This window comes from Streptomyces sp. NPDC057137 (genome assembly GCF_042670825.1).
GTDB lineage: Bacteria > Actinomycetota > Actinomycetes > Streptomycetales > Streptomycetaceae > Streptomyces.
In genome coordinates this window covers 1-57671 of sequence record NZ_JBHUUW010000048.1, presented here as the reverse complement: position 1 = coordinate 57671, position 57671 = coordinate 1, and the positions used below count along the sequence as shown (strand labels likewise).

At 68.9% G+C, this 57671-nt stretch carries 37 protein-coding genes and 3 pseudogenes (1 of these 40 running past the window's edge); 13 read left to right on the top strand and 27 right to left on the bottom strand.

All coding sequences use genetic code 11. From position 1 onward, the window contains the following. The 6 genes from ACFT9I_RS29370 to ACFT9I_RS29345 form a co-directional block, all read right to left on the bottom strand. Positions 1-706, bottom strand: partial view of an RNA polymerase sigma factor gene (locus ACFT9I_RS29370; RefSeq protein WP_382569160.1) — the 5' end (the start) only. The gene continues 839 nt to the left of window position 1, outside the view; only the first 706 of its 1545 coding nucleotides appear in the window; it begins with the start codon at positions 704-706; its stop codon lies beyond the left edge, outside the window. Positions 707-1084: 378 nt separating this feature from the next. After that, the gene (locus ACFT9I_RS29365; protein ID WP_382569158.1) at positions 1085-1972 is read right to left on the bottom strand and encodes a FadR/GntR family transcriptional regulator; all 888 of its coding nucleotides are present in this window, start codon (positions 1970-1972) and stop codon (positions 1085-1087) included. Between the two features lie 159 nt (positions 1973-2131). Continuing rightward, complete coding sequence (locus ACFT9I_RS29360) at positions 2132-3877, bottom strand: ATP-binding cassette domain-containing protein (protein ID WP_382569157.1); 1746 nt, start codon at positions 3875-3877, stop codon at positions 2132-2134. Positions 3878-4021: 144 nt separating this feature from the next. Beyond that, complete coding sequence (locus tag ACFT9I_RS29355) at positions 4022-4786, bottom strand: NUDIX domain-containing protein (protein ID WP_382569155.1); 765 nt, start codon at positions 4784-4786, stop codon at positions 4022-4024. A 132-nt stretch (positions 4787-4918) separates the two neighbouring features. Continuing rightward, on the bottom strand, positions 4919-6295 hold the full coding sequence (locus ACFT9I_RS29350) for a DUF4192 domain-containing protein (protein ID WP_382569153.1): 1377 nt from the start codon (positions 6293-6295) through the stop codon (positions 4919-4921). Positions 6296-6540: 245 nt separating this feature from the next. Beyond that, positions 6541-7605 (bottom strand): NAD(+)/NADH kinase, encoded by a 1065-nt coding sequence (locus ACFT9I_RS29345; RefSeq protein ID WP_382569151.1) that lies wholly within the window; start codon positions 7603-7605, stop codon positions 6541-6543. A gap of 358 nt (positions 7606-7963) precedes the next feature. Here ACFT9I_RS29345 and ACFT9I_RS29340 point away from each other — a divergent pair, with 358 nt between their 5' ends. Next, positions 7964-10135 carry a RecQ family ATP-dependent DNA helicase gene (locus ACFT9I_RS29340; protein WP_382569149.1) on the top strand — a complete coding sequence of 724 codons (2172 nt, stop codon included), beginning with the start codon at positions 7964-7966 and terminating at the stop codon, positions 10133-10135. Positions 10136-10364: 229 nt separating this feature from the next. Next, positions 10365-10991, top strand: coding sequence for a hypothetical protein (locus ACFT9I_RS29335; RefSeq protein ID WP_382569148.1), 627 nt, complete (start codon positions 10365-10367; stop codon positions 10989-10991). A 107-nt stretch (positions 10992-11098) separates the two neighbouring features. Here the strand turns inward: ACFT9I_RS29335 and ACFT9I_RS29330 are convergent, their stop codons facing one another. From ACFT9I_RS29330 to ACFT9I_RS29320, 3 genes are all read right to left on the bottom strand, one after another. After that, positions 11099-11740 (bottom strand): hypothetical protein, encoded by a 642-nt coding sequence (locus ACFT9I_RS29330; protein ID WP_382569146.1) that lies wholly within the window; start codon positions 11738-11740, stop codon positions 11099-11101. 188 nt (positions 11741-11928) lie between these two features. Then, positions 11929-12639, bottom strand: a complete 711-nt coding sequence (locus ACFT9I_RS29325; protein WP_382569144.1) for a ribonuclease HII — start codon at positions 12637-12639, stop codon at positions 11929-11931. A gap of 240 nt (positions 12640-12879) precedes the next feature. Beyond that, positions 12880-13506, bottom strand: coding sequence for a TetR/AcrR family transcriptional regulator (locus tag ACFT9I_RS29320; RefSeq protein ID WP_382569143.1), 627 nt, complete (start codon positions 13504-13506; stop codon positions 12880-12882). 511 nt (positions 13507-14017) lie between these two features. Here ACFT9I_RS29320 and ACFT9I_RS29315 point away from each other — a divergent pair. The 5 genes and pseudogenes from ACFT9I_RS29315 to ACFT9I_RS29295 all read left to right on the top strand — a co-directional run. Next, positions 14018-14293 (top strand): annotated as a pseudogene (locus ACFT9I_RS29315) (tyrosine-type recombinase/integrase); the annotation flags it as partial. Positions 14294-14501: 208 nt separating this feature from the next. Further along, on the top strand, positions 14502-14942 hold the full coding sequence (locus ACFT9I_RS29310; protein ID WP_382569141.1) for a hypothetical protein: 441 nt from the start codon (positions 14502-14504) through the stop codon (positions 14940-14942). Positions 14943-14987: 45 nt separating this feature from the next. Further along, positions 14988-15758 (top strand): hypothetical protein, encoded by a 771-nt coding sequence (locus tag ACFT9I_RS29305; protein ID WP_382569140.1) that lies wholly within the window; start codon positions 14988-14990, stop codon positions 15756-15758. A gap of 3 nt (positions 15759-15761) precedes the next feature. Next, positions 15762-16253, top strand: a complete 492-nt coding sequence (locus ACFT9I_RS29300; protein ID WP_382569138.1) for a hypothetical protein — start codon at positions 15762-15764, stop codon at positions 16251-16253. 178 nt (positions 16254-16431) lie between these two features. After that, positions 16432-16785, top strand: a pseudogene (locus ACFT9I_RS29295) (tyrosine-type recombinase/integrase); the annotation flags it as partial. A gap of 112 nt (positions 16786-16897) precedes the next feature. Here ACFT9I_RS29295 and ACFT9I_RS29290 read toward each other — a convergent pair. The 8 genes from ACFT9I_RS29290 to ACFT9I_RS29255 form a co-directional block, all read right to left on the bottom strand. Further along, complete coding sequence (locus tag ACFT9I_RS29290; protein WP_382569137.1) at positions 16898-17173, bottom strand: hypothetical protein; 276 nt, start codon at positions 17171-17173, stop codon at positions 16898-16900. Then, positions 17173-17505 carry a colicin D domain-containing protein gene (locus tag ACFT9I_RS29285; RefSeq protein WP_382569135.1) on the bottom strand — a complete coding sequence of 111 codons (333 nt, stop codon included), beginning with the start codon at positions 17503-17505 and terminating at the stop codon, positions 17173-17175. The genes ACFT9I_RS29290 and ACFT9I_RS29285 overlap by 1 nt, the downstream gene beginning before the upstream one ends. Before the next feature lie 467 nt (positions 17506-17972). After that, complete coding sequence (locus ACFT9I_RS29280; RefSeq protein ID WP_382569133.1) at positions 17973-18311, bottom strand: hypothetical protein; 339 nt, start codon at positions 18309-18311, stop codon at positions 17973-17975. A gap of 157 nt (positions 18312-18468) precedes the next feature. Next, positions 18469-19719 carry a helix-turn-helix domain-containing protein gene (locus tag ACFT9I_RS29275; protein WP_382569131.1) on the bottom strand — a complete coding sequence of 417 codons (1251 nt, stop codon included), beginning with the start codon at positions 19717-19719 and terminating at the stop codon, positions 18469-18471. A gap of 722 nt (positions 19720-20441) precedes the next feature. Further along, a complete protein-coding gene (locus tag ACFT9I_RS29270; protein ID WP_382569129.1) occupies positions 20442-20705 on the bottom strand; it encodes a hypothetical protein in 264 nt (87 codons plus the stop codon). A gap of 75 nt (positions 20706-20780) precedes the next feature. After that, positions 20781-27713: a polymorphic toxin-type HINT domain-containing protein gene (locus ACFT9I_RS29265; protein WP_382569127.1), complete on the bottom strand. Its 6933-nt coding sequence runs from the start codon at positions 27711-27713 to the stop codon at positions 20781-20783. A 163-nt stretch (positions 27714-27876) separates the two neighbouring features. Next, positions 27877-31539 carry a LamG domain-containing protein gene (locus tag ACFT9I_RS29260; protein ID WP_382569125.1) on the bottom strand — a complete coding sequence of 1221 codons (3663 nt, stop codon included), beginning with the start codon at positions 31537-31539 and terminating at the stop codon, positions 27877-27879. A gap of 930 nt (positions 31540-32469) precedes the next feature. Beyond that, entirely contained in the window at positions 32470-34620 is a 2151-nt protein-coding gene (locus tag ACFT9I_RS29255; protein ID WP_382569123.1) for a recombinase family protein, read from the bottom strand. 282 nt (positions 34621-34902) lie between these two features. Here ACFT9I_RS29255 and ACFT9I_RS29250 point away from each other — a divergent pair. Continuing rightward, positions 34903-36345, top strand: a pseudogene (locus tag ACFT9I_RS29250) (MFS transporter); the annotation flags it as partial. 89 nt (positions 36346-36434) lie between these two features. Here ACFT9I_RS29250 and ACFT9I_RS29245 read toward each other — a convergent pair. From ACFT9I_RS29245 to ACFT9I_RS29230, 4 genes are all read right to left on the bottom strand, one after another. After that, a complete protein-coding gene (locus tag ACFT9I_RS29245; protein WP_382569121.1) occupies positions 36435-38267 on the bottom strand; it encodes a DUF4153 domain-containing protein in 1833 nt (610 codons plus the stop codon). 237 nt (positions 38268-38504) lie between these two features. Next, the gene (locus tag ACFT9I_RS29240) at positions 38505-39431 is read right to left on the bottom strand and encodes an ADP-ribosylglycohydrolase family protein (RefSeq protein WP_382569120.1); all 927 of its coding nucleotides are present in this window, start codon (positions 39429-39431) and stop codon (positions 38505-38507) included. A gap of 12 nt (positions 39432-39443) precedes the next feature. Then, positions 39444-40103, bottom strand: a complete 660-nt coding sequence (locus tag ACFT9I_RS29235) for a histidine phosphatase family protein (RefSeq protein WP_382569118.1) — start codon at positions 40101-40103, stop codon at positions 39444-39446. Positions 40104-40264: 161 nt separating this feature from the next. Further along, positions 40265-40870, bottom strand: coding sequence for a YdbC family protein (locus ACFT9I_RS29230; RefSeq protein WP_382569116.1), 606 nt, complete (start codon positions 40868-40870; stop codon positions 40265-40267). A 75-nt stretch (positions 40871-40945) separates the two neighbouring features. Here ACFT9I_RS29230 and ACFT9I_RS29225 point away from each other — a divergent pair, with 75 nt between their 5' ends. Both ACFT9I_RS29225 and ACFT9I_RS29220 read left to right on the top strand, forming a co-directional pair. Then, the gene (locus ACFT9I_RS29225; RefSeq protein ID WP_382569115.1) at positions 40946-41902 is read left to right on the top strand and encodes a DUF1152 domain-containing protein; all 957 of its coding nucleotides are present in this window, start codon (positions 40946-40948) and stop codon (positions 41900-41902) included. 153 nt (positions 41903-42055) lie between these two features. Continuing rightward, on the top strand, positions 42056-42586 hold the full coding sequence (locus ACFT9I_RS29220) for a TerD family protein (protein ID WP_382569113.1): 531 nt from the start codon (positions 42056-42058) through the stop codon (positions 42584-42586). A gap of 149 nt (positions 42587-42735) precedes the next feature. On the opposite strand, the gene ACFT9I_RS29215 is transcribed toward ACFT9I_RS29220, so the two are convergent. Beyond that, positions 42736-45633 (bottom strand): vitamin B12-dependent ribonucleotide reductase, encoded by a 2898-nt coding sequence (locus tag ACFT9I_RS29215; RefSeq protein WP_382569111.1) that lies wholly within the window; start codon positions 45631-45633, stop codon positions 42736-42738. 256 nt (positions 45634-45889) lie between these two features. After that, positions 45890-46399: a transcriptional regulator NrdR gene (gene nrdR, locus ACFT9I_RS29210; protein WP_382569109.1), complete on the bottom strand. Its 510-nt coding sequence runs from the start codon at positions 46397-46399 to the stop codon at positions 45890-45892. 576 nt (positions 46400-46975) lie between these two features. Between nrdR and lexA the strand changes: the two genes are divergently transcribed. After that, positions 46976-47761: a transcriptional repressor LexA gene (gene lexA / locus ACFT9I_RS29205; protein WP_382569107.1), complete on the top strand. Its 786-nt coding sequence runs from the start codon at positions 46976-46978 to the stop codon at positions 47759-47761. A gap of 106 nt (positions 47762-47867) precedes the next feature. On the opposite strand, the gene ACFT9I_RS29200 is transcribed toward lexA, so the two are convergent. Genes ACFT9I_RS29200 through ACFT9I_RS29185 form a run of 4 tightly spaced genes read right to left on the bottom strand, consistent with a single transcriptional unit; the run spans position 47868 to position 54587 of the window. After that, positions 47868-49838: an ATP-dependent DNA helicase gene (locus ACFT9I_RS29200; protein WP_382569106.1), complete on the bottom strand. Its 1971-nt coding sequence runs from the start codon at positions 49836-49838 to the stop codon at positions 47868-47870. Positions 49839-49876: 38 nt separating this feature from the next. Beyond that, complete coding sequence (locus tag ACFT9I_RS29195) at positions 49877-51859, bottom strand: IucA/IucC family protein (RefSeq protein ID WP_382569104.1); 1983 nt, start codon at positions 51857-51859, stop codon at positions 49877-49879. Next, complete coding sequence (locus ACFT9I_RS29190) at positions 51860-52606, bottom strand: GNAT family N-acetyltransferase (protein ID WP_382569103.1); 747 nt, start codon at positions 52604-52606, stop codon at positions 51860-51862. It lies immediately after the preceding gene. A 40-nt stretch (positions 52607-52646) separates the two neighbouring features. Beyond that, positions 52647-54587, bottom strand: a complete 1941-nt coding sequence (locus tag ACFT9I_RS29185; RefSeq protein ID WP_382569101.1) for an IucA/IucC family protein — start codon at positions 54585-54587, stop codon at positions 52647-52649. Between the two features lie 472 nt (positions 54588-55059). Here ACFT9I_RS29185 and ACFT9I_RS29180 point away from each other — a divergent pair, with 472 nt between their 5' ends. After that, positions 55060-56286, top strand: coding sequence for a trypsin-like serine peptidase (locus ACFT9I_RS29180; protein ID WP_382569099.1), 1227 nt, complete (start codon positions 55060-55062; stop codon positions 56284-56286). 142 nt (positions 56287-56428) lie between these two features. Then, positions 56429-57601: a trypsin-like serine peptidase gene (locus tag ACFT9I_RS29175; RefSeq protein WP_382569097.1), complete on the top strand. Its 1173-nt coding sequence runs from the start codon at positions 56429-56431 to the stop codon at positions 57599-57601. Positions 57602-57671 lie beyond the last annotated feature (70 nt).

Below are 57671 nucleotides of genomic sequence, written 5' to 3'. Positions count from 1 at the left end.
CCTGCTCGGCGTTGAGGAGCGGGACCTTGCCGATCTGCTTGAGGTAGTCCTTGACCGGGTCGGCGGTGGCACCCGCGACGGCGACCTGCTGGGCCGGCGCGTCGTCCTCGTCGTCGTCGGAGAGGACGAAGCCCTTGTTCTCGCCCTCGGTCTCCTCCTCCTCGCCCTTGCCTGCCTGGACCTCCTCGGCGCTCTCCTCGCCGTCGGCCTCGTCGGCGTCCTTCTTGCCGGCGGTCTTCTTCGCCGCGACCTTCTTGACGGCGGTCTTCTTGGCCGCCGCCTTCTTGGCCACGGTCTTCTTCGCCGCCGTCTTCTTGGCGGGCGCGGCCGTCTCGTCGGCGGGAGTCTCGACGGTCTCGGCGGCCGGGGCTGCGGTGGCCGCGACGGTCTTCGTATGAACGGTCTTGGCGGCGACTGTCTTGGTGGCGGTGCGCTTCGCCGGGCTCTTCGCAGCGACGCTCTTGCGGGCGCGCTTCGGCGACTCCGCGGCACTGACCATCAGCGTCACACCCTCTTCCTCGAGGATCTGGTTGAGGCTGCGCAGAACATTCTTCCACTGGGTTGGCGGAATCTGGTCAGCCTCGAAGGCCCGACGCACGTCGTCGCCGGCGATCTGCCCATCAGCCTTTCCCCGCTCGATGAGCGCCATCACAGACTCGGACTCGGCGATCTCCGGCGGGAGCGTACGGGATGTGCTGGCCGACACGAACAACCTCTCGGAACGATGGAAACGGCTTCCGGCTCCCCCCAGGATCGGGGCGGAACCGACGACCGTCGACTGGGGATGTGCCGACGGCGCGGGCTGGACCTCGGAGCTGGATACAGCGCCACTCCTCGTGGCGCTATTCCCTCCGTGGCTGTCACCTCTTAGGTCATCGCCCTGCCTCGTGGAGTGTTACGCCCAATCCACGTGGCCCGAGTCACACCTCATTTGCGGCAAAGCAGCCAGAAGGGTTTTATCGCGCTTTCGTGCCGCCGGGCCCGGGGGTCCGGCGGCACGTGACACGCACGCCCCTGTCCGTCCTGACCTTGGTCTTTCTGCTCGGCACCGCGGGAACTCGCCTTCAGTACCCCGGTGGCGCCCTCAGTGCTCGCGGGGCGCGGGAACGACGCGTTCCACTTCCGGGTGGACCATCAGAAGCTGCCGCATGGCGGATTCGGCCGCCTGGGCGTCGCCGGCCGCCAGGGCCTCGACGATCCGCGCGTGGTGCGCCAGCGACGCGTCGGTGGGGCGGTCACAGCCGGTGACGGGGCCGCCGGAGACCTGGAGGGCCGCCGAGACGATCCCCGAGAGGTGCTCCAGCATCCGGTTGCCCGCGAGCTGGATCAGCAGGGAGTGGAACTCGGCGTCGGCGCGGGAGAACGTGATCGAGTCACCCTGGGCGATGGCGTGCCCCATGATCTCGACCATGTCGGCCAGCCGCTGCTGGACGTCCTCACGGCCGTGGCCGGCGGCGAGGCGTGCGGCGAGGGGCTCGATCGTCCAGCGCAGCTCGCTCAGCTCACGGCGCTGGTCGTCACGCTGCGGGCCGAACGCCCGCCATTCGATGATGTCGGCGTCCAGCAGATTCCAGTCGCTGACCGGCCGGACCCGGGTGCCGACATTGGGGCGGGCGCTGACGAGGCCCTTGGCCTCGAGGACGCGCAGCGACTCGCGGACCACCGTGCGGGAGACCTCGAAACGCTGGCCGATCTCCTCCGGTACGAGCGGCCGGTCGGCGCCCAGGTCGCCGGAGACGATCATCTGGCCGAGCTGCTGGACGAGTTGGCCGTGCAGTCCACGGCCCCGGCTGCCCGCCGAGCGCCGGCCCACCCGGCCCAACTCGTTGTCCGCGCCGTCCCAAGTGGGTGCGGGGATGCGGTCGGCGCCGGGCGCCTCCGCGTAGGGGTAGCGGTCGATTCCGCCCGGGGCCGCGAGGCCGGGGTCGACGGAGCGGGCGGCGGTCATCATGGTGTGCGCAAGGGTACTCACGCATCCTTTGTCGGCTCTGCTCGTCGGCCCCTTGAGGTCTTTGGTGAAAAGCACACGAAAGGGTGATCGGCGCCCGCCCTTCGATTGACGACTTATCGTAAAGAAGCGGGCGTAATCGGGGAGTTATCGGCAGGTGTGACAGCTCCGGTCGCCCCGCGATCACCAACGGGCCCTGCGACGAAGGCTCGTGAACAGATACGCGCAGAGCAGGGCGGACAGCGACAGCGTCAACGCCGCCCCGACGGGCTGGGTGAGCACCCGACCGGTCGCCACCAGCCAGCGGTCGGCGGCCTCCGGCCATTGCGGCCAGGCCAGTTCGCGCAGCCTGGCCGGCAGTCCGACGATCGAACGCGCTGACGGAACAGCGAGCCCCTTCTCAAGGAGGGGGACGACGACGACCGGTACGGCGAGGACGGCGGCGACCCCGGCGCCGGTGACACGGAAGATGCCGGCGCCCAGCAGGCCCGCCCAGGCGCAGCCGACGGTCAGTCCGGCCCAACTGGCCACGAGCGCGGGCCAGTCCGGGGGCACCACTTCCGTGCCGCCGCCGTACACCAGCCGCATCGCCTGCGAGTCGACGGCGACGGTGAGGGCCGCGAGCAGCAGGGCCGCCGTGCCGGTGACGGTGAGTTTGGCCAGCAGCAGGCCGAGGCGCCGCGGGACGGTGCCCCGTCCCGCGGTGAGCGCGGGGTAGCGGTACTCGTCGCCGAAGGCGAACGCGCCGAGCAGACCGGCACCGAGGGCGGCGGGCGGCAGCGGGAGGAATCCGGGCCAGGCCGCGAGGAGGCCGGGCAGCGGGGTGTTGCCGGTACGGGCGAGCGGCAGGGTCAGCGCGACGGAGGCGACCAGGACGGCGACGGCGACCAGCCAGGGGGTCCGTACGCCGAGGAAGCGGCGGAGCTCGTAGCGGAACGGACGCAGGGGGCTGCGCACGGGCCGCGCGGGCAGCGCGGGCGGCAGGAGGTCGACGTCGGACCCCTGGGGGGTCTGTCGTGCCCCTGAGGGCGGTGACGGGTCCACGGGGGGCGTCGGGCCGGTGTCTCCCGTCTCGTCGGCGAGTTGGTGGACGAGGATGCCGTGCCGGAAGGCCGTCTCGCCCAACTCGGCGCAGTTGCTGCCGAAGACGGTCAGCCGCCCACCCGCCTCGGCGACGACCTCGACGGAACGGCGGTCCGCGCGCGCCTCTCGGTTGACGGCGTCGGCGAGGCGGGCGGCGTGCGGGGTACGGATGACGACGCGCGGGCGCAGCCGGGTCCGCGCGAAGTCGGCGGCGTCCTGGTCGGCGACGAGGCGGCCTTCGTGGACGGTGACGACGCGATCGGCGGTGCGGGCCGCCTCTTTGGGATCACTGGTGGTGTAGAGAACGGTGCCGCCGTGCGCCGCGTGCGCCCGGAGCAGTCCGTGCAGCCAGCTGTTCTCGCGCGGCGAGAGACCGGCGGCCGGTTCGTCGAGGACGAGCGTGTGCGGGTCGCCCAACAGGGCGGCGGCGAGGCCGAGTCTGCGGTCCATGCCGAGGGAGAGGGTGCCGAGCGGTTCGTCGCGCAGGGCGCCGATGCCGACCAGGTCGAGCAGAGCGTCGGCACGCGCGGCGGGCACGCCCGCGGCTGCGCAGAGCATGCGGAGCTCCCCTCGGGTGGTACGCGCGGGGTGCCCCGGCACATCGCCGAGCAGGACGCCGACCTCGCGGGCGGGGTGGGCGATGCGGTGGAGCGGCCGGCCACGGAAGTAGGTGATTCCCCGGCCGGATTCGAGTTCGAGCATCAGCCGCAGGGCGGTGGTTTTTCCGGCGCCCTCGGCACCGAGCAGCGCGGTGACGCCACCGGTCCGGGCCTCGAAGGTCAGATCGTCCACGGCGGGCGGCAGGTCGCGGTGGGGGCTGCTGGTGAGTCCGATGGCCTGGAGCATCGCTTCTCTCGCGGGGAGGTGAGACCGCTCGGCGGCAGTATGGGTACCGCAGCAAGATAACGCGACATGTCCGACTTGTGGCGCAGGGTTGGGCCTACGGGTGTCCGGGTCCTGCCCGGGTCCTGTCCGGCGGATCTTCGGGAGTCAGACCTCGGGGCGGAGCATCGGCGGGTTGAGGATCGTGGCACCGCCCGCGCGGAACAGTTGGGCGGGTCGGCCGCCCTGCCGCGTGGTGGTGCCGCCGGACGGCACGAGAAAGCCGGGGGTGCCGGTGACCTTGCGATGGAAGTTGCGGGGATCGAGCGCGACGCCCCACACCGCCTCGTACACCCGCCGCAGCTCGCCGACGGTGAACTCCGACGGACAGAAGGCGGTGGCCAAGGAGGAGTACTCGATCTTGGAACGGGCCCGCTCCACCCCGTCCCCGAGGATGCGCGCGTGGTCGAACGCGAGCGGCGCGGGCTGTTCGCCGTCCCGGCCGAAGCCGCCCTCGTAGTCGAGCAGGGCGTCCACGGGGGCCCAGCGGGCGCTGTTGGCGTCGCCGCCCGCGCGAGGCGCGGGAAGGTCGGGCGCCAGTGCGAGATGGGCCACGCTGACGACCCTCATCCGGGGGTCGCGCGCCGGGTCGCCGTATGTCGCGAGCTGTTCGAGATGGGCGCCGTTCGCGGGAGCGGGCGACGCCGGGTCGTGCGCACACAGCCCTGTCTCCTCGGCCAGCTCGCGCGCCGCCGCCGCACCAAGATCCTCATCGGCCTTGACGAAGCCGCCGGGCAGCGCCCAGCGCCCCTGGAAGGGCGTCTCACCGCGCCGCACGACCAGCGCGCACAGGGCGTGGCGGCGCACGGTGAGCACGACCAGGTCGACGGTGACTGCGAACGCGGGGTAAGCCGACGGGTCGTAGGGCGACATGCCGGAGATCTTAGTCGTCTGCCTGACGATAAACATCCGTTCCGCTCAGGTCCGGCGACTTCTTCCCCGCCCCGCTTCCCGACCCCCGCCAGGGAGGGAAGGTGCGTCGTCACACCCCCCGCCCCTCAGCTCTCACTTGCCGCTCTTCGTGGCGCGCTGACCGCTACGGCCCTCGGCCCGACCGCGCGCCGCCGGCGCACCTGGGCGGGGCCTCGGTGACGGCACCGTCCGGGGCGCTGCCTTCTTGATCGTCGCTTTCTTCACCGCCCTCTTCATCTTCATCGACTTCTTGGCCTGCTTCGTCGCGGACCGCCGCACCGGGCCGGGCTGTGGGCTCCCGGCAGCGACGCGCTCGCCGCGCATACAGCGCCGGAGGGTCTCCGGGTCGAGCCCCTCGTTGAAGGCCTGGTGAAGGAGTTGGGCGAAGGTGTACGTGGGGTCGAGACGCAGGGCGAGTCCGAGCGCGACCCGGGCCGCGGGCTCGTCGCCGGAGGACCAGGCGACCCAGCCGGCCAGGGTGAGCGGGGCGACCGCGTGTTCGGCGTAGGAACCCACGCAGCGACGGGCCAGGGCCCGCCAGAGCCGTAGCGCCGACTCGGCGTCGGGACCCTCCATCCACTGAGCCGCCCGGTCGCGGGTCTCCCGGTCCTGAAGGCCGATGATGACCGCCGCCGCCTCGTCATCGGCGATGAGCCGGTCATCGGCGATGTCCGAGCCACCGTCGATGCCGTCGCCGCCCCGTCCGCTCTCTCCCCGGCGCGGCTGCGCGGGCGGGGTCTGAGCCAGGCGGTCCATCAGGTCTCGGGCAGCGCTGAGCGTCGACGCACCCACCTGCTCGCGATTACCACCGCCCAGAATCCTCGGCACCAGTGCGCCGGCGGCCTCGTCCAGCGCCTGTTCCTGCTTCGCCGCCCTCTCGGCGGAACCGCGCCAGGGCTCCAGCCGTGCCTCCATCTCCCGCAGGGATCCACGCACTTGGATCCCCGCGTAGGCGGAGGCGGCGGCCATCACGGATGTGCCGGGCAGGGCCAGCGGAGTGCCCTCGGGCGGGCAGCAGCGCGTGTCCGGGCAGCAGTAGGACCAGAAACGGCCGTCGGAAATGCAGAGCACCTCGTGCACGGGAATGTCGAGACGGCCGAAGCCCGTGCGGATCAGCTGCGCGAACGGTTGCAGTCGGTCGCGCACGCCGCGGCTCGTGCCCCCGTTCTCCGGGTCCTGGCAGAGGAAGGCGACGATCCCGTCCGGACGGGACCCACGCCGCTCGCTCCCTTCCACCAGGCACGCGGCCAACTGCTCGGAGACGGGCGCCCACTCGCGGGGCGAGCGCGGAATACCGAGCCTCAGCCGCCCCCCGAAGCGGCCTTCCTCGCCGTGCAGCGCGACGAGCACCACGGAGTCGGAAGGATGGAAGCCCATCAGAAAGGGGAGGGCATCGGCGAGTTCAGCCGGGCTGCGCAGGGTGACCTGCTGCTCGTCGGCGGGACGGGTCGGTTCGCTGTGCTTGTTCATGCCTCGACGGTCCCGCGGAACCCAAAATCCCGCGACCCCTGTGGATAACTTTATCCACAGGCCAGTTCCGGCCAGAGCCAACACCACCGGCCGGCTTGCTCCGACACGGAACGGCCGTGTGCTGTCAGGCTCGATCCGGCCGAGAGACGAAGCCGTCCCCGGTGTAGGCGCTCGACCGGTCGCCGCAGGACGTACCGGGTCACGGGGTTCCCGAGAGTGCCGCACCCACCCTGGTACGCCCGGGTTCAGCGGGCCGCCGAGGGCGGTGGCAGCCGCATGTGCGCGAGGTCGGGCGGGATCGGGGTGTCGGGGCGGAAGAACGGCGCGGCTTCCCCGTCGGGCGTGGTGGCGGGTGCGTCGGCGAGACGGAAGCGGTCGCGCAGCCGGCCGTAGAAGTCGGTCGGGTGCAGGCGGATGAGCCGTACGCGGTGCCGGGCGCGGAAGACGCCGATCCAGTCCCCCGGGTCGAGGACCCCGCTCAGCTGGCCGTCGATGCTGACTGCGGCCTGGCCCGAGTGCGGAAGCACGCGGAGGGCGACGGGTTCGTCCGGCGCCGCCACGACGGTGCGGTTGAAGGTCATGTGCGGGGCGATCGGGGTGAAGACGACCGCGTCCATGTGCGGGGACAGGACGGGCCCGCCGGCCGCGAAGCTGTAGGCCGTGGATCCGGTGGGGGTGGCCACGGCGAGGGCGTCGGCCGCGTACGAGGCGAGCAGGCTGCCCGCCAGATAGACGCCGACGGCGACCTGATGGTCGCGGGCGAGCTTCTCCAGGACGATGTCGTTCAGGGCGATCACGTCCAGAGCCAGGCCCCAGCCCGCCCCTTCGGTGGTCGCCGGCCTGATCTGAGGTGGGGGCAGGGCGGGGCCCCGGCCGTAGCGGAGCAGGCCCTCCATCTCCTGGGGGATCTCCAGAGCCCGGGAGGCGCGCATGGTCAGCGTCATGCGTTCTTCGACGACGGCATGGCCGTGATGTACGGCGTCCAGTGCCTGGGTCACATCGCCGGCAGGCACCTCGGTGAGGAAGCCGACCTTGCCCAGGTCCACTCCCAGCACACTCGCACCGCAGTTGACCGCGATCCGCGCCCCGCGGAGAAAGGTGCCGTCTCCGCCGAGAGTCACCACGAGGTCCGGATCGCCGGCCGCTTCGGCTTCCTCACGGCCACCACGGCGGTGCTGCTCCTTCGCCCAGACGTCGATCTCGGTGCAGCGGATACGGTGTGCGTCGCACCAGGCGTGCACCGCGCGAGCGACGTCCAGGGCGGCAGGGCGCCCCTGGTGGACGATCAGTCCGATGCGTCGTACGGGCATGGCAACCTCCGGATCCGCGCGAACTCCGGATCCACATCGCGAGAAAGCATCGCCCACAAGCTAGCCGTCGGTGGCGGCGAGATCCGGGAGCAGCGCGACTGTTTCGGTCTGCCGGTTCCGCCTGGTGGACCACGTGCCGCTGGTGCCGGTCACCGTTCACAGCGAAGGCCGCGAACTCGCCGCTCTCCGCCGAGAGCTGACCTGCCCGCTCATCGGCGGGGCGGAGGCGTTTCGCTGTGCTTGTTCATGGCTCGACCATCCCGCGAGAGCCGAAATCCCGCGACCCCTGTGGATAACGTTGTCCACAGGCCGGGTCCGGCATTCGCGCTTTGTCCGAGCCATCAGGTTGCATGGGGGCATGACCAACGCAGAACGCGCAGCTCTCCGGGCCTCGGCCGACTCCGTCCTCGCCCGTCTTGTCGGTGACGCCACCGGCGCTGCCCGCCTGCGCGAGGACCAGTGGCGGGCCATCGAGGCGCTCGTCGCCGACAAACGCAGAGCGCTGGTCGTGCAGCGGACGGGCTGGGGCAAGTCCGCGGTGTATTTCGTCGCGACGTCCCTGCTCCGCGCGCAGGGCAGCGGTCCGACCGTGATCGTCTCCCCGCTGCTGGCGCTGATGCGCAACCAGGTGGAGGCCGCCGCCCGCGCCGGAATCAGCGCGCGCACGATCAATTCGTCCAACTCCGAGGAGTGGGACACGATTCAGGCCGAGGTGGCTGCCGGCGAGGTCGACGTGCTGCTGGTCAGCCCCGAGCGGCTCAACAATCCCGACTTCCGCGATCAGGTCCTGCCTGCCCTGTCTGCGGCCACCGGCCTGCTGGTGGTGGACGAGGCCCACTGCATCTCCGACTGGGGCCATGACTTCCGCCCCGACTACCGACGGCTGCGCACGATGCTCGCCGAGCTGCCGTCCGGCGTCCCGGTGCTGGCCACCACCGCCACGGCGAACGCGCGCGTGACGGCCGATGTCGCCGAGCAGCTGGGCACGGGAGCGGGCACGGACGCGCTCGTGCTGCGGGGAGCACTGGACAGGGAGAGTCTCAGTCTCAATGTGCTCAGGCTCCCGGACGCCGCGCACCGGCTGGCCTGGCTGGCCGATCATCTGGTCGACCTTCCGGGCTCCGGGATCATCTACACCCTGACCGTCGCGGCGGCCGAGGAAGTCACCGCCTATCTGCGCCAGTGCGGTCACACCGTCACGTCGTACACGGGCCGTACGGAGAATGCGGACCGCCAGCAGGCCGAGGAGGACCTGCTCGCCAACCGCGTCAAGGCGCTGGTCGCCACGTCCGCGCTGGGCATGGGGTTCGACAAGCCCGACCTCGGCTTCGTCGTCCACCTCGGCTCCCCCTCCTCCCCCATCGCCTACTACCAGCAAGTGGGCCGTGCCGGGCGTGGAGTCGAGCACGCCGAGGTGCTGCTCCTTCCCGGCAAGGAGGACGAGGCCATCTGGCAGTACTTCGCGTCGGTCGCCTTCCCGCCCGAGGAGCTGGTCCGGCGCACGCTCGACGTCCTGGCGCAGGCGGACAGGCCCCTCTCGCTGCCCGCTCTCGAACCGCTGGTCGAGCTGCGGCGCACGCGGCTGGAGACGATGCTCAAGGTGCTCGACGTGGACGGCGCGGTGCACCGGGTCAAGGGCGGCTGGACCAGCACCGGACAGCCCTGGGTGTACGACGCGGAGCGGTACGCGTGGGTGGCGCGCCAGCGGCAGACCGAGCAGCAGGCCATGCGGGACTACGCGACGACGACGGCCTGCCGCATGGAGTTCCTGCGGCTCCAGTTGGACGACGAGGAGGCCGCGCCCTGCGGACGGTGTGACAACTGCGCGGGGGCGCGGTTCACGGACAAGGTCTCCGGCGGCGCCCTGGACGCCGCCCGGGGCGAGTTGGGCAGGCCCGGGGTGGACGTGGAGCCGCGCAAGATGTGGCCGACCGGGCTGACGGCCGTGGGCATCGACCTGCGGGGTCGTGTTCCCGCCGGTGAGCGCAGTTTCCCGGGCCGGGCGCTCGGTCGGCTCTCGGACATCGGGTGGGGCAACAGGCTGCGCCCGATGCTGGCGCCGCAGTCGCCCGACGGTCCCGTCCCCGACGACGTGGTGGACGCCGTGGTGAGCGTCCTCGCCGACTGGGCGAAGGGGCCCGGCGGTTGGGCGTCCGGGCTGGACGACGCACCTCCGCGCCCGGTGGGTGTCGTGACCATCGCCTCGCGGAGCAAGCCGCAGCTCGTGGGGTCACTGGGCGGCCGGATCTCCGAGGTGGGCCGAATGCCGCTGCTGGGCACGGTGGAGTACGCGCCGGGCGCCGAGGGGGCCCGTATCTCCCGTACGAACAGCGCCCAGCGGGTACGGGCACTGCACGAAGCGTTCACCGTGTCACCGGAGTTGGCCGAGGCCCTGACCTCGGCGGCCGGTCCCGTCCTGCTCGTCGACGATCTCTCGGACAGCGGCTGGACATTGGCCGTGGCCACCCGACTGCTGCGCAGGGCCGGAGCCGACGGGGTGTTCCCGCTGGTCCTCGCCGTTCAGACGTGACCACGTATCAGCGGGACCCCGAATGGGCAGGATCAAGGCAGGGATATGAGCGCCATTACCGCTCATTCCGGTCAGCAGCGCCAATTGCTCGTTGCCGCCTGCCCCAGTGCCCGCAAGAATTGGAGATGCCCCCCGCACGGTCGGACCGTTCGCGGTCCGGACGGACTGTGCCCCGGCGCGCCTCACCCGACCCTGCCCGCACTGTGGGCGCGTATGCGAAGGGAGGAACGTGACCTTCGGATTCGCTCCGTCCGCAGCCTCATCGATCACGACAGCCGATTCCGTCACCCGCCTCGCCAGGATGCTCGAGCCCGCCGAATGGGCGGCGGCCGGCATACCCCTGCTCAGTAACCCCCGCGAGGTCGTCAGCGGTCTGCACTCCCGGCATCGGCCGACCCCGGCGACCGCCGTCGTCGCCGTCCTGGACCACGAGGAACGTCTCGCCGCCAGCGCCTCGTTCGCCCCACGGGCGGCGCCGGTCGACGGCTGGGAGTTCCGAAACGCCCTGCTGGCGCATCTGCGCCGGGTCATCCCGCACGATCTGCGCCGCCGTACGCCGGTGCGCACCGCCGTACTCCTCTACTGCCGCGACGGCGACGAGCGCTGGACGGAGGAGGACGGGGCCTGGATGTGGGGGCTGCGGGACGCCTGCACACTGCACGGCCTGCGCTGCGGCGCGTACATCACGTTGACGCGTGGCGGCTGGCAGGTGCTGGGCGAGGGCCGGGGCGGCCGTCGGCCCAGCTCCGAGTCGGCGCCCGAAAATCTCGCCGAGACGGTGTCCGACCCCGCCCCTTCACCCCTGCGTTCCGGGGGCGGCGCGGTGGAGGCGCTGCGGCGCGCGGCGGCCCGCTGAGCCGTCGCGTCCGACGGGGTTCGGCCCGGCCGCCCACGCGGGGCAGCCGGGTCATGAGCGGCCGGGTCCAGGACCGGGGCCCTGGCCCACCCTCGGTGAGATCCGGGTCAGACGCCCGCGCCGAGCACGGAGTTGACCCGCTGCGGGTCACCGCACACGACGAGCAGCGCGACGGCCCGCTCCCGCGCCGTCGGCAGTACCCGCTCGACGGTGCCGTCGTCGCCACCGTTGAGCGCGACGACGACCACGGGGCGCGCCTTGGCGCGGTCCACGGCCGAGGCGTCGGCGAAGAACACGTCCTCGCCCGTGTCGTGCTGCTGCCAGTAGGAGTTCTCACCGAAGGACAGTTCGTGCGTGGCCCACGGGTGCTGTTCGCCCGTGGTGAGCACGAGGATGTCGCCCGGCGCGCGACCGGAGTCCAGCAGCAGGTCGACCGCCTCCTCGGCGGCGTCCAGCGCACCGTCCACCGAGGCGGGGATCAGCTGGATCTGAGGGACGGACCGGGTCTCCTCCGGGGCGGCGGCAGGCCGTTCGGCGGAGACCTGCGAGCGCTCCGACGGCGCGGGCCTCGCGGGACCGGGACCCGGATGTCCGGGGCGCGGTGTGGCCGCGGACCGCGGCCCGGGAACGGGACGGGGACGCGGACCGGGTACAGGACGGGGGGTCGACGCGGTACGGCCGGTGGCCGGAGTGGCGCGGGGACCCTGGGCGCTCTCGTGAATCTGAGGCTCCTCGGGGATGAGAGGCATGAGTGGATGTCTATCAAACGCCGGCGCGCAAGTCACCGGCGGGTGGGCACATCTGTGCCATTTGTTTCGCTTGGCGAGTACGGCCGGGGCGGTGCGCGGGCCGTGACCGCCCGAACCGGCAAGGCCGGTCACGTCGGACCGTTCGGAACAGGTCGCTCCGGGGCGGTCGTTCGGTCAGGTCGTTCGGATCAGAAGTCGAAGCCGAGCTGCCCCTCGCTCTCCAGCAGCTCCGCCTGGGCGGAGATACGGACCTTCTTGAGATGGCGCCACCGGGGCAGCGCGTCGAGATAGGACCACGAGAGCCGGTGGTGCGAGGTCGGCCCCCGTTCCGCCAGCGCCGCCTTGTGCACCGGCGAGGGGTACCCCGCGTTGGCGTGGAAGGCGAAACCGTCGCATTCCTCGGACGTGGCGCCCAGTTCGGCCATCATCGCGTCCCTGCGCACCTTGGCGAGCACCGAGGCGGCGGCCACCGAGACACAGGAGATGTCGCCCTTGATGACCGTCCTGACCCGCCAGGGCTTGCCGAGATAGTCGTGCTTGCCGTCGAGAATCACGGCGTCGGGCCGCACCGGCAGCGCGTCCAGGGCCCGTTCGGCGGCGAGCCGAAGAGCCGCGGTCATCCCGTGTTCGTCGATCTCCTCCGGCGATGCGTGTCCTATGGCGTGCGAGGTCACCCACGACTCGAGCTCCAGCGCCATCTCTGCCCGGCGCTTGGGGGTGATCAGCTTGGAGTCGGTGAGTCCGACGGGGGCCCTGCGCAGACCCGTGACGGCCGCGCAGACCGTCACCGGACCCGCCCACGCACCGCGTCCGACCTCGTCGACACCAGCGATGATCTTGGCACCGGTGGTGGCGCGGAGCGATCGCTCTACGGCGTGGGTGGGTGGTTCGTACGGCATGGCGGAGCCAAGGTTACGCCGCCGCTCCGCCACGCGACACCCCGGGCTCCCCCGGCCGTAAGCGACCGCCGGCGCCACCTGTCGCCGCGACGCGCCGTACACTCCAACGCGCCGCCGCCGCAAGGCTGTACGGCCGGTACGGCACGCGGGACCCGCGACCGCCACCCGACGCCCGGGGCCGGCGCGCGGCCCCGCGTCGGTCCGCCCTCAGTTCGGCCTCGGTCCGCCCCCGGTCGGCCTTCAGTCCGAGGACGGCCGGAGCATCGGCAGCACGACCTGATCGATGAGCCGGGCGATCTCCTCGTCGGGCCATTCGCTGGCGCGCACCTTCGAGCGGTACATCAGCAACGCCGGGATGACGTCGAAGACGAGCGAGCCGGTGGCGTCGGGCCGCACGTCACCCCGCCGGACACCCCGACGCACGACCTCGCCGAACAGGTTGGCCGAGGGCTCGATCACGACGCTCATGATCAGCGCCTGGAAACGGCCGGAGGACGACTGGTCGCATTCGTGCAGGACCGCACGGAGCGCCCACCCGGGCCGTGAGTACATCGCGTCCCGGAGCAGCCGGGTCAACTCGTAGAGATCGTCACGGACTCCACCGAGATCGGGCGCGTCGTCGAGCGAGGGGAGCCCGGCCGCCAGCGCGTCGGCGACGAGGTCCTCCTTGGAAGGCCAGCGCCGGTAGACCGCGGCCTTGCCGGTCTGCGCCTCCGCGGCGACACCCTCCATCGTCAGGCCGTTCCAGCCCACCGTGCTCAATTGCTCCAACGCGGCGTCGAGGATCGCGCGTTCCAGCACCGGCCCGCGACGTCGCGGCACCACCGTCCGCGACCGAGCGGTGGCCGCCGAGCGTGAAGTAACCATCAGCAAGTTCTCCATCGGGCAAAGATTCAGACGGCAGTCACAGTGAACGGTTGCGTTCACTGACGGGGACTCACTACCGTGGACGACACAGTGAACGCGCCCGTTCACTAATTCACTTGGGGGATCCGTAGTGACAACCTCTCAACTAGAAGCACAACGCGAGCCGGGTGCGGCCCGCCGTGAGGGACGGCCCGGCATCGCGCTGACCGTCATCGCGGCCTGTCAACTCATGGTCGTACTCGAGGGAAGCGTGTCCGCCACGACTCTCCCGAGGAAGTCCTGATCCCCCCCCCGCCACCAGAGCCCCGATGGGGGGCGTTCGCACCCATCAGCGACACGGAGTGGCTGCTCATCTCAGCCCCTTGCCCCCAAGCGACTGCGCCACCTTTACAACTTCATCCCGACCTAAGCTCAAACGACAGCCTGCGCAGTCACTACGAGCTCAACCGCGCCCCACAGTGTTACGAGGTCGCTCAGGTCGATTACGAAGGGCACGGAGTTACCTGATCATTTCACCACCGCGACCGACAGACCACTCGACCCCGCTAACATGACCCGCCGCTTCCACCGACTCCTCGACCAAGCCAGACTCCGCCGTATCCGCTTTCACGACCTCCTCCACTCAACCGCGCCCCTGCTCCTGGAATAGGGCGTCAAACTCGTCGTCATCAAGGAACTGCTCGCCCACGCCCACATCGGCGTCACCGCTACTGCCTACGCCCGCGTACGCCTCCGACTCCAACGCCAGGCCATCGATACGCTCGGCACCGCGACCGACGGTCCGCCGAGCACCGAGAAGGTCAACACCGTCGGCGACGAACCGCCACTCCCGGGGACGGCGCCAAGCCGGTCACCCCAGGACCAACGCCGGAGGCAACGGCCGCCCCCGCGGAATCGGCGCCCATACGCGGGACGTACAAGGGGCAACCAGATTCATACCGCTGTGGCCCGGGGACGGGCTGCCTCCGGGCAAGCTGAATCGACAAGGTGACGTGATGCGCGACCCCTTGGACGGCGCTCCCCTCTGGCGGGTGAGGTCCGCACCGCAGCCGCCCCCTGATGCCCTCGAGGACGACAAGCACAAGACCTTCTGGCAAACGTGGGAAGACCGCGTTGGCGGCGAAGACGGCGATCCCCTAGGGGACGCCGCCGCGGCGGTGCGCAGCGACATGCGGATGCTGGACCGGACGCTTGCGGACGAAAGTGCCCGATGGGATTCCATCGCGCCACCACCGCCCGCTCCCCCCGAGTTTCCCGGCGGCATACGGTCCGGCCCTGCCGAGGAGGCCGCCGACAAGGTCAGCAGCGCCCTGGAGGCCGCCGATACTCACGCTGACACGCTGAGTGCGTTTCCCGAGTGGCAGAAGATCCAGACGATCCGCTGCGCCGCCCGGCACCTGTGGGACACGATCAGAAAGAGGGCCGGGGCTCGCTAGCCCGCCCTCTCGTCGGACAGCCGGTTCAAGGACTTCTGGAAGAACGTGTCCATCCGGGTCTGCGAGGGGATCGCCCGTCAGGCCACGCGTCTGGCCGACCGCCTGCGCGACAGCAGAGCGGCCCTGCCGTCGGCGGAAGCCCCGGTCGACCTCGGCGACGCGGCGCTCACCTACAGCGAGAAGGCCCAACCGCAGTCGGTGGAGGACCTGCCCGACAAGGCGCGGGAACGCCTGCGGGAGCAGAACCAGACCGTCTGCCGGTTGCTGCGGACCGGGAAGGGCCTGCCCTACACCTCGCGGGCCGACGCGGTCGACGCCACCCGGGACCTGGCCAAGGCGTTCCGGAACTGGATGGACACGCCCATGGGCCAGGAACTGAGGGAGTCCGACCATCCCCGCGTGGCCGAGTTCCGGACCGCCTGGCACAAGCTCCCCCCGAACGACCTGCCCACGGGGCCGGGACCGGCGGCCGGTCCGTACGGAGAGGTCGCCGTCCACGCCAGGAAGGTCGCCGACGCCGCAGCGAAATCAGGGCGGTTCGCGCCCGACGACGTCGCCGCGCTGTACCTTGCCGCCGCAAACGCCGACACCCACTCCGCCCGCCTCTCCCGCACCCTGCCTCTGGCGGCCAGAGGCCAGCATCACGTACGACAGGCACCCCCGCCGTCGTACCGCGTCCCCGCGTCGCACAGCCGTCACCGTCAGCGGCGGCGGCTCCTCGATCGCGCGTATCCGCCTGAGGGTGGATACGCCGCATCACACCTGGTGCTCGTATCCGCGAGGCCGGTGCAGTCCGATCAGAAGAAGGAGAGATGACCGTTGAAACTCGAAGTGGAGAAGGAGCTCGTCCGCTGGAAGGAGGCATACGACAACGTCCAGAAGTGCGCGGTCAACGCGCTCAGTGTCGCGCTGCCCGGCCTGGGCGCGTCCAAGACACCCGGGTACTGCTGCCCAGTCACCCTCACGATCGAGCGGCCCAACGAGGTCGGCGAGGGCCGGATCTGCGTGGACGACGACATCAGGGCCACCGTCGAACTGGATGCCGTGCCCAACCCGGATATCGCCGAGGCAGTCGACGCCCTCTTCGGGATCGCCTGGTTCGACGGCGCCGACGGCCCGTTGGAGGACGAAGGTCCCGGCACCTACAACTACGACGACGAGATGACCGGCGGAGAGTACGAGGTCAAACTCGGCGAGGACGGCGCCGGCCGCGTCTACATCTCCTGCATACCCATCGGCTTCGCTGTGGAATTCCTGGACGCGCTGAGCAGCGCCCAAGAGCACCAGCGGAAGAGGGCCGTTCCCGTCTGACAGGAGAGGAGAAACAGAACCTGACAGTGCCGGGCCGGCGCATTAGCGGTCCGGCACGTCCGTTCGCGTGGGTCGCTCTGTAGCCATGGACCGGACGGAACTCGTCCCGAATCGTGCCCTTGCAATGCGGACGACAGACTGCTGGTCCGCCATGCTCAGCCGTTACGAAAAGGCCGAGTGGCAGCACAACGGGTACGTGTTCACCACGCCGCGGGGAAGAGCGATCGACCCGACCAACCTCACCCGGACCTTCACCACACTCCTCCGCAAGGCCGGCCTCCGCCGTATCCGCTTCCACGACCTCCGGCACTCCACCGCAACCCTGCTCCTGGAACAGGGCGTCGAACTCGTCGTGATCAAGGAACTTCTCGGCCACGCCCACATCGGCGTCACCGTCTACGCCCATGTCCGACTCCGCCTCCAGCGACACGCCATCGACACTCTCAGCGCCGCCCTTGACGGCCCTGCCAACGACGAGTCGGCCCGCGACAGCGGCGATGACCCGCCGCTGTGCGGAGCCACCGTCCGCTGACGTTGCCGTCAACTACTGCCGTCAAGGCGGGCCTGCGCCTCAAAGAGACTCATTTCGAGTCTCACGCAGGCCCGCCTTCTCGTGTGACGAAGGCCCTTGTTTCGAACACGCGTCAGCGCAGAAGCGAACGCATCCGCTGCACAATTTCTGCCGCCCCCGCTTGCACCTGAGCATCACTAAGAGTGCCCGGGATTGGATCACCCTCACCCGCATAGTGATCATGCGCCAGATAAAACAGGTCAGTGGCCAACTGGTAATGATCGGGCGACGGATAAGATCCCGAATAGTGCTTGTACAGGGGAAGGCACACAGTCGAGAAATCAATCGCCGACAGTCTCCCCTCTGCGACCGCAGAGGCAAGCACCAGGAACGGCTCTAGCTTGGCCATTACAGCTTCCCATGCATCGTCAGGTACCAGAACTGGTCTGATCCTGGATCGGACTTCCAGGCGCCTAGCATCTTTCCACTATCGAGGTCAACAGAGACGTGGCGTCCTGAATTCAGATCCACGTAATGCCGAGCCGGGGTTCCCCGATAGGTTCCCGCGATCTGAACGTTCCCAGGGTTCTTCACAAAGTCCCCTATCGCGCCAACGAACGCTTGCTTGGTCGCCTTGCTTTCTTTCCCCATGATTCCGAAGTCTTCAGCGTGCTTGAAGTGGTGGGGAATACTGTTCGAATCAATCCACGCAGATCCACAGCCGGGACCACTGTTATGCACAAGAACTGGAGCGTCCCCGGCGAGTACATAGTACGTGTGCTACGCGGCACCTCTCTATCTGCGTATTCGCAGATCAGCGGTGGTTTCGGGTTCCGCTGGTGTCCGTGGTTGTGCGGGGGAATCCGTGGGTGTTGCCGTCACTACTGCCGTCAGAAGGTGCGGGCCGGAGTGCTGGGGCAGGGGGACTTACTGCCATGTGCCGGGCTCGGCACGGGAGTATGGCTCGGATCGTCTGCTCGTAGTGCTGGTGGCCGGTTCGGGCGCAGTGTTGGGCGATCCAGCGGGTCAGCTCGTCCGGGGTGTGGAGGGTGCCGGATTCGGCGCCGCAGTTGTGTTCCTCGCCGGCGACGCAGAGCGCCTCATAGGCGGGCAGTGCCATGGGGTCGGCGGCGGTGGTCACGTGGTACTCGCGGAACCGGTAGCGCCCACGCGTGACGTCCTGGCCGGGTGCGGCGGTGGTTGCCGGGTCAGGCACCGTCGGCTGCATCGTCCGGATCGGGGATGCGCCGGCCGCGGGAGTCGGCGACCCGGAGGGCGTCGGTGAGGGCTTCGGTCAGTCGGCAGGCGATCCAGCGGTACTCGGTGCCCGAGACCGCCTTCGCGCCTGGGGCGAGGATGTCTCGGGCGTACGTCAGCAGTTCCTCGCCCATGTCGAGTTGTACGGTTTCGACGCTGTCGGCGAGGCTGGTGAGGTAGCCCGTGCCGTTGGTGCTGAGGTAGCAGGGTTTTCCCTCGGGGGTGGTCCACGGGAGCAGGCGGGGGCCTGCGATTCCCGAGGACGCGTCGTACAACTCCCTGCGACGCATGCGTCCGCGTCACTCCTGGGCTGGCTCACCGTGTACCCCCGACCTTGGGTCGCTGATAGGAATACGGTGACCGTAGACGCCTGACAGTTCGTCACTCCACGTACAGAACAGGCTAGTTGAGGACTGACTGTGTGCGAAGCGCCACGCTGCGTGGTAGCTATCCGACGACGCCCAGGTAGGCGGTCATCTCACGCATCTCGGCGGTGAGGGTGCGCTTGCGCTTCTTCAGGATCTCCTGCATGGTCTCGGCTGCCATCCGCTGGTGCCGCAGCCACTGGGGAGACGCTCGGCGTACGTCGGCCAGTTCGTCCATCGCGGCGGTGAGGTCGCCGGTGCGGGCGTGGGCGCGGGCGACGTCCATGCGATGGCGGTTCCAGTTGTCGTCGCTGGGGCGTCCGGTGTTCTTCCACGCCTTGGGGGACATAGCGTCCTGGCTGGATTTGCGGACGACGGTGCGGGCGTCGCCCAGGATCATGGCGTCTTCGACGTCCTTCATGCCGACGGTGAGCGGGCCGAAGGTGGTCCAGTGGCGGAAGAACGATCCGGTGTGCTCCCTGCCGACGGCGGCGGCTGCCGTGTTCGCCATGCGGTGGTAGTGGCGGGCTTCCTGAGGGCGGTTGTTGCGGCCTGCGGCAGCGACCGCGCGCAGGGCCAGCCATCCCCACGCGGCGCATTCGTCCGGGGTAGCCCGGGACAGCCTGGGCTCAATCAGATCGGCGGTGCGGGCAGCGAGCTGTTCGGCCTCCTCCAGCCGTCCCTGGCGCAGCAGCAGCCAGCACATACCGATCACGCCGGATGCGCCGGTGAGCTGCTCTCCGGCATGGCGGGCGTCAGTGATGGCTTCGGACAGAGCGGTGTAGGCGAGGTCGTACTGACGCACTTGGGTCAGGTAGCGCCCGGCCAGCTGGAGGGTCTCGGCGCGAGCCAGGACGGCCTGGCGGTGTTCTTCGCCGCTGTCGAAGTAGGCGACCGCGCTGTTGGCGTCCCGCAGGAGTGCGGGGAGTTGGGAGGCGACACTCTTGTAGCTGTCGGAGTGGTACAGCAGTGCCCCGTCCTGCACGGCCCGGCGGAAGCGGCGAAGGTTCGGCTCCTCCGCGGCCCGCTCGCCGGCCAGGTCGTCGGCGATCCCTACCGGCGGAGTGAGGGCGGCGCGGAGCTGGATCAGGTGGACCCGGTTCGCGTCCTCCGCGCGGCTGACCGGCTCGGGGGCGTCCGGTGCCAGCAGCGTCGCGGTGGTGACGCCCAGGGCGCGGGCGAGGATGTGCAGGGTCTCCATGCGGACGGTGCCGCCCTGCTCTATCTTGCGGAAAGTGCCCGGTGACACGCCTGCGGCGTGGGCCAGTTCCTCCTGGCTCAGTCCGGATCGGCGCCGGTACTTGCGGACGTTGTCGGCCAGTTCCGTAGTCATCGCGTTCACCGCCTCCAGCGCCACGGTACGCCGGACGGGCGCAATAACCGGTGGCTATCGGGCAGATACCCACCCCGACGTGGCACGCACCGCCGCCTTGCCGGCCCCGGCAGCATCCGGGTCTGAGCGGGAGGGGTCCCTCGTCGGTCGGGCAGCTTCGCCGTGCCAGGGTTCCCCGGGGGCCGCCAAGGCTCACATCGTGACGCGTGCGCTCGGCCTTGGCGGCCCCCGGGGGTTCCTGGTACGCCTCCGGTGACCGGGCGGCGAGGGACCCCGCCCGCGCCCCACGACCACTCACCACGACGAAGCCGCACCCGCACATGGACCCCGTGCCCCTCGGAGGGAGGGCCGGGGTCTGGGGCAGCGCCCCAGGTGCTTCGCTGTGCTGGCTGTTGCGCGCCCGGACCGGCGGGGCCGTCGGCTGCGGGGCGGAGACAGGAGCGGGCGGCGGCCCCGCAGGGCCGGAGCGCGCGCGGGCCGCGCCAGCGGACCGCCTTGAATCAGTAAAGAAACTCTGAACAGCTCACCCGCTGACCGAGCACGGACGGCCCCCGCCACCCCGGAACGTGCGTTTCAGTGTCGATGCCTTTCGCTTTGGGCGGTGTCGGGCATGGCGCAGACGCTCGGTGCCATCGCGCGTGGGCGCCGCACCATGCTCGGCGAACAGTCCGCCGACGTTGCCGTCACCCGTTGCCGTCAACGGCCTGCCAGACACAAGAAGATCAATCTTTCTCCACCCGCTCAAGAATGAGGTCGATTTCAGATTCGATCTCTTGATCCGCCGTTAGGTGAATATGGGAACCTCCATGAACACCTTGCTGAGCAAGAGTCAGTAGATGACGTGCCAGTGAAGTCAATCCGGCGCGATTCGCCTTGATGACCACCTCCGCCGATCTGACCGTCAATTCAATTTCAAAATCATCGTCCCAGGCGAAGTGCAGTCCTTCGCCGACTCGATATTCTGGAACATCGATCACACGATCCATCGCTACTACCATTCCTGTGGCTACGCAGTGGGGAGCCGTCGAGGTCTCGTTCGGCGGCCCCCCGGCCTGCAGGTTCTATTTGAGGTAGATGTGTCGATTTTCTACAACCATTGACTTTCCGGGCTTCCTTGGATTCGGCACCATTCGCTCAAAGTTCATGTGAGGACCACCGCCGTGCTGTCCTGTGATATCCGATTCACCCATCCTGGCAACGCGCGTGCCGTCCTTTGAGACGTATCGCCCACTGCCCTTCACGGGTTCGGAATATCCGGGCCCAACCCACCTCTCCGCCGCGTCGAGAGCTTCATTCGTTGGCACTTGGGTTCTATCTACCGGATGACCATCGTCATCGAATTTCCGGTAAGAGGTCCAGGGCCCGCAGTTTGAGTTGTGAACGAGGACCGGAGTCTCGCCCGCCAGCACATAGTACGTGTGGAGGTCATTGACCGTCAGGTTGTACATGTCGGCCGCGCCCGGAACGGCGCGGACCTGCTTCACCTCGACACTCTTGTCCCTGTTGGTGATGAGAGCGTGACCGACGGTGAGCTTTTCGGCAGGAACCCACTTACGGATGGTGTCGTCCCAGAAGGGGTGCTGAGAGGTGGTCTCGATGATCGTCGAGTGTCCTGGGCTGGTCTCGACTGTGAGGTCGATGAGGTCGTCGTCGTAGTTGATGTGAGTGGCCGTGACCGAGCGGGGCCCGTCGTGTTTTCCGGTCTTCGGGTTGCCTGCCTCGACCTTGTCACCCAATTCAATATCGGCGATTTTCTTTGTTTCGCCCTCTTCCATGAGCACTTCGGTGGTGGGGCTGAAGCTGCACTTATCCGCCTTGGGGGCTTTCTTCTTTCCAGCCAAGGCACCGCCGAAAATTGCAAGCAAGGCACTCGGCACCTGATAGGCGTCGCTGGATGTGTCTATTCCTTGGTCCTTGATCCAGTTGTCATACTGGCTTCCGTAGTCACATCCGGGGGCGCCCGCACCGCCGTTCCAGCAGTCGGAATCGACCAGCACGCCGAAATTTTCTGCGGCGTACGGGACATTACCTATGAGCCCGTAAAAGACTTCTCCGGTCCCGTGATAAACGTCTGATATTCCGTTCTTCCACTGGTCGAGGCCGCACTTAACGTCCCAGAAGCCGCAACCACCGCCCTTGCCTCCACCGCCGCCTCCGCCGCCGGGGGCCGATGCGGTGCCGCCACCGCCTCCACTGCCGCCGGGGATGGGCCACTGGTCGTCTCCGTGTTTGCCGGTGGTGGGGTCGAGGGTGTTGTGGTCTCCGTGGCCGTCGTCGCGGATCTCCGACTGGCCGTTTCCGTTGTCGATCCACAGGCCCGTGGGGTCCGCATAGGTGGCCGGGTTCTGGTTGGCGTAGGCGTACCCGTTCAGGGACTGGTGCTGGTCCGGGGCGAGGACGGGGTCGATGCTGATGAACTGGCCGACGCCGGGGTCGTATTCGCGGGCGCCGATGTGGGTGAGGCCGGTGGTGGTGTCGGCGGGTTTGCCGAGGAAGGCTTTGTCGTCGGGCCAGGTGGTGGCGGCGCTGCCGCGGGGAGCGCCGAAGGGGGTGGTGTAGCGCTTGGTGACTACGGAGGTGGCGGCGTCGATGGCGAGGTTGGAGGTGCCGTGGTGGTCGCCGGCGAGGAAGGAGACTTTGCTGCCGGTTGTCCCCAGGGTCACGGTGCGGAGGGCGATGGTCTGGCCGGCGGCTGTGTAGTAGCGGGTGCCGGCCAGGGTTTTAGTTGCGCCCTTGGTGGTGAGCCGGACTTCGCTGCCGCCGCCGAGGTAGAGGACGGTGTCGCCGTCGCCCTTGGTGTTGCGGCTGATGAGGAGTTCGCCGCTGGCGTCGTAGAGGTAGCTGGTGCCGGTGGCGGGCTTGGTTCCGGCGGCGGGTTCGGTGGTGGTGGCGAGTTTGCCTTCGCTGTTCCAGGTGAGGGTCTGCTGGGCCTGGACACCGGGACGGCTGGTGGTGCTGCCGGTCTTGTCGTACGTGTAGGTGCCGGTCTTTGCCCCGGTGGTGCTGGCGAGGGGGTGTGGCTGGCCGGTCGGGGTGCCGTAGGCGTATGTCGTGGTGCTGTTGCCGGTGGTGGTGTGTTTGGTCTCGGTCTTGCGCTGGCCGCCCGTGGTGTAGGTGTAGCTGGACCAGTAGGGAGCCTCGCCGTCGAGGTTGGCTGTGGTGCGGCCGGTGGTGGCGCAGTCGGATGTTCTTGGGGTCCAGGCTTCGACGAGGCGGCGGTGGCCGTCGTAGGTGAAGCACTGGTTGTCAGTCTTCGTCGTGCCGCCGGTGCCTTGGGTCGCGGCGTCGAAGATCGAGGTGATGTTCCCGGCGTCGTCCTGGGTGAAGTTGAGGTCCTGCATCCGGCCCGGATGTGCGGTGTCGCTGACGACGGAGCTCTTCAGACGACGCGTGCCGGGTTCGTACCCGTAGGTGAGGGTGAGGTTCTGGCTGGTGGCGAGGGTGAGTTGGCGCGGATCGCCGAGTTCGGAGTAGGTGGCGTCCTTGAGGTAGGCGCCGGTGCCACCTGCGGTGGTCTGGAGGCCCAGGTCGTTGTACTTGTTGGAGACCGTCTCGGCGGGGAGGCCGCCCACGGCGGGGTTGGTGTACTGACGGACAGTCCCGTCGACGTTGTAGACGGTGGAGAAGTTGAGGGTGTCGGGCACTCCCCCCGTGACCAGGGGGTCAGTGGCGGGCAGCGCCAACTGGCTGCCAGTGACGTTATACAAGGGGTCGTAGGCGGTGACCTTGGTGGTGTAAGCCTTGCCGGTCAGGCCGCCTTCGTAGCGCACCGAGGTGTCACCCTGCCCCTTGGCGAGGGTGTCAAAGGTCCAGGCGGCGAGCTTGTCCGTGTCTGCCTTGGCGCCGTCCCAGAGCCCGGTCCGGCGCCCGAGGGTGTCGTACTCGGCAATGAGGGTCTTGCTGAGGGCGTTGGTGGTGGCGACGGCCTGGTCAAGTTCGTTGTAGCTGCTGGTGGTGGTGCCCGTGTCGGGGTCGGTGGAGCTGGCCTTGCGACCGAACAGGTCATAGGTGTAAGCCCATCTGGCCTGGTCCGGGCCCTTGACAGACGTTTGCTGTCCATCGGGCGCGTAGGTGAAGTCCGTGGTGGTGAAGCCAGTACCGGTCGGCTGGGTGCCCGCGTATTCGCGGCGCTGTGTGGTCTGGCCGAAAGCGTCGGTGACGACTGCGGTGGCCTGGCCGCCGGTGGGCGCGGTGTTGGTGACGGTGTCACCTGTGTAGGCGGTCTCGGTGCTCCACCGCACTCGGCCGAAGTTCATCGTGACCGCCTTGACCGCGCGGCCTGCCCCGTCGTAGGTGGTGTCGTTCTGTACTGGTGCCTGGCCGCCTTCGGTCTGGGCGATGACCGAGGTCGGCGCACTCTTGTCGTCCCAGATGTCCCCTTGGGACGAGACGGCGAGACCGCGGTCGTCGTACATCGTCAGGCCGATCACCCGGCCGCCGAGCGGCGAGGGCGACTGAGTCTGCCGCGGGCGCAGCTGGGAGTCGTAGATCTCGTAGGTGGTGTTGTAGCCGGCTGCGTCACCTTGCAGGGTGCCGGTGGACACCCAGGGCGGGTCGGTGGCCGTGATGCCGTAGTCGTAGACGTAGTTGGGGCTCTTGCCGCCGGATCTGGGGCTGTTGGGCAGCCATACCTGTTTGATGCGGCCGAGCGCGTCGTACGTGGACTCGGTGATTCTGTTGTTGGGGTCGGTGACCTTCAGCGGAGCGGCGGTCGCGTAGTCCAGCGACGAAACGGCACGGTGAGATTTGGCGTTGCTGACCGTGGTGGCGGTGAGAGGACCTGTCTCCGCCGGGGTGTAGGTGGTGGTAGCGGTCGTGGCGTCGTTGGTGTCCTTGACCGTGAGCGGGCGGCCGAGCGCGTCGTAGGTGACCGTCGTGGTCTTCTGCCAGGCCGGCTGATTGTCCGTGCCGTAGGACTTGGCCCGGCCGGTCCAGCGGACCTCACCCTTGGTGGGCTTCTGCTCCGCTGTCCAGGTGGTGGTGTCGTAAGAGGTCGCGGTGTCGGTGACCACGTCGCCGGGGCGGGTGGAGTCGGCGGGCAGGTCGAGTGCCGTGTCCGTGGTGGCACAGGGTTGGGCGACGGTGCGGGTGCGGGCGACGAGGTTGTTGATTCCGACGGTGTCGTTGCGGGCGTACCAGGTGCGTGTGCACTTCTCGTCGCCGGTGACGGCGTTGTCGCCCTTGTCGTCGACGGTTTCGGGCATGCCGTAGTCGTCGTAGGTCGTCGTGGTGGTACGGATCCGGTCGCGCGGGGTGCCGGTGGTGGTGATGTTGGTCCGGTCGTGGGTCGCGGCGACGCGGACGAAGTACGCCTCGGTGTCGGCGTAGGACTTGTGCTGGGTGGCGGTCTTCTTCGACCAGGGGTCGCTGATCTGGCCGCTCACCTCCTGGGCGCCGTTGTAGGTGACCGACTCTCGGGTGAATCCGGCGTATTGGTCGGCGTCGGTGATCCCTGGCGCCTTGATACCGGTGACGGTGACGCTCTTGCGGTCGGTCGCGTGCGGGGTCTTCCCGTCGGATCCGAGGACACGGTCGCCGTTCATGCCGCGCAGATACACAGTCACGGACTTGGACTGCGTCTTGCCGGGGCGGCCGGTGACGTGGGTGACCTGTCCGAAGCCGCGCCAGGAGGACCAGGTGCGTTCCTTCTCTTTGACCATCGGGTCGTCGTCGTAGTGCCAGGCCCCGCCACCGGTGTAGGTGTACGTGTGCTCGACGGCCTCGGATCCGCCGTGCGGGTCGGTGGTGGACACGGCCTGGACCGGGTACTTCTGGAACCAGTCGAGGATCGGTGTCTTCTCGCCGTTCGGGGACCAGTACACCGGGTAGCAGCGCTTGGTGTTGGTGTCGACGGCCGGTTTGGCCTGTCCGGCGGTGCAGTCGGCCGGCAGGTAGTTGACCACCGACTGCGCGCCGGTCTCCGATGTGATCGTGTACAGGCGCGGCTTGTGCAGGGGCAGTATGTCGTCGCTGTTACCGTCGACTCGGTTGGCGAGAAACTCGTGTGTGAAGGTGACCGGGGGCAAGGCTATTTCGGTGCCGTGCCGGCCGGTGTGCCGGATCTCGTCCAGCCACAGCGACTGGTCGGAGGAGTCACCGGTGTCGCCCGGGTCGAGGTACTGCTGCTTGAGCGCCCAGGTGTCCACCGGGGCGAAGTCCGGGATGGGAGCTGCCGCGTTCCACGCGTAGGTGGAGATGGCGGTCATCCGCTTGCGGGTGAAGAAGCTGGGGCCGACGTTTCCGGTGCACTTGTCGCTCTCCTTGCATACCGCGTCGAAGGGCACGTCGGGCCAGTTGTCCCGGGCGTCCTCGGTCAGCGAGTCGCAGCCCGTGCCGGTGGCGACGCAGCGCTCCTTGTAGGAGAAGACGACCTTGTTCGACGCTGCGGGGCTGCCGCTGAAGAGGGCCTTGGCGCGCTGGCCGTAGCGGATCTCCTTCAGCCACCCACCGCGGGTGTAGGCGGTGCCGGTGTTGTCGTCGCCGAGCTTGTCGTAGTAGTTGGTCTCGGAGTCGTACCAGTAGGACATCGCGTTGGCACGGGTGTCTTCGACGTAGTCGAGGTTCCACCGCCATGCCTGCTTCTTGTCCCGGCCGGAGAAACTGGTCCCGTCCTTGTATCCGGGCTCGCCGGAGTCGTCGCCGAAGACCGGCACGGTCCATACCGAGTCGGTGCGCTCGTCCGCCGGTGCGCCGTCGAGCTTGTTGAGGCCGAAGACGTACTTGGTGCCCTCGCCCGTGATGATGGTCCAGTACTCGCCGTTGTCGTCGCCATTCTCTGCGCCGGTGGAGTGGGTGACGGTCGAGGCGTCATCGTTCTTGAGCCGCCAGACACCGGGCTCATCGGCCTCGCCGGGTGCGCCGCCCTTGCCGTCCTGCTTGACGAGTTCACTGGCCTTGCCGTTCAGGACGACGGAGGCGTTGTCGTACTTCCAGCACTGGTCGAACTTGTCGTCCTGACCGTCGTCGTCACACGAGCCGTATTTGCGTTCGATGTAGGACGAGGTGATGTCGAAGCCCTCGCCGATCGCGGTGCCCTGGTTGTTCGTCGAGCCTGTGCGGCCGTCGACACTGCCCGAGTCGTAGGAGATGGACAGATCCGGTGCGGGCCCGGCCGCAGCAGGGGGAGTTCGGAGCGGGTAGGACCAGGTGAAGGTGCCCGACGAGCCGCCGGCTTCCCAGGTGGACGAGGCGGAGAGCGGTGTGGCCTTGTAGTCACCCGCACCGGATTCGCTGCCGGCCGCGAGGGCGAGGACCACGGTCCGCCCGCCCGGTGAGGCGGCGGGCGCGAAGGCAACCGGTGCGGTAACAGTGCCGTGGGCGCGGTCGTTGGTGAAGTCCAGCGGTGTGCGGGTGCGGCACTTCGATGCGGCAGGGTCGGTCAGCGCGCAGTTGGGCAGGCGTTGAAGTTGGAGGCGTCCGGCCCAGTCACCGCCGTAGGCGGAGGCGAACTTCTTGTAGTCGAGACCGAGTTGGGCGGTGCCGCCGGTGGCGGGTCCGGTGACGGTCAGGGCGACGCCCTTGATCCCGAGCTGGGCGGCCTGCTTTTGGTCCAGGACGGTGACTTTCACCGCTCCGTTGACCGGCTTCTGCTTCTTCCCCGCCGAAGAGGGGGCAGTCAGGTTGAGGGGAAGCCCACCCGCCACACCCCGCGCGGCGCCGGTGGCCGACGGAGTCAGCGTCGTACGTCCGGCTTGCGGCCAGGTCACGGTCGTGGCCCGATCGCTCTTCGCGCGGGCAGTGTCCCTGCGGTGGGTGTCGGCGGCCTTCTTCATCACGGCGGCCTGCTTCTTGTTCACCTTCGCGGTGAACGGGGTCACCTCCGCCGCCTTCGGTGCCGCCAGCTTCGGCGCGCCCAGCGGTGCGGGATCGTCCGCGAACACCACCGGGCTGAGGAGGCCCGGCATCAGGGCGAATCCGGTCACCACGGCGACGCGTCGCAGCCATATCCTGACGCGCGGTCCGCCGCCGCCAGCCGTACCGTGGTTGCCCCTCATCGGATCCGCTCCCCATTCCAGCCGCCTTCATCAGGACGGCACATGTTCCGGACCGCCACCGTCCGTGCCCGGGGCGTCTGGTGATGCTGCAGAAGACTTCGGTGAACTGCCGCAAGACCGACCCGAGGCGACAGGAAAAGGGCTGTCGCCTCGGTACGTCGGCCTATTCGGCGCCCGGGTCGCCCATGACTTTGGTGCTGACCTGGTCGGCTGTCATCGCCCCGGTCCAGACGCGCACTTCGTCCAGAACTCCCGGCAGGTAGTTCCCGGTCTTTCCGCCGGACGAGCCTCGTCCCCAGGACAGCGCGCCCGACCCCTGCATCGGCGTGACGAAGGAGGCATCGTCGGCCGCAGGCTGCTCGGACTGGCTCACGTACAGACGGGTGGTGCCGAATCCGGTGTCCACGGCCTCGTTGGCGTCGTAGACCCCGGTCACCTGGACCCAGGTGTCGAGTTCCGCCTCGAACTCGGATACCACCTGTGCCTGCCCGGCCACAGCACCGTTCGCGTCGGTACCGGTGCGCCCGAACTTCCAGTAGTAGGACGCGATGCCGTCACCGTCCGGGTCGGTCTTCTCCACCCACAGCGCCCACGACGATTCGCTGCCCTTCGAGGTGGCCTGGCTGAAGACCTGGCCTCGGTAGCCGATGGGTTTGGCCTCCATCAGGGCCTTGTCGACCTGCACATTCGCCGTGACGGTGAAGGAGCCGGTCTCGTCCACCGCAGGACCGTCGGTGGTCAGGTAGCCTGCCACGCCGTCGAGATCGAGCTCGTTCTCCTCGGGGCGTGGCACCGCCCCGGTCGCCGAGATGGTCATGGCCGGGGACGTGTAGTCCGTCCACTCCTCCACCCGTCCGCCGGCCGCCGATGCCGTGTCCCAGTAACCGACCAGTTCGGTGGCCGGCGCCCCCTCCGGAGAGAGCGCGGCGCTGTCCTGACGGACCATGTCCGGGGTGAGCGCGCTCTGCCAGAGGGTGAGTTCATCCAGCCGGCCGGAGAAGTACTCGCCCGCCGGGGAGCGTCCGATCAGCATGTCCTTGGTGGAAGTGACCGGTGTGTACGCAGGATTGGCCGCGGAGAGTCTCACCGGGGAGCCCTGCGGGCGCCCGTTGACGAACAGCTGGATGGTGTCGTTCGTCTTGTCCGTGTCGTCGTGCGTGTCGAACACACCGGTCAGATGCGTCCAGACCTCCCCGGGCGGGTTGGCGGCCACGGCCGGCGACTGCACCATGACCGGGCTGGCCACATCGGCCGCCACCCGTGCGAACACCCACTTCTTCGTGGTGCCCGAGTAGTAGAGCTGGAAGGCGGACCCGAAGGCGCCCGGAGCCGAGGCCACCGTGCCGCTCTTCTGCGTGTCCGTCAGCAGCACCCATGCGGACAGCGTGAACGAGTCCTTCGTGTTCACCGCCGGGCCCGCTGTCGAGGCGTAGGCGGTCTCCTGAGCCTCACCGGAGTCGTCGTTGAGGCCGAGAGAATAGTCACCTGTCCCCCGCCGGCCCTTGACCGACCAGAACGCACCCTTTCCCGCCGTATTCGGGGGGCGGAGCGTCACGTGGTGACGGACTCCGGCCGTGGCGCTGTCCTTCGCCGTGACGACCGTCGAACCCGGTTGGGCATCGTCGAAGTGCCAGAGACCGACCGGCCCCTCGGGAGCGGCGACCTTGAACGCGAACTCCGCCCACGGACCGAACCGCACCCGCCCATCTGCGTCCAGGTCACCGGCCCGCACACTGAGCACCTGCTCACCGGCCAGCGTGGGGGTGACGTCCTTGACCACCGCCGTAGCACCAGTGACCTGGCGTGTCTCGCCCGCCGGCATGGTCAGCAGACGCCACTGGTAGTTCTTGATGTCCGTGTCGGACGGGTCCGGCTTGAACGTGAACGTACCCGGCTTGCCAGGCGTCCCTTCGCCCACGCACTCGACGCACCCCATATACGGTCCCTGCGCCGTGATCTGCGGTGCGCTCGGCGCCTTCGAGTCGATCCGGAAGTAGCAGTAGCGCGCGTAGGGCGAAGAAACACTCGACGTCACACCGCCCGTCGTCCAGAACGACTCGGTCCGCGCCTTCATCCGGTACAGCGTGCCGTCCGAACGGGCGGGCAGACGCACCTTCTCCAGGTGGTCGTCCGGACGGAATCCCGTGGACGGCGTCACGGTGCTCCAGTTGCCCACCCACGTGTTGTCGGTCTGTTGCCGCTCGATCAGGAACGTTGTCCGCAGGGCGCCGGTGAAGTCGGAGCCCTTGGGCTGGACAAGCGTCTGCGTCCTGGCCTGGACAATCGGGTCGGCGCGGGTGGCGATCGTCGGGCTCACCGCGGAGGTGGCGCAGTACGAAACCGTGCCGTTGCCCGGTATCAGCCCTGTGCTCGTCGGCACCCCGGGCTTGGGAACGTAGATGACCTGGAGTTCGGCGTTGTCGTCGAAGCGCTTCCACGCGCTCGCGTCACCCTCGTCCTTCGCGCGCAGCATCAGCGTCAGGCGTGGGAATTTTCCGTCGGCGAATGCACGCACAGTCGAGGTCAGGTTCTCGTCCGACTCGGAGGTGTTGTCGTTGAACTCGATCCACGCATCAGGTTGGTCCGGATCACACGCCGTGCCGCGCCCGGCGGACACGTTCCGGTCGCCCATCTGATCCAGTTGCTTGGGTCCCGGCCAACGCGTCGCCGATGTCATGTTGTTGGTGCGCTCCAGGTCCACCCAGTGCGGGTTGCAGTCGAACGACCACGTCTCGCGTGCCCGGAACGTGGCGTCCAGCACCCTCTTGCCGGCCAGGTTCGCCGGCGAGAACTCGAACAGCATCCGGTTCGTGTAAGACGCGCCGAGCGTGCAGTAGTAGGGTGCCGCGGTGGCGCAGCGGCCGACTCCGTACTCGCCGTCGAACTGCCAGAACCGGTCGCCGTCGGAGGAGATCACCGACCGCTCCGAGTCCCCCAGCCCTATCGGCGGATCAATGTAGACGGGATAGACGGTGTCGTCACCACGCAGCAGTTCCAGATCCGGCTCGACCGCGACTGCACTTTCGTCCACCCGCACGGGCAGGATGGCGCTGGCGTCACCCTTGCCCGGATGAGCGGTTTCATCCTCAGCGGCCACCGGTCCCAGCGCTTTCCGAACTCCGGTGAGGCGCTGCGCCGGTAGATCCTCGGTGTCTTCCCCGGCGGAGTCCCACATCTGGCCGGCGGGACCGCTGAAGACAACGTTGCCGTCCTCGTCGTGGGCCTGGAGACCACCACCCGCACCTGGACGGACGGTCAATCCCTGCCCCGTGGTGCTGAGTTCGATCTGCTCCAGCTCGGCACTCGCCGCAGCCTCGGCGGATTTGACGACGAGCACCTCACGGAAGCCCTCGGCCGTGGCCGTCAGCTGAAGATCGACGCCCGGGAACACCTCCGCATAGGTGGCCGTCGGACCTTGAAGTGCCGGCGCGGGGAGTGAGTCCGCCCAGCCCAGCGAAAGCGATCCCCGTTCGTCCCCGAGGCGGATCAGGTCCTTGCCGCTTCCGCCTCCGGAGAATGCCAGATCAACGACCGCGCCCTTGGGGCCGACAGAGCCGTCCGATCGACGCTCAAGCGTCGCGTCGACACTCCCCCACGAACCGTCAGCCTTCTTGACCCGCTGCGGAGCCGTCGACCGGGTCAGCGTGAACGTCCCATCAGGGTTGGCCGCCGTCGAGGAATACTCCGTCCGCTCCGAGACAACCTCGACCGCCTCCCCCGAACGAGCGGCCCTCTCCGACGCCGACAGCTCGCCGCTCGTCGAACTCTCCCCGGCCGCAGCAACCTGAGGCAGCAGACCGGCGATCAACGCGACGAGGGTCGTCACACCCACTCTTCGGCGCACACGCCGACCCACCCCACCGGTCACAACTCCGCCTCACCCGTTCACAGATTGCACACAAGTCGCCTCACTATGTAGCGATGATCAGAACCCGTCAACAGTGATCGAAATCACACATGCATGGAAGTTGCAACCACGAACGAGAGGTGACGCAATGTCATGCAGCGCGAACACACAGCATCAGCGATGACCATGGGTGGGCGAATTCCCCTTCAGATCAAGGGGAATTACACACGGCCCGAGGCTCCGTGCCACTCCAAGGGAAGACGAAGTTCCAACTCCGGGACATCGCGACCGCAACGACACCATCACCGAGGTCGAAGCGCCCATGGTCCGCTACTGCTACGCCCCTGGGATCACCGGTACCGACAGTTCCTGGCCTTCGTCAAGGCGGTCCGCGCACCAGGCGATGTCGCGACCGTGCGGAACGTACTTGACGCGGGCGAATGCGAGGAGCTGGTTCACGACGGCGCGCCGGTTCGGCTTGCTGCCGTTCCAGGTGAGTACGGCGTTCCTGGGCGGTGGACGAGGGCGACCTTCGCGTCCGAGCGTGCGGCAGGTGGCCCGCTGAGTTGGGGACGCACGACAACGATGCCTGCTACCTGTTCAACCAGCCGGTCACCGACGACCAGCGCCAACGCCGGGGGGGGCTTGCCTCAGGACTCCTTGGGAAACGCCGACATCTCAACGCCAACAACACTATGTCGCGCCACGGTTGCACCGGACTCCAGCAGGTCGAGCAGTGTGTACCAGCCACACCACAAACACACGCCGGCAAGATCATTTACGGCACAGGCTTTACACGTCCCAACAAAGGCGTAGGACTTCAGATCGCTACGCCGCACACAGGACCGATTTGAAGCGCATCAAAAATTGATGGTCGCCAGCAACAGGGACGTCCTCGATCCGACCAGGTCAGGCGCCTAGCAGGCACCGGAACCTAATGACATGCGGCGCGAGAATTCCGGTCGAAAGGTCATAAGCCGTCAGGCTTCCGAGCAGTTCATGAAGGACGAAAGTGCCCTCGACCTCCATCTTCGGCAACACAGCCTCCCTAGCTGGCGGCAGTCCCACGCTCTCCTCCGCTGCCAGGAACTCCATCACCTTGTCGAAGGTCCCCGACTCCCGCCAGCGGCGGAAGCGCGAGCTGAGCCCCTTGCCGGTGCCCTGGCTCAAAGGCACCTCCCTCCAGGTGATCCCGGCGCGGGCCTTGTGGAGGATGCCCTCCAACGCTTCCCGATGGTCGAAACGCCGTCCAGTCCGCCACGGGCGGTCGCCAGCCGACACAACAGGTTCAATGCGCTGCCACGCCTCTTCACTGACCCGGGCGGGGACTTTCAGACTCCTCTCTTCGAACCAGTTCCGAACGGGACACCCGGCCCCCTTCGGCACCTGCGGAGGCGCCTTGGTGACCCGCACTGTCAAGTTCAGCAGGTTCACCACCTCGACCTGCTCGGCAAGAGAGAGTTGATACAGCCGTTGACGGACCGCGTCCGACAGCGCCTCCAAGTCTCTGACGCGCCCCAGTGCCGCATCTACATCCTGCTGCCAGTGGACGACCTCGGCACGGAGTCTTTCCAGCCCGGCCTTCTCCCGCATCAAAGGCACTGCGACTGCCTCTACTTCCCTCTCAATCTCACGGTCGTCCTTGCCCTCAAAAGCAGCCAGCTTCGCCGCCACGGCCATCGTCGCCCTGACGGCCCTACCTTGGGCCTCAATCTGCTCGTCCAAGGCCCCAATACGGTAAGCGAAACTCGCCCTCTGGTCGGCCGTCATCTCCAAATGCCCAGTAGCGGACTTCTTAAGCTTCTTGGGATGGGACAGCACCCCTACCAACGCACGCCACAGTTCCGTCTCAACACGATCGGACGGGATGCCTCTGCACTGGCAGACCGGTGCGCCGGGGGCGCGCCCGTCCTTGCCCGAGCAGTTGTACCAACGCTCCCCGCTCCGGCTCTGCTTCTGTCCGACATAGTGGCCACCACACAAACCGAAGAAGTTCCCGGAAAGCGGGTAAACCTGCGGGGCCGCCGCCTTCGACCGCCCGGCTTTACCGGGCCTCACTACCTCCTTCAGCTCCTGAATCTCCGCCGGCTCGAAAGCCGGCGGAATGGCAATGACGACCGTCTCCCCGTACAGGGGCTTGCCGTCACGACCCGTCCTGGCACCCCTCCGCGATACAGCGCGCTCAGCGGCAGTACCACGGAAAACGACTTCCGCATTCAGGACAGCAGGGGACATGATGCGCGACCGTGCGTTCTGGCGGGACCAGGCGACACCCGAACGGGTATAGAGATCCAAGGCGTTGAGCCCGAGGGCAACCTCAAGCCAATCACCGCGGTGCTTCACCGCGAGACGCCTGCCTTCCGCAAGAGCGTGCCACTCCCCGCCCTCCCCATCATCCAGGACAAGGCACGATTTCCCCCTCATGCCCTGATGCTCAATCCGCCAGCCAAAAGGAACGTTGCCACCCGTATACCCGCCGTCTTCAGCCTTCTCCTGGATGCCGCCCTGTGTGCGATCGCGGATCGTGACGAGTTCGTCTTCGGCCCTGTCCTGCGCCTTGCGCATCTTGGAGCGGCCCTCATCGGTGGTGTTGTCATAGTCGCCCTTGACCACCGCAGTGAAGATGCAATGGTCATCTTCGAGCTTCCACACCCATGGCCAGAACGCCTTGTCCCGCCGACCGATCACCCGTTCCTCATACACGCAAACAAGATCGAAGGTACTCGGCTCCTGCTCCGCTATTTCCATCAGGCGCTTCAGGTCCGGGCGCCGAGTGTGGTCCAAGCTGCCGCTGAAGCCCTCGTCAGCGAAGACGTCAACCAGCGCCCAGCCCTTCTCCGCAATGTGCTTCACCACACGCTTGCCCGAGTACGTGATCCCGTACCCCTTCTTCTGCTCCTCCGTCGAGACGCGCAGATAGGCCACCGCCCGCAACTGACCCGGACTGCCCCTCTGCAAGACGGCATCAATCGAAAGCAGGAGCCTCTGCTTCTCAACCACGAGGCCCTGGCGCACATCAGTGCCTGCACAAAGCACGTCGAGGGCCTTCTTCGCCAGCATGCACCATCCCTTCCCCCGCAGATACGGAAAAATCCACATGCCAATTCCCTGCCACCCCGCGCCCCAACAATGAGACTGCCGCAGGCCGACCCCCCGCCCGGAACATCGACGTCGTCTCTCACGTGCGCATAACGCCGTATCTCATGAGGGGCCACTCCGCTCCGATCGGCCCGCGATTACCTCCGCTGAGAGAGCGCCCACCGAAGCGGGCGCTCTCCCGTCTCCGCTGGTCAGGACTTCGTCGTAAGCCGGAACCTGATGACGTGCGGCGGAACGCTTCCGGACGCGACGATTGTGAACATCGCGCTCCCGCACATCCAGGATGCCCTCAGTTTCTCCACCACCGACCTCTCCTGGGTCCTGAGCGCGTACACGCTCACCTTCGGCGGCCTCCTGCTGCTCGGTGGCCGCGCGGGCGACATCCTCGGCCGCCGCCGCGTCTTCATGGCCGGCATCCTGCTCTTCACCTTCGCCTCGCTCCTGGGCGGTTTCACACAGGAGCCCTGGCAACTCCTCGCCGCGCGAGCGCTCCAGGGGGTCGGCGGGGCCATCGCCTCACCGACCTCGCTCGCGCTCATCACCACGACGTTCCCCGAGGGACCCGCGCGCAACAGGGCGTTCGGAGTCTTCGCCGCGGTCTCGGCGGGCGGTGGCGCGATCGGCCTGCTGGCCGGCGGGATGCTCACCGAATGGCTCGACTGGCGCTGGGTGTTCTTCGTCAACGTACCGATCGGCGTGCTGATCGCCGTCCTGGCACCGATGTACATCAGCGAGTCCAAGCGCCACCCCGGCCGCTTCGACCTCTCCGGCGCCGCGACGTCCACCCTGGGTATGGCCTCGCTCGTCTACGGATTCATCCGGGCCTCGGAGGAGGGCTGGCGCGACTCGCTCACCGTCGGATCGTTCGCGGCGGCCGTCATCCTGCTGGCCGCCTTCGCCGTCGTCGAGTCGCGGGCGAAGGAACCGATCATTCCGCTCAGGATTTTCGCCGACCGGAACAGGTCGGGCACCTACGTCATCATGCTGAGCCTGGCCGCGGCCATGTTCGGGATGTTCTTCTTCATCGTGCTGTTCGTGCAGAACGTGCTCGACTACAGCCCGATCCAGTCCGGCCTCGCGTTCCTGCCCGTGACGCTCGCGATCGGCCTGGGAGCGGGGATCTCGCAGCGGCTGCTGCCGGTGCTCGGCCCGAAGCCGTTCATGGTCGTCGGCTCGACCACCACGGGCCTGGGACTCGTCTGGCTGACGGTGATCAGCTCGGACAGCTCGTATCTGAGCGGTGTGCTCGGTCCGATGGTGATCTTCGGCTTCGGCATGGGGCTCAACTTCGTGACCCTCACACTGACCGCGGTCTCCGGGGTCGCGCAGCACGAGGCGGGCGCCGCGTCGGGACTGCTCAACGCGAGCCAGCAGGTGGGCGGTTCGCTGGGACTGTCCATCCTCGTCACGGTCTTCGGTACGGCGAGCCGCAACGAGGCCGAGAAGCAACTGCCGTCGTTCATGGCGCAGGCGTCACCGGCCGAGAAGGCACAGTTCGCCACGACCCACGAGATGCCGGGGCGTTGGGGCCACGAGGTACTGACGCAGGGCATCTCGACGGCCTTCACGGCCGCCGTGGGCATGGTGATCCTGGCACTGCTGACGGCGACGCTGGTGGTACGCGTACGCAAGAGCGACCTGGAGGCGCTCAGCGGCAAGGCGAGCGCCGCCGGGCCGGCGGCGTAGGCGCGTACGGGACGTCCCCGGGGGAGGACGTCCCGTGTGCCCGTATGTGGGAGGTGGAGGCGTACGACCGGGGCCGGGCGGGGCGGGCGTCAGTAGCCGTCGCCGGTGCGTCCCTCGTCGTACGGGTCGCGCTCGCCGCCCGAATCGTTCCGCAGGTTCATCGACGAGCACTCCTCCCACTGAGGATCGATCGGACGCTTGTCGAGGATGTCCCTCGCCTTCGCCTCGCCCCAACTGGTCGCGTACCACGGTTCGTCCGAGTCGCCCAGTTCCCGCTCGATGCCCTCCAGGGCGCAGGAGCGCAACGGCTCGGGAAGCGTGTCGAGTGCCGGTACGGCGTCGGCGGAGAGCTGCTGGAAGTAGTCGATGTCGATCTTGTCGGAGGTCTGGTAGCGCTCGACGTTCCGCTCCGCGACGAGCGCGTCCGGCGAGATCAGACCGAAGATCAGAACGCCCGCAGCGCCGCTGACGGCCACGGCGCGCGGCAGCCAGCGCCCGCCGAACGCGCCGGCGGCCATGATCAGGACGATCACGATCCCGAGCCACACCTCCATCGCCGCCACCGAGACGCGCAGCCGGGTCAGCCCGTACGCGTCCACGTACAGGTCCATGCGGCGCAGCGCGGACGCGACGACGACCAGCGTCAGGACGCACAGAACACCGAGCACGGCGCTCACGAGCGTGCGGTCCCGGGCGCCGTCGCGCGGAGCCCAGCGCCGCGCGAGACCGATCACGACCAGGGTGAGGAGGGTGGCGCCGAGGAGCTGCCAGAAGCCTTGTGTGGCGTACTCGGAGTACGTCAGATCGGTCTCGCTCAGGACCTTGTCGTAACCGCCGAACAGCACGGTCAGCTGGACGCCGATGAACACGGCGAAGAGCAGGTTGAGCACGATCAGCGGCAGCGCCCACTCGACACGGCCACGCGCGGCCCCGGGCCGTACCGTGATCCGGTCCCAGCGCAGCGGCGCCGCCGCCGTGTGCGCGGCGGCCAGCGCCCCGACGAGGCCGAGCACGAAGAGCAGCGTGCGCCACGGTCCGTCGGCGACCGAGACGTCGGGCGTCAGACCGCCGAGCAGATCGGCGAAGGCGGCGTCGGCGCTCGCGAAGAGGGCACCGAACACGATCAGCAGTACGGCGGCCACCGCCGCTGTACGGAGGACGGGTGCCCAGCGCCCCCGCGATCCCTCGGCGCGCTCGCGCACACCCTTCAGACCCCAGAACACGCCGGTGCCGAGCGAACCGAACAGCCCGAACGGGCCGAGAATGACGCCGAGCCAGGTGCGGCAGCCGTGCAGGGCGAGCGAACCGAGCGCCAGCGCGGACGTCACGGCGAGGAACGTCGGCCAGCCTGCGTCGCGCAGGGCGGGGACGGAGAGCAACGCGACGCCGCCGACGGCCCAGACCAGGGTCCACGGGCGCAGCCGCCGTCCGGCGTCACGCGCGGCGAAGTACGCGGCGAGCGCGGCGGGGACGGTCACGATCAGGAGGTTGAGCCCGAGCCCGTCGCCGAGCAGCAGCGCGCTGAGCAGGCCGGTGACGGCGACGCACCACAGGGTGGCGACGCTGATACGCGCCGGTTCGGCGGAACCGATCTCGCCGATCCAGGCGGGAGGGTCGTGCTGCGGCTGCTGCCACTGCCGCCAGTCGGTCGGTATCGGCTCCTGCGGCCGACGTCGGGTGTGCGCCGGTGCGGGCCGGTGGGCCGCCGGGCGCGGCTGCCCCGCTCCTCCGGCGCGCGCCTGAACACCGGTGTGCGCCGGAACTCCCGCGCGCTTCGGTACGGCGCGCGACTGCGTCACCGCGTCCTGTACGTCCTGCTCCGCGGCGGCTTCCCGCGATGACCCCGGTGCCGGATCCCCACCCGATGCCGATGCCGGTTCCCGTTCCGGTTTCTCATTCGAATTCGACGGCGTGTCTGACACGAGCCCCCCTCACCGCCCGGTGCCATGCGCACGGCAACAGGTCGGCGCTGGATCCCGGGCTCACGTAGGCGCACGCCCGTCGATGATCAACGAGGCGGCATGGGGCGAGGCTAGCGCCGTGCGGCGGGAGCGCTTCCGCCGGAGCGAGTCTGTGGCGGGACCGTGACAGTAGCGGCGGGCGCGCCTCCTAAGAAGACGCGCGGGAGTGACTCCCAAGAAGGCGACGCCTCTACGCCCCTACGCCTCCACCGCCGGGCCGGCCGGCAGCCAGTCGGGCAGCGCCTCCGTCTGCTCCACCCACCGCGCCGGGGGTGCCCCGGCGCTCACCGCGGCCACCACTCCCCCGACGATGGCGCAGTTGGTGTCGACGTCGCCGCCCACCTGCGCCGTGTTCCAGAACGCCTGCTCGAAGTCGCCGAGCGAACGGGCCGCCGACCAGAGCGCGAACGGAACGGTGTCGTGCGCCGTCGTACGCCGTCCGCTGCCGAGCACCGCGGCGACCGTAGCGGCGTCGTCGTAGTCGAGCATGTCCCGCGCCCGGCGCAGCCCGGCTCCCACGGCGCTGCGGGGCACGAGCGCGACAACTCCGTCGAGCAGGTCCTTCGGGTCGGGTGGTCCGGCCGAACCGGCGGCGATGGCTGTCGCGGCGGCCACCGCCATCGCGCCCGCCACGGCCTCACGGTGCTGATGCGTCGTGTACGCGGAGATCTCGGCCTGGTGCGTGGCCTGCTCGGGGTCGTCGGCGTACCAGGCGCCGAGCGGTGCGATACGCATCGCGGCGCCGTTGCCCCATGAGCCCTGGCCGTTGAAGAGTCCCGCGGCCAGCTCCCGCCAGTCGCCGCCTTCCCTGACCAGTCGGAGCATGCGATTCACCGCGGGGCCGTAACCGCGGTCGAAGTCGTGGTGCGTGGCGAAGGAGTGGGCGAGCGCGTCCTGCTCGACGCGTCCGTGGACGGCGAGGACGGCCAGGACCGACGTGGCCATCTCGGTGTCGTCCGTCCACTGCCACGGGCCGGGCGGCAGTTCGCGCCGTTTCAGCAGCGGATAGTTCACGGGGACGAAGAACTGTGAGCCGAGCGCGTCTCCTACGGAGAGCCCACGCAGGCTGGCCAGGGCGCGCCGGAAGCGCGGGTCGAGCGGAGGGAGTGTGGTGTCAGCGGTCATCGCCCCCTCACCCTAACCGGTGATGCCGTACGGCTCCGGGGTGCGCCAGCGCTCGAACGGCCGGTCCAGCCTGTACCGCCCGTCCTCGCCGAGCAGCAGCGTCCGGGACTCCCCGTTGCAGGGGTTGGACAGCGACTCGAACTCGGCGACGGACCAGTGGAACCAGCGCATACAGAAAAGCCGCATGGTCAGTCCGTGGGTGATCAGCAGCACGTTCGCGGGGTGGTCGGCCGCCTCGAAGCTCCGGTGGAGGCTCTCCAGGAAGGCGCCGACCCGGTCGTACACGTCGGCGCCGGACTCGCCCTGGGCGAAGCGGTAGAAGAAGTGCCCGTAGGCGTCGCGGTACGTCTTCTGGATGCGTACGTCCTCGTGGTCCTGCCAGTTGCCCCAGTCCTGTTCGCGCAGACGGGGCTCCTCGCGTACCCGCACCAGCTCCGGGTCGAGGCCGAAGGCGCGGAACGTCTCGTGGGTGCGGCGGTACGGCGACACGTACACACTCACGCGCTCGCGGCCGAACACCTCGCGCAGTCGCGCGCCCGTCTCCTCGGCCTGGCGCCAGCCGGTCTCGGTGAGCCCCAGGGCGTGGTCGGGCGCACGTTCGTACACCGTGTCGTCGGCGTTGCCCTCCGACTCGCCGTGCCGGACTAGGACGATGCGTCGCGGTCTCACCATGGGTCGACCCTAGATCGCGCGACTCCGGACCGGGCGGCGGCCCCCGGCGTCGCGCCGTCCGCGCCCCGTGCGCACCGGGCGCCGCACGCCCCGGACACGCCGTACGTCTCCCGATCGACGCGCCGCCAGCCGCGCCCTCACACGCCCCGTCACCCGCGCCGTCACACCGTCCAGCCCGGTTCGAGCTGGACGACGTCGCCCGCCAGCGCCGCCACGTCCGCGGCGGTCTGCGCGCGCAGCGAGAGCCGCTCCACGCGCTCGATCCGGTACTTGCCGTGCTCGGCGGCCGACTGCCACATCGACAGCACCAGGAACTCGTTGCCCGGCGCGTCACCGAACACCCCGCGCACCATCCCCGGCGAACCGGCCATCGCCGGATTCCACACCTTCTCCTGCATCAGCGCGAAATGCTCGGCGCGGTCCTCGTGCACCTTGCAGTGCGCGACCCGCACCACGTCCGCGTCGGTGAACCTCGGCTCGAAACCCGTCTTCACATCGAAGCGGTAGTCGAAAAGCTTGGCCTGGGCGTCCCTGAACGTGCCCGACTGCGCGGCGGCCAGCCGGTCGTGGGAGCGCGCCATGAAGGAGTCGTAGAAGGCCCGGCTCTCCCAGAACGCGAAGACGTGCGCCACCCCCGGCCGCCCCCTGCTCCACCCCCCGCCCTGTCCCCGGAATCCCGGCTCACCGAGCAGCCCCGCCCATTTCCGCTGCCCCCGTTCGAAACCACGTCGGTCCGTCACCGTGCAGCGAATCCACTTGACCAGCACCGCGCCATCGTACGGGGCCGAACGTGGCCCAGGTCACGCTCCGGGCGGCCTGGCCAGAGCCGCACAATGATCGACATGACAGCCCTGCACGCCAACCCGCTCTTCACCCGTCTGGAGTCCGCCGAGCGTGTGCTCGTGGCCGGCGCGGGCGGCGGATTCGACATCTACGCGGGGCTGCCTGTCGCCCTGTCCCTCCTCCATCAGGGCAAGCAGGTGCAGCTCGCCAACCTCTCCTTCAGCGCGGTCGAAGGGCTTCCTCCGGAGAGCTGGCTCGCCCCCGACGTCGCCGCCGTCACGCCGGACACGGCCCCGCACCAGGCGTACTTCCCCGAGCGCACACTCGCCCAGTGGCTGGCCCTGCACCGCTATCCGAGCACGGTGCACGCCTTCAGCCGTGTCGGGGTGCAGCCGCTGCGCGCCGCCTACCGGGCACTGATCGAGCGGTACGACATCGACGCCGTCGTCCTGGTCGACGGTGGCACGGACATCCTCATGCGCGGCGACGAGTCGGGGCTCGGGACACCCGAGGAGGATCTGACCAGCGTCGCCGCGCTGGCCGGGATCGACGGGCCCGAGCGGCTGATCGTCTCGGTGGGCTTCGGGATCGACGCGTACCACGGGGTGAGCCACGGGCTGGTACTGGAGAACATCGCCGCGCTCGAACGGGACGGCGCGTATCTCGGCGCGTTCTCCGTGTCCCGTTCGACGCGGGAGGGCGCGCTGTTCGTGGACGCGGTGGCGCACGCGCAGGAGTGCACGCCGGACCGTCCGAGCATCGTGAACGGGTCGATAGCGGCGGCGGTCCAGGGCTCCTTCGGGAACGTGCAGTTCACTTCCCGCACGCGGGGCAGCGAGTTGTTCGTCAATCCGCTGATGTCGCTCTGCTTCGTCTTCGAACTGGAGGGCGTCGCGCGCCGCTGCCTCTATCTCGACCGTATCGAGGACACGTATCTGATCCGGCAGGTGAGCACTGCCATCGAGCTGTTCCGCGAGGAGGTCAGCACGCGGGCGCCGCGCCGGATCCCGCACTGAGACGGCCGGGGGGACGCGGAGGGAGTCCCTCCGGGAGGGGTTCGTGGCGAGTCATGGCCAAGTGAGGTGCAACTGGCCGGTACCGGAGGTGTGTTGTCGGTCGCGCGGACTAGCCTTGTGTGCAGAGGCATTGGACGTACGGAGGGATGACCGGTGAGCAGCAGTCTCAACAGGGGCGTCGAAAAGGTCGAGGTCACCCTCAAATGGGATCCGAGCCCGCTGGGCCGGCCGCCGCACGACCTGGACATCGTGGCCGCGACGTACACCTCGGACGCGCCCAGCGACCGGCCGACGTATCTGGTGCACTTCGACAGCCGCTCTCCTGACGGGACGATCATCCTGGAGAGGGAGAGCCGCACGGGCCAGGGATTCGGCTCCGACGAGGTGATGACGCTGGAGCTCGACCGGCTGGGCTCGGACTATGTGCGCGTGGTGGTGGGGGTCGTCATCCAGCAGCGCGACGGCCACCGGACGTTCGCCGACATATCGGGGCTGGGCGTCCGGGTGCTCGAAGGCCTCGCCGAGCTGACGGCGAGCGACTTCGCCGAGGTCTCCGGCGCGACGGCGGCGACGATCGCCGAGTTCACCAGGGACGAGTCGGGTACGTGGTACTTCCGCCCGGTGCTCCGGGGCTTCGACGACGCGGATCCGCAAGAGTTCACCGAGCAGATGGGCGGGGTGTGACGACGACGGCCCGGCGGGTCGTCTGAACCGAGTCGTCCGACCGCGGACACGAGGCGGACGCCCGGGACACGAGAAAGGGGCGCCGGCACCATGCCGACGCCCCTCCCCTCAGGGCCTACGTCTCGGAACGGGAGTCACTCCCCCCGGTCTCAGCTACAGCCGCTCGTCGACCCGCAGCCCTCGCAGATGTAGCAGGACCCGGCCCGCTGCATCTTCGTACCGCACGAGAAGCAGAGCGGCGCGTCGGCGCTGATGCCGAGTTGCATCTCCACGAGCTCCGCAGAGGTGTGCACCTGCTTGGGCGCCGGTGTCTCGGCGGCCTTCGGCGTCGCGACCGGAGCCACCGACTTCAGCGGCTCGACATGGCGCGGTGCCGACTGCGCCAGGCTCTCGACGTCCATTCCCTCCTCGTCGTCCATGGACGGCTCGTACGAGCCGGTCTCCAGGTGACGCTGACGCTCGTCGGCCGAGTGGATCCCGAGGGCCGAACGCGTCTCGAACGGAAGGAAGTCGAGCGCCAGCCGCCGGAAGATGTAGTCCACGATCGACTGGGCGAGGCGCACGTCCGGGTCGTCCGTCATACCGGCCGGCTCGAAGCGCATGTTGGTGAACTTCGAGACGTACGTCTCCAGCGGGACGCCGTACTGAAGTCCCACCGACACCGCGATCGAGAAGGCGTCCATCATGCCCGCGAGGGTCGACCCCTGCTTGGACATCTTCAGGAAGACCTCGCCGAGCCCGTCGTCCGGGTAGGAGTTCGCCGTCATGTAACCCTCGGCGCCGCCCACCGTGAAGGACGTGGTGATGCCGGGACGGCCCTTGGGCAGGCGCATCCGGACCGGGCGGTACTCGACGACCTTCTCCACCGCCTGGCGGATGGTGTCCTCGGCCTTCTCCGCGACCTGCTCCTTCTTCTTCGCGGAGAGGGGCTGGCCGACCTTGCAGTTGTCGCGGTAGATCGCCAGCGCCTTGACGCCGAGCTTCCACGCCTTGAAGTAGACCTCTTCGACGTCCTCGACCGTGGCCGTCTCCGGCAGGTTCACCGTCTTGGAGAGCGCGCCGGAGATCCAGGGCTGGATCGCGGCCATCATCCGGACGTGGCCCATCGCGGAGATGGAACGCTCGCCCATCGCGCAGTCGAAGACCGAGTAGTGCTCGGGCTTGAGGCCGGGCGCGTCGATCACATTGCCGTTCTCGGCGATGTGGGCGACGACCGCCTCGATCTGCTCCTCCTGGTAGCCCAGGCGGCGCAGGGCCTGCGGCACCGTGCCGTTGACGATCTGCATCGAGCCGCCGCCGACCAGCTTCTTGAACTTGACCAGCGCGAGGTCGGGTTCGAGGCCGGTGGTGTCGCAGGACATCGCGAGACCGATGGTGCCGGTGGGCGCGATGACCGAGGCCTGCGCGTTGCGGAAACCGTTCTTGGCGCCGAGGCGGATGACGTCCTGCCAGGCCTCCGTGGCCGCGGCCCAGATCGGGCCGTCCAGATCGTCGACGTGCACGGCCGCGCTGTTGGCGTCCGCGTGCTGCTTCATGACGCGCTGGTGCGGCTCGGCGTTACGGGCGTAGCCGTCGTACGGGCCGACGATCGCGGCCAGTTCGGCGGAGCGCTTGTACGACGTGCTGGTCATCAGCGACGTGATGGCGCCGGCGAGCCCGCGCCCGCCGTCACTGTCGTACGCGTGGCCCGTCGCCATCAGCAGGGCGCCGAGGTTGGCGTAGCCGATACCCAACTGGCGGAAGGCGCGGGTGTTCTCGCCGATCTTCTGGGTCGGGAAGTCGGCGAAGCAGATGGAGATGTCCATCGCCGTGATGACCAGTTCGACGACCTTGGAGAAACGGTCGATCTCGAACGACTGGTTTCCCTTGGCGTCGTCCTTGAGGAACTTCATGAGGTTCAGCGAGGCCAGATTGCACGACGTGTTGTCCAGGTGCATGTACTCGCTGCACGGGTTCGAGCCGTTGATCCGGCCCGATTCCGGGCAGGTGTGCCACTGGTTGATCGTGTCGTCGTACTGAATGCCGGGGTCGGCGCAGGCCCACGCGGCTTCGGCCATCTTGCGGAAGAGGGACTTCGCCTCGACTTCTTCGATGACGTCGCCGGTCATCCGGGCGCGCAGCCCGAACTTGCCGCCCGCTTCGACGGCTTTCATGAACTCGTCGTTCACCCGGACCGAGTTGTTGGCGTTCTGGTACTGGACGGACGTGATGTCGTCGCCGCCCAGGTCCATGTCGAAGCCCGCGTCACGCAGGGCGCGGATCTTCTCCTCTTCCTTCACCTTGGTCTCGATGAAGTTCTCGATGTCGGGGTGGTCGACGTCAAGGATGACCATCTTGGCCGCGCGGCGCGTGGCGCCGCCGGACTTGATCGTTCCGGCGGAGGCGTCGGCACCGCGCATGAAGGAGACGGGACCCGAGGCGTTGCCGCCGGAGGAGAGAAGCTCCTTGGAAGAACGGATCCGCGAGAGGTTCAGGCCGGCGCCGGAGCCGCCCTTGAAGATCATGCCCTCTTCCTTGTACCAGTCGAGGATCGACTCCATGGAGTCGTCGACGGCCAGGATGAAGCAGGCCGAGACCTGCTGGGGCTGGGGCGTGCCCACGTTGAACCACACCGGCGAGTTGAAGCTGAAGATCTGGTGCAGGAGGGCGTACGCCAGCTCGTGCTCGAAGATCTCCGCGTCCGCCGGCGAGGCGAAGTACGCGTTGTCCTCGCCCGCCTTGCGGTACGTCTTCACGATCCGGTCGATGAGCTGCTTGAGGCTCGTCTCGCGCTGCGGCGTGCCGACAGCCCCGCGGAAGTACTTGCTGGTGACGATGTTGACCGCGTTCACCGACCAGAAGCCGGGGAACTCGACGCCACGCTGGTCGAAGTTGACCGAGCCGTCGCGCCAATTGGTCATGACGACGTCCCGGCGCTCCCAGACCACCTCGTCGTACGGATGCACGCCGGGGGTCGTGTGGATTCGCTCGATGCGCAGGCCCTTACCGCCCTTGGCTCCCTTGTTCCGGGAACCTCGTGCCGTCGGACCGCTCGCCGTCTCTGTCATGCCGCCTCCCATATACAGGCGAAAACGCCCTGAAGTGCCACGTTCTTCCCATGGCACAGTGATGTGTCCATTGCCACGGGCACCGCGTGGGGCGCTCGTGGCGGGTCTCATCGCCGCTGGGGCGCCCGATCGACAATGATCGGTCGCTGAGCTGTCGCGATAGGTCGGTAACCGATCGATGATCCATCGATGACCGATCGGTCGTCACCGCTCGACAAGTCGGTGACGGTGAGCCGGTGCCGGGACCGGGGTCCGGTCAGTCGGCAGCGGTGACGGACGCGGGGACCTCGGGGGTCGCGCCGAGCCCGTCTTCCTCAGCAGGAGGCCGCGAACGGAGCTCCGCCACGGCGGCCTCGAAGTCTTCGGGCGAGTTGAACGCCCTGTATACGGATGCGAAGCGCAGGTACGCGACGAGGTCGAGCTCCTGCAAGGGGCCGAGTATGGCCAGCCCTACATCGTGGGTGGTCAGTTCGGCGCTGCCGGTGGCGCGCAGCGCCTCCTCGACCCGCTGGCCGAGTTGGGCGAGAGCGTCCTCGGTGACCGGTCGTCCCTGACATGCCTTACGCACACCGGAGATGACCTTGGTACGGCTGAAAGGTTCCGTGACTCCGCTGCGCTTGATCACCATCAGCGAGGCGGTCTCCACCGTCGTGAAACGGCGGGAGCAGTCGGGGCACTGACGGCGGCGTCGGATGGACGTCCCGTCGTCGGTGGTGCGACTGTCGACGACACGGCTGTCGGGGTGCCTGCAGAAGGGACAGTGCATGGCTTCCGACCCTCCTTCACAGCACGACTGAGAAGCCTCGACAGGCCCTGGACGGGCCGTACGAAGCAGTCTCCAGCATAGGCGATGGCCTCCGTCAGGAAAGACCCGGGACCACTACTTCTGGGCGACTGCGCCAATCCAACCACTACATGTGGGGCTGACGCACGCTTCAGAGCGGTCGCGCGTGTCGTGGCGGGCGACCGGCCGACGGCCGTACGGAGCCCGTACGGCGGCCGTGCGACACCAGGCACGAGGCAGCCCTCCTCGACGCCGCGAGGCGGCCCGGCACGAGAGTACGGGAGCCCGGAACGTACCGCGATTCCGGGCCGCCCGATGAGAGACTGGGCGCCGTCGGCCAGGCCGTGACTGCGGTGAGGATTACCGCAATGAGCCGTGGACGGCCGGTAGATGAGCGATGGACGACCCGTGCGGGCGGCGCCGAATACGCGTCACATACACCTCTGATATTGCCCCGTCAGCACTTCTGGGGATTTTCACTCGAACGTGTGTTTGGCGCAACCTTTCGAAAGCAACTACCGTTGTCCAGCTAGGGAGAACATTTCGAGAGGGGCCGACGTGACCACTACCGCAGACAGCGCCACCATTACCGCCCAGGACCGCTCCCAGAGCCGAGTCGAGCCGGTGCATCCCATGAATGACGCAGCCACGAATCCGGAGGGCGTAAAGCCCACTCGCTCGCTGCCCGGCCGACCTCCTGGAATCCGGGCGGACAGCTCCGGTCTCACGGACCGGCAGCGACGGGTCATCGAAGTCATCCGCGACTCGGTGCAGCGACGGGGATATCCGCCGTCGATGCGCGAGATCGGCCAGGCCGTCGGCCTGTCCAGCACGTCCTCCGTCGCCCATCAGTTGATGGCTCTGGAGCGCAAGGGATTCCTGCGCAGGGATCCGCACCGGCCGAGGGCGTACGAGGTCCGGGGCTCCGACCAGCCGAGCACCCAGCAGACGGACACGACCGGCAAACCCGCCGCGTCGTACGTGCCGTTGGTCGGCCGGATCGCGGCGGGCGGACCGATCCTCGCCGAGGAGTCCGTCGAGGACGTGTTCCCGCTCCCCCGCCAACTGGTGGGTGACGGCGAGCTGTTCGTCCTCAAGGTCGTCGGAGACTCGATGATCGAAGCGGCGATCTGCGACGGCGACTGGGTGACGGTCCGCCGCCAGCCCGTGGCCGAGAACGGGGACATCGTGGCCGCGATGCTGGACGGCGAAGCCACCGTCAAGCGCTTCAGGCGCGAGGACGGCCATGTGTGGCTGCTCCCGCACAACGCGGCGTACCAGCCGATTCCCGGCGACGACGCGACGATCCTGGGCAAGGTTGTGGCGGTCCTGCGGCGGGTATGAGGGCTCGCCGGCATCAGGCCGGCCCCGGGACCTACTGCGCCGGTCCCGGGGCCTCGCTGTGCCCGTCACGGGCCCACGGTGGGCGGGCCCGCGTCCGGTCTTCCGGCTACTGGCCCTCCGACTTGGCCCGTGCGTCGATCGCGGCCAGGGAGCGACGGGCCTGGTTGCGGTCCGTCGTGTACCAGAAATCGGGCATCGAGGCCCGCAGGTAGCTGCCGTACCGCGCGTTCGCCAGCCGCGGATCCAGGACGGCCACGACACCACGGTCGCCCGAGGCCCGCACCAGCCGGCCGGCGCCCTGAGCCATCAGCAGGGCGGCATGCGTGGCCGCCACGGCCATGAAGCCGTTGCCACCGGACTGCTCCACCGCCTTCTGGCGCGCGCTCATCAGTGGATCATCGGGACGCGGGAACGGAATCCGGTCCATCACCACCAGCTGTGAACTCGGCCCGGGAACGTCCACGCCCTGCCAGAGCGAGAGTGTGCCGAACAGACACGTCGCGGGGTCGGCCGCGAAAGCCTTGATCAACTCGCCGAGGGTTTCCTCCCCTTGAAGCAGGATCGGCGTGTCGAGCCTGCCGCGCAGTTCCTCGGCGGCCGCCTGGGCGGCCCGCATGGAGGAGAACAGTCCGAGCGTACGGCCGCCCGCCGCCTCGACCAGCTCCGTGAGCTCGTCCATCATGTCGCCGCGTGAACCCTCCCGACCGGGCGGGGAGAGATGCCGCGCGACATAGAGAATGCCCTGCTTGGGATAGTCGAAGGGCGAACCGACGTCGAGGCCCTTCCACTGCGGGACGTCCTCCCCCTCCGTCCCCTCCGGGGACAGCCCCAACGACGCTCCGACGCCGTTGAAGTCGCCTCCGAGCTTGAGCGTGGCCGAGGTCAGGACCACCGAGCGCTCGTTGAACAGCTTCTCCCGCAGCAGGCCCGACACCGAGAGCGGAGCGACCCGCAGAGACGCGCCGAACCGGTCGTGGCGCTCGTACCAGACCACATCCCACTCGCTGCCGTTGGCGATCCGCTCGGCGACGCTGTGGATGGATTCGACGGACGCGAGAGCCTGCTTGCGTACGGCGTCCTCGTCCTGCACGGACTTGTCGCGCGTGGCGCCGATCGCCGAGATGACCGTGCGCGCGGCGTCACGCAGGGCCATCAGCGCGTAGCCGAGGTCTTCGGGGACCTCTTCAAGCCGGCCGGGGAGGGCCAGCTCCATCAGCCGTTCGAAGGTCTCGGCGGCCGTCTGGAGCGAGTCGGCCGCCTTCTCGTTGACCAGCTTGGCCGCGCGGCGCACCGCGCGGTTGACCTGGCCGGGCGTGAGTTCGCCGGTGGCAACCCCGGTGACCCGCGACACCAGTTCGTGGGCCTCGTCGACGATCAGCACCTCGTGCTGCGGGACGACCGGAGCACCCTCGATGGCATCGATGGCCAGGAGCGCGTGGTTGGTGATCACGACGTCGGCGAGCTTCGCGCGCTCGCGTGCCATCTCGGCGAAGCACTCCGCGCCGTAGGCACACTTCGTCGCACCCAGACACTCACGGGACGACACCGAGATCTGCGCCCACGCCCGGTCGGAGACACCCGGCGTGAGATTGTCCCGGTCGCCGGTCTCCGTCTCGTCCGCCCAGTCCCGCATCCTCAGCAGGTCCTGGCCGAGCTTGCTCGTGGGCGCCGCCGCCTCGAACTGGTCGAAGAGACCGTCCTCCTCTTCCTGCGGCACGCCCTCGTTGAGACGGTGCAGACAGAGGTAGTTGGAGCGGCCCTTGAGCATGGCGTACTCGGGCCGCCGCCCCAGCAGGGGGCTCAGCGCGTCGACCGTGCGCGGAAGGTCACGCTCCACGAGCTGCCGCTGCAGGGCCAGGGTCGCGGTGGCGACCACGACACGCTCGCCGTGCGCCAGCGCCGGCACCAGATAGCCGAGTGACTTTCCGGTGCCGGTGCCGGCCTGCACGAGCAGATGGGAGTTGTCGTCGATGACCTCCGCGACGGCCTCGGCCATGGCGACCTGGCCTGGGCGTTCCACACCGCCGACAGCGGTGACGGCGGCATGGAGGAGCTCGGAGAGAGATGGCTTCGTCATAGCCCGACCACCCTACGGCTCACCACTGACAACGGCGATCACGTCCCGTTCGCACCGCCCGCCGGGAGGGCGAGCGGATTGGGCACCGTCCCGTGCACGGCGGCGTGCGGGCGGTCCGCCCGGTCGCGGTATCCGTCGAGATGCAGCCGGTTGCGGTTGAGACAGAGCCGCGCGATACGGGGTGTGAGCAGGTCGAATGTCTCGAAGCGGTCCTTCAGTTCGGGGAACCGGGCCTGGTGGCGCAGGATTTCGGCCCGTACGAGTGACCAGAACGTCCGCTCCGGGACGTCCAGTTGGTCCTGGCACAGCGGTGCGAGGAAGCGGAAGACACCGACGAAGAGCCCCGAGTGGATGAACTGGGTCAGGAAGGACGGGTCTTCGGTGAGGAGGGTGTCCCGGACCTCCTGCGGCATCCCCTCGTGCTCCGGCAGCGGCCGGGCGCTGATGTTCACGTCGTCCACGAAGTCCTTGATCGCGAGGCGGACGGGGACGTCCCTCTCGTCGAAGACGACGACGGCGTTCTCACCGTGCGGTGAGAAGACGGTGCCGTAGCGGTAGAGGAAGCGCAGCAGAGGCGGCAGCAGCGCGGCGAAGAGCCTGCGGAGCCAGACCTCGGCGGGGAGCCCGGACCGTTCGACGAGCTCGGCGGTGAAGGCGCGGCCCTGTGGATCGATGTGCAGGAGGGATGCGAGGGTCCGCGCGCGTTCGCCGGGGGCGAGCCGGGCCGGGAGGGGTTCACGCCAGATCGCGCCGAGGAGTTCCTTGTACTGGTACGGGACCTCGGGCAGGTGGTCGTAGAGCGGGTGGGTCACTGTCACCGACGCCACTTCGCCGAGCAGGATCACTCCGCATTCGTCGTGCAGGAAGGGGTCCGACTCGTACAGCCCCCGCATCCAGGCGGTGACGGCCGGAGCGGCGAGCGTGCGTTCGGTGGGCAGACCGCGCCAGACAAGGGTGTTGAGGATGGACAGCGGGAGCTTCACCGTGTGCCGGTCCGGCCGGGTGGTGTTGAGGAACGTACGGATGGACTGCTGCGGCAGTCTGACGTCGCCGTCGGTGGGGAGCGGGACGATCGCGCCGCCGGCGATCTCGGCGGCGTAGAGCGGGAGCAGCACTTCGTCCCACTGCCAGGGGTGTACGGGGAGATAGAGGTACGCGTCCGGGTCGAGGCCGCGCGAGCGGAGCACGGAGGCGAAGCCTTCGCGGGTCGCGGGGTCGAGTTCGGAGCCGTAGAGCTGTCCGGGAGAGGCGAGGGAGGGCACGCCCCGGTAGGTGGCGATGGCGGTGCTGACCGCTATCCAGGGGAGCCGGGAGGGGGTGCGGGACTCGGGCGCCCAGCGGGTGGAGTCGGTGGCGGAGAAACCTATGCGGCCCTTGTTGAGTATGAGCCAGGGGTGGCCGGTCTGGTGGCCTTCGAGGTCGGCGTAGTCGAGTTCGGCGAGTTGGGCCGCGGTGAGGGCGGTGCCGTCGATCCTGGCGTCGGCGACGAGGGTGGCGTTCAGTTCGCGGACGAGGTGGCCGAGGGTGGCGCCGTCGATCGCGAGGAGGCGACGCGCGAGCACGAGGAAGCGGAGGGGGTCCCGGAAGGGCTGTCCGGCGTGCTCGACGGAGTGGGGGTCGACGCGCCAGGCGCCGTACGCGCCGCGTCGGGCGGTGAAGGTGAGGGGGGTGCCGTCGTCGAGCGCGAGCGTGTAGCGGCCGGGCGCTCGGCCGTTGGCGCCGGTCCGTGCGACAGGCTCGATGATCTCTTCGTACGCGAATTCACCGAGGAGTTTCGCGAGGAGGCGGGCGGCGGCTCCGGCCCACAGGCGCGGCGTCAGCTCGGGCGGCGTGAAGAGGGGGGCGGGGTGGGGGGCGTCGGTGCCGGGGGTGTCGCTGCCGGGGGCGCCGGCTTCGGGGCTACTGGTGGTGGGGCCGCTGCCGGTGGTGGCGGAAGCGCGTGTGGTCGGGGATGTCGGCACGGGGACTCCTCGGGACGGAACCGATGTGGATCGTGCGGTGTATGGAAAGCAGTGGGTCATTCACAGCAGGTCTCGCAGGGCTCGTTCGCGGATCATGAGGGCGGCTCGTTTGCCGGGGAGGTCGAGTTCCGCGGAAAGGCGGAAACCGGCGCTGAGAAAGGCGGAGACGGAAGGGGTGTTGCGCAGGTCCGGTTCGGCGATGACACGGCCGCAGCGCGGTCGGTGGTCGAGGACGAGCTCGGAGACAGCTCGGAGCAGGGTGGTGCCGACACCGCGGCCGCGGTCGGCCACACCACCGATGAGGAGATGGAGTCCGGTGTCATGGGGACGGGCGGGGTAATGACGGGCAAGAGGATCGAGATCGGCGCGGTAGAGCTCCCAATAGCTCATGGGGATGCCGTCGAGCACGCCCAGGCACGGGACGCTGCGTCCGTCGCCGCGCAGTTGGGTGCGCAGATGGTCGGCGGTGACCCCTTCGGGTCCCGCCAGTTCCCAGAAGGCGGCGACGGCTGGATCGTTCATCCAGCGGCTGATGAGGGTCAGATCGCGCTCCACCCGTACGGGGACGAGCTGGAAGACACCGGCGGACGTGCCGGCCGCGCCCCACCTGGCGGGGGAATCGAGGAGGGCGGACTCACCGGCGCCGCCCGGCGGCGGTGTCTCGGTCGCCACCGGCTCACCCGCTCCGAACAGCGCGACGAGGTCCTCGGTCAGCCGGAGGTCGAGCGTGTCCTCGGCGCCCCCGGCCAGGTGCGGTCCTGGGCCGGCTCCGGTGCCTGTGTCGGTGCTCGCGTCGGTGGGAGGCACGGTGACGGTCTCCTCTCGGCAGTTCGGACGGACGCGCGGATCAATGGCGAAGGGGGTTGGTGATGGTGACGTAGACGGACTGGGTGTCGACCGGGCCGACGAGTTCGTCCAGGCCGTGCAGTCGGGTGAGCATGTTGGCCTTGCAGCGCAGCGTGGTCGCCTCCAGGAGCTGGCCGGGCAGGGGTGAGCCGAGTGATGCGTCTCGGGTGAGGAACTGGCGGAAGGCGGCGATGAGTACGCGTTCGTCGGCGAGGCGCTGGGAGCCGAACGCCCCGATCAGACCGAGGACGTTGTTGATACCGAGGTAGTAGGCGAAGCGCTCGTCGGTGATGTCGTCGGGGACGAAGGTGTCGCTCACCGCGCCGATGTCGGGGAGGCGGCGCTCGAGGGCGTCACGGTGGGACTCGCGGAAGTAGTAGCCCTGGTTGTCGCGGTAGCGTCCGCCGACGGGCCAGCCGTCTGGGTCGAGGACCACCAGAGTGTTCTGCTGGTGGGCTTCCAGGGCAACGCCCGCGGTGGCGTCGAGCCAGAGCACCGGGCGTACGACGTGGTCGAGGTAGCGCAGGAACCACTCTGCGGCGACCGCGCCGGTGGACCGGCCCGTGCGGGCGACGAGGCCGGTCACGATGTCGGCGAGGCGGGAGTACATCTCCGGGCGGCCGGGCCATGGGCGGGGGGTGACGAGTCCGGCGAGGCAGACGGCGTCGTTGTCGGGGCGGAACGGGTTGTGGCGCAGCATCACGTCGAGCCCGGCGACCGGTGCTCCGTCGGGAGCGTCGACGGCGAGCCAGGCGGGGTCGCGCACGATGTCGAAGCCGGGATGCGCGGCGCGCCACTGCTGGGCGAGGCCGCCGCGCAGCAGCCGGTGGATCTCGACGCCGCGGTGGAGTTCCTTGCGGAGGTTCTCGCGGCGGGAGTTGGTGATGCGTACGCCGAGGGACAGCTTGAGCATGGCGGGGGCGCCGGTCCGGTGCACCGTCCGGACGGAGGAGGTGGGGTACCAGGGGTCGCCGTGCGGCCCCAGCTCGTGGAGCAGGCCGGCGTCGAGAAGCGCGCGTACGGCGGGGCGGTGCGCCAACTCGCGTGCCTGCCAGGGGTGGAGAGGCAACGGGACGGTGTGGTCGGGGAGTGCCAGGTCTCCGGCGAGACGGGTGGTGAGCTGCTCCGCGTGGACGGCGCGGCCCTGTTCGGTCCAGGCCGAGTCGGTGGCGAGCACGGAGCGGTCGACGGCCATCCAGTGGAGAGGGAAGGAGCCGCGCAGTTCGGGTGAGAAGTGGCGGTGCTCGGTGTCGGAGAGCCCTTCGCGGCTCTTGGGTGTGGGGTGGTGGGGGTGACCGAGAAGGAGTGACTGTTCGGCGGTGAGGAAGAGGTCGGTGCCGACGGGGCCGGGGTCTTTCCGCCGGTCGGTGAGAAAGTCGGCCGTACGGCGGGCGGAGTCGGCGACTCTGGCGACCAGTTCGGCGCCCTGGCTCTGACCCGACTCGCGGCCGAGGAGCGCGGCGACGGTGACGGCGTCGGCGGGCGTGGAGTGCGGTCCCGCGCTCTCCAGGAGGGGCAGGCCGAAGCGGTGCCAGCCGGTGGCCGACCAGTAGCGCACGGGGACGAGGAGGGCGGTGCCGCTCGCGTGGAGCGGGATCCTGAGGGTGCTTCCGTCCGGCCGGGGGACGTTGCTCTCCCTGACCCAGCACCGCAGCAGGTTCTCCACGGACGCGCCGTCGGCGGCTTTGCGGGGGTCCGGGTCGTCGAGGTGGTCCGGGTGGTCGGCCGCCGTCGTGCGGGGAGCCGGGTCCGTGACGCGTGCGTCCGATGTGCGGGTGCCGGCGTCCGCCCCTTCGCCGGCGGGCAGTTGGCGGGGCACCGTGGCCGCGCCGATCGTCACGGGCGGGGCCGTCGCCGGGTCGTACGGGTCGCCCGGCCCGGGGTCCTGAGTGCCGGGGCGGCCGACGATCTCGGGTGCGTCGGGTGTGGGGGTGGAGTTCACGGGAGGACTTCCTTGTGTGGGGACCGGGTCAGAGAGCCGGTGCGGTCGCTGTCCGGTGGTCTTTCCGGTGGTCGTCACGGCGGTGGTCCCCGGACCGGGAGGTGGCGTCGCCGACGGGGGCGACGAGCGGCACCGGTGAAGGAAGTTGGGCCACGGCCACGGCTGTCGGTCCTCCCGCGGGAAACGGTTACGTCACACGTAGACGCGGCGGTTTCGAGCGCCGCGGTGCGTGTGATGAACGCCGGCGCCGAGTCCCCCGTAGGTACCAACGACGGGAGGCGCCCGGGATCACGGCCGATCGGAAGATCCTTCGGCGGCGGAACCACGGCCCTGCCGTCGGCCGTCCCCAACGGCACCGGCATAGTGGGGGCCGACTTCCGGCTCAGGTCTCCACGGCCGGGTTGATTCGTCCGGATCTGCCCAATTGATCCGTCAGTTCAGAACAGTTCCGAAGTCCCAGGGGGATCCCGACATGCGAGCCATTCGCCCACCGTTCACCACTCGTCGTGGGAGGAGCGCGCGGCGTAGAAGCTCTTCCGCCGTCGCTGTCGCCTCGTTCGCGGCGGCCCTGGCTCTGACGGCCACCGCCTGCGGGCCCACCGAGGAGACGAACTCGGCGGACAAGCCGAGTGGTTCGTCCAGCGAGTCCTCCGGCGACAAGATCACCATTCCGGCCGATCTTCAGGACCGCCTCAAGGAGCGCGGGATCGACCTGGACAAGTGGAAGGACGGCGAATGGAAGAACTGGGACAAGGACAAGTGGCTCCGTGAGGCACGGGACTACGTCAACCCCATCATCGAGGGCCTCTGGGACCCGGACCGGATGCGGGACGCCGAGGAGCCCGACAAGCCGGTGGAGGAGGAGGACATCTCCGGCGACGCGGGCGTCACCGACCCGACTCCGCAGCCGGTGGAGGCGACGCCGGTGAACGCGCCGTACGACGGTGACGTGCCCGAGGCGGGCAAGCTCTTCTTCGACGGCCCCGAGGGCTCGATGGTCTGCTCGGCGACCGTGGTGACGGACCCCGCCAACCCCGGCAAGTCCAACATGGTGTGGACGGCGGGCCATTGCGTGCACGCGGGCAAGAGCGGCGGCTGGTACCGGAACATCGCCTTCGTCCCGTCGTACAACAACAGCGACCTGTCGATCTCGGAGTTGGAGAGCGCCGCCAAGGAGGAGATCGCGCCGCACGGCATCTGGTGGGGCAACTGGGCGCAGACCTCCGAGGAGTGGATCGCGGAAGGCGCGGCGACCGGCGGCCTGGGTGCCCCGTTCGACTTCGCGGTGATCCATGTGACGCCCGAGAAGGGCAGTGACGGCAAGTCGCTGGAGGAGACCGTCGGCGCGGCGCTGCCGGTCGACTTCAACGCGCCGGCCACGCCGGAGATCGACTCGATGACGGCGACCGGCTATCCGGCGGCGCCGCCGTTCGACGGCCAGAAGCTCTTCCAGTGCGGCGACAAGCCCGGCCGGCTGTCCATCAACGCCCAGGACCCGACGATGCATCGCATCGGTTGCACGATGACCGGTGGTTCGTCCGGGGGCGGCTGGATCGCCAACGGCCAGGACGGTAAGCCCGCCCTGGTGTCGAACACCTCGATCGGCCCGGTGACCGCGGGCTGGCTCGCGGGCCCGCGACTCGGTGACGAGGCCAAGGGCATCTACGAAGCGGTCAGCAAGAAGTACGCCGGCCAGTAGAACCCGGCGAGCGGTCCGCCGTGTCCGTCGGGCACGGCGGACCGGCCGACGGCGGACCGCTGGGTGGTCCGTCCGATGGCCACCTTTTTGCGTGACACGTTCATGGCAAGTGACTCAAGTGCATTCAGGGGGAACGGTTTTCATGCGATCCATACGTCCGTTGCTGGCCGCGACCGGCCTCGCCGCGGCCCTCGCGCTGACGGCCACCGCCTGCGGCGGTGACAGCGAGGACAAGGCGGCCGACAAGGCCGCCGCCTCAACTCCCGCCGCCGGCGAGGCAGGTGCGGAGATACCCGCGGATCTGGCCGACCGGCTCAAGGAGCACGGCGTCGACCCGGAGAAGTGGAAGGACGGTGAGTGGAAGAACTGGGACAAGGACAAGTGGCTCCGCAGCGCCAAGGACTTCGTCAACCCGGTCATCAAGGACCTGTGGAAGCCCGAGCGGATGAAGACGGCGAAGTCGCCGACGAAGACCCTCGCCGTCGGTGACATCTCCGGCGACCAGGACGTCACCGACCCCGAGCCCCAGCCGGTCCAGGCCGAGCCGGAGAAGACGCCGTACACCGACCACGCGGCGCCCGTCGGCAAGGTCTTCTTCGACTCCCCCGAGGGTTCGATGGTCTGCTCGGCCACCGTCGTCAAGGACCCGAAGAACCCCGGCAAGTCCAACCTGGTGTGGACCGCGGGCCATTGCGTGCACGCGGGCGCGGGCGGCGGCTGGTACCGGAACATCATGTTCGTCCCCGCCTACAACAACACGGGCAAGTCCGCCGCCGCGCTGCAGAACGCGCAGCCGCAGGAGATCGCCCCGTACGGGCAGTACTGGGCCGACTGGGTCGCGACCTCCAACGAGTGGATCAGCGACGGCGGCCCGACCGGTGGCGACGGAGCGGCGTACGACTACTCGGTCATGCACGTCACTCCGGAGAACGGCGGCAAGTCGCTGGAGGAGACCGTCGGCGCGGCCCTGGACGTCGACTTCGACGCGCCCGAGGCGAGCAGCATCGGCAGCCTGGGCGCGTGGGGTTACCCCGCGGCCCCGCCGTACGACGGGCTGATCATGCACAAGTGCGTCGACAACGCCGGCCGGCTCTCGATCGCCGCCGGTACGCCCACGATGTGGCGCATCGGCTGCTCCATGACCGGTGGTTCCTCCGGCGGCGGCTGGTTCGCGGCGGGACCCGACGGCGACTCGGTGCTGGTCTCCAACACGTCCATCGGCCCGGTCACTTCGGGCTGGCTGGCCGGTCCCCGGCTCGGCGAGGGCGCCCAGCAGCTGTACACGATGATGAGTGACAAGTTCGCGGGCCGGTAGGCGCCCGCGTCACGGCGGATGCAAGGCCGGTACGGCGGAAGGCCCGCCCCCTCGTGACTGTCTCTTATAC

Excerpts from the sequence above, each read along its gene's own strand:
- ACFT9I_RS29290 (WP_382569137.1), bottom strand. The coding sequence starts at position 17,173 with ATGGCCAAGCTAGAGCCGTTCCTGGTGCTTGCCTCTGCGGTCGCAGAG.
- ACFT9I_RS29200 (WP_382569106.1), bottom strand. The coding sequence starts at position 49,838 with ATGACGAAGCCATCTCTCTCCGAGCTCCTCCATGCCGCCGTCACCGCT.
- ACFT9I_RS29275 (WP_382569131.1), bottom strand. The coding sequence starts at position 19,719 with ATGACTACGGAACTGGCCGACAACGTCCGCAAGTACCGGCGCCGATCC.
- ACFT9I_RS29175 (WP_382569097.1), top strand. The coding sequence starts at position 56,429 with ATGCGATCCATACGTCCGTTGCTGGCCGCGACCGGCCTCGCCGCGGCC.
- ACFT9I_RS29340 (WP_382569149.1), top strand. The coding sequence starts at position 7,964 with ATGACCAACGCAGAACGCGCAGCTCTCCGGGCCTCGGCCGACTCCGTC.
- ACFT9I_RS29195 (WP_382569104.1), bottom strand. The coding sequence starts at position 51,859 with ATGACCCACTGCTTTCCATACACCGCACGATCCACATCGGTTCCGTCC.
- ACFT9I_RS29330 (WP_382569146.1), bottom strand. The coding sequence starts at position 11,740 with ATGCCTCTCATCCCCGAGGAGCCTCAGATTCACGAGAGCGCCCAGGGT.
- ACFT9I_RS29225 (WP_382569115.1), top strand. The coding sequence starts at position 40,946 with ATGACAGCCCTGCACGCCAACCCGCTCTTCACCCGTCTGGAGTCCGCC.
- ACFT9I_RS29255 (WP_382569123.1), bottom strand. The coding sequence starts at position 34,620 with ATGCTGGCGAAGAAGGCCCTCGACGTGCTTTGTGCAGGCACTGATGTG.
- ACFT9I_RS29240 (WP_382569120.1), bottom strand. The coding sequence starts at position 39,431 with ATGACCGCTGACACCACACTCCCTCCGCTCGACCCGCGCTTCCGGCGC.
- ACFT9I_RS29280 (WP_382569133.1), bottom strand. The coding sequence starts at position 18,311 with ATGCGTCGCAGGGAGTTGTACGACGCGTCCTCGGGAATCGCAGGCCCC.
- ACFT9I_RS29360 (WP_382569157.1), bottom strand. The coding sequence starts at position 3,877 with ATGCTCCAGGCCATCGGACTCACCAGCAGCCCCCACCGCGACCTGCCG.
- ACFT9I_RS29355 (WP_382569155.1), bottom strand. The coding sequence starts at position 4,786 with ATGTCGCCCTACGACCCGTCGGCTTACCCCGCGTTCGCAGTCACCGTC.
- ACFT9I_RS29235 (WP_382569118.1), bottom strand. The coding sequence starts at position 40,103 with ATGGTGAGACCGCGACGCATCGTCCTAGTCCGGCACGGCGAGTCGGAG.
- ACFT9I_RS29215 (WP_382569111.1), bottom strand. The coding sequence starts at position 45,633 with ATGACAGAGACGGCGAGCGGTCCGACGGCACGAGGTTCCCGGAACAAG.
- ACFT9I_RS29180 (WP_382569099.1), top strand. The coding sequence starts at position 55,060 with ATGCGAGCCATTCGCCCACCGTTCACCACTCGTCGTGGGAGGAGCGCG.
- ACFT9I_RS29270 (WP_382569129.1), bottom strand. The coding sequence starts at position 20,705 with ATGGATCGTGTGATCGATGTTCCAGAATATCGAGTCGGCGAAGGACTG.
- ACFT9I_RS29325 (WP_382569144.1), bottom strand. The coding sequence starts at position 12,639 with ATGCCGTACGAACCACCCACCCACGCCGTAGAGCGATCGCTCCGCGCC.
- nrdR (WP_382569109.1), bottom strand. The coding sequence starts at position 46,399 with ATGCACTGTCCCTTCTGCAGGCACCCCGACAGCCGTGTCGTCGACAGT.
- ACFT9I_RS29345 (WP_382569151.1), bottom strand. The coding sequence starts at position 7,605 with ATGCCCGTACGACGCATCGGACTGATCGTCCACCAGGGGCGCCCTGCC.
- ACFT9I_RS29310 (WP_382569141.1), top strand. The coding sequence starts at position 14,502 with ATGCGCGACCCCTTGGACGGCGCTCCCCTCTGGCGGGTGAGGTCCGCA.
- ACFT9I_RS29350 (WP_382569153.1), bottom strand. The coding sequence starts at position 6,295 with ATGAACAAGCACAGCGAACCGACCCGTCCCGCCGACGAGCAGCAGGTC.
- ACFT9I_RS29320 (WP_382569143.1), bottom strand. The coding sequence starts at position 13,506 with ATGGTTACTTCACGCTCGGCGGCCACCGCTCGGTCGCGGACGGTGGTG.
- ACFT9I_RS29265 (WP_382569127.1), bottom strand. The coding sequence starts at position 27,713 with ATGAGGGGCAACCACGGTACGGCTGGCGGCGGCGGACCGCGCGTCAGG.